At 59.8% G+C, this 57,093-nt stretch carries 41 protein-coding genes, 1 pseudogene and 1 riboswitch; of the genes and pseudogenes, 33 read left to right on the top strand and 9 right to left on the bottom strand.

The window, feature by feature from the left end:
• Positions 1-202: 202 nt before the first annotated feature.
• From EP30_RS08795 to EP30_RS08780, 4 genes are all read left to right on the top strand, one after another.
• A complete protein-coding gene (locus EP30_RS08795) occupies positions 203-1,618 on the top strand; it encodes an MFS transporter (RefSeq protein ID WP_140557935.1) in 1,416 nt (471 codons plus the stop codon).
• Positions 1,619-2,427: 809 nt separating this feature from the next.
• On the top strand, positions 2,428-3,906 hold the full coding sequence (locus EP30_RS08790; protein WP_140557932.1) for an amino acid permease: 1,479 nt from the start codon (positions 2,428-2,430) through the stop codon (positions 3,904-3,906).
• Between the two features lie 315 nt (positions 3,907-4,221).
• Positions 4,222-5,259, top strand: a complete 1,038-nt coding sequence (locus EP30_RS08785) for a universal stress protein (protein ID WP_181160853.1) — start codon at positions 4,222-4,224, stop codon at positions 5,257-5,259.
• 253 nt (positions 5,260-5,512) lie between these two features.
• Positions 5,513-7,570 (top strand): sodium:proton antiporter, encoded by a 2,058-nt coding sequence (locus tag EP30_RS08780; protein WP_140557927.1) that lies wholly within the window; start codon positions 5,513-5,515, stop codon positions 7,568-7,570.
• A 593-nt stretch (positions 7,571-8,163) separates the two neighbouring features.
• Here EP30_RS08780 and glnA read toward each other — a convergent pair.
• From glnA to EP30_RS08760, 4 genes are all read right to left on the bottom strand, one after another.
• Positions 8,164-9,612 (bottom strand): type I glutamate--ammonia ligase, encoded by a 1,449-nt coding sequence (gene glnA, locus EP30_RS08775; RefSeq protein WP_140557924.1) that lies wholly within the window; start codon positions 9,610-9,612, stop codon positions 8,164-8,166.
• Positions 9,613-9,885: 273 nt separating this feature from the next.
• Positions 9,886-10,614 carry a DUF4191 domain-containing protein gene (locus EP30_RS08770; RefSeq protein WP_094662629.1) on the bottom strand — a complete coding sequence of 243 codons (729 nt, stop codon included), beginning with the start codon at positions 10,612-10,614 and terminating at the stop codon, positions 9,886-9,888.
• A gap of 183 nt (positions 10,615-10,797) precedes the next feature.
• Positions 10,798-12,249 (bottom strand): dihydrolipoyl dehydrogenase, encoded by a 1,452-nt coding sequence (gene lpdA, locus EP30_RS08765; protein WP_140557950.1) that lies wholly within the window; start codon positions 12,247-12,249, stop codon positions 10,798-10,800.
• Positions 12,250-12,465: 216 nt separating this feature from the next.
• Entirely contained in the window at positions 12,466-13,077 is a 612-nt protein-coding gene (locus tag EP30_RS08760) for a DUF3043 domain-containing protein (protein WP_094662627.1), read from the bottom strand.
• A gap of 78 nt (positions 13,078-13,155) precedes the next feature.
• Between EP30_RS08760 and EP30_RS08755 the strand changes: the two genes are divergently transcribed.
• From EP30_RS08755 to phnX, 9 genes are all read left to right on the top strand, one after another.
• Complete coding sequence (locus tag EP30_RS08755) at positions 13,156-14,526, top strand: dipeptidase (protein WP_140557922.1); 1,371 nt, start codon at positions 13,156-13,158, stop codon at positions 14,524-14,526.
• Between the two features lie 127 nt (positions 14,527-14,653).
• Positions 14,654-14,775: riboswitch (TPP riboswitch) on the top strand.
• A 55-nt stretch (positions 14,776-14,830) separates the two neighbouring features.
• Entirely contained in the window at positions 14,831-15,451 is a 621-nt protein-coding gene (locus EP30_RS08750) for an ECF transporter S component (RefSeq protein ID WP_140557919.1), read from the top strand.
• Between the two features lie 3 nt (positions 15,452-15,454).
• Positions 15,455-17,005, top strand: coding sequence for an ABC transporter ATP-binding protein (locus tag EP30_RS08745; protein ID WP_258185442.1), 1,551 nt, complete (start codon positions 15,455-15,457; stop codon positions 17,003-17,005).
• Positions 17,002-17,847 carry an energy-coupling factor transporter transmembrane protein EcfT gene (locus EP30_RS08740; protein WP_258185441.1) on the top strand — a complete coding sequence of 282 codons (846 nt, stop codon included), beginning with the start codon at positions 17,002-17,004 and terminating at the stop codon, positions 17,845-17,847. The genes EP30_RS08745 and EP30_RS08740 overlap by 4 nt, the downstream gene beginning before the upstream one ends.
• A gap of 23 nt (positions 17,848-17,870) precedes the next feature.
• Positions 17,871-18,581, top strand: coding sequence for a TenA family protein (locus EP30_RS08735; protein ID WP_094662621.1), 711 nt, complete (start codon positions 17,871-17,873; stop codon positions 18,579-18,581).
• Between the two features lie 390 nt (positions 18,582-18,971).
• Entirely contained in the window at positions 18,972-19,772 is an 801-nt protein-coding gene (locus EP30_RS08730; RefSeq protein ID WP_140557917.1) for an ABC transporter ATP-binding protein, read from the top strand.
• Between the two features lie 3 nt (positions 19,773-19,775).
• Positions 19,776-22,610 (top strand): extracellular solute-binding protein, encoded by a 2,835-nt coding sequence (locus tag EP30_RS08725; protein ID WP_181160852.1) that lies wholly within the window; start codon positions 19,776-19,778, stop codon positions 22,608-22,610.
• A 182-nt stretch (positions 22,611-22,792) separates the two neighbouring features.
• On the top strand, positions 22,793-23,998 hold the full coding sequence (locus EP30_RS08720; RefSeq protein WP_140557914.1) for a 2-aminoethylphosphonate--pyruvate transaminase: 1,206 nt from the start codon (positions 22,793-22,795) through the stop codon (positions 23,996-23,998).
• 426 nt (positions 23,999-24,424) lie between these two features.
• The gene (gene phnX / locus EP30_RS08715; RefSeq protein ID WP_094662615.1) at positions 24,425-25,207 is read left to right on the top strand and encodes a phosphonoacetaldehyde hydrolase; all 783 of its coding nucleotides are present in this window, start codon (positions 24,425-24,427) and stop codon (positions 25,205-25,207) included.
• A 190-nt stretch (positions 25,208-25,397) separates the two neighbouring features.
• Here phnX and EP30_RS08710 read toward each other — a convergent pair whose 3' ends face one another.
• The 3 genes from EP30_RS08710 to EP30_RS08700 form a co-directional block, all read right to left on the bottom strand.
• Positions 25,398-26,264: a MurR/RpiR family transcriptional regulator gene (locus EP30_RS08710; RefSeq protein ID WP_140557911.1), complete on the bottom strand. Its 867-nt coding sequence runs from the start codon at positions 26,262-26,264 to the stop codon at positions 25,398-25,400.
• 200 nt (positions 26,265-26,464) lie between these two features.
• Positions 26,465-27,175, bottom strand: coding sequence for an ABC transporter ATP-binding protein (locus tag EP30_RS08705; protein WP_140557940.1), 711 nt, complete (start codon positions 27,173-27,175; stop codon positions 26,465-26,467).
• Positions 27,176-27,295: 120 nt separating this feature from the next.
• Entirely contained in the window at positions 27,296-28,981 is a 1,686-nt protein-coding gene (locus EP30_RS08700) for an FtsX-like permease family protein (protein ID WP_140557909.1), read from the bottom strand.
• Positions 28,982-29,175: 194 nt separating this feature from the next.
• On the opposite strand from EP30_RS08700, the gene EP30_RS08695 reads away from it, so the two are divergent.
• The 12 genes and pseudogenes from EP30_RS08695 to EP30_RS11350 form a co-directional block, all read left to right on the top strand.
• Positions 29,176-30,078, top strand: a complete 903-nt coding sequence (locus EP30_RS08695) for an RNA methyltransferase (RefSeq protein ID WP_140557907.1) — start codon at positions 29,176-29,178, stop codon at positions 30,076-30,078.
• A gap of 78 nt (positions 30,079-30,156) precedes the next feature.
• On the top strand, positions 30,157-31,224 hold the full coding sequence (pheS, locus tag EP30_RS08690) for a phenylalanine--tRNA ligase subunit alpha (RefSeq protein ID WP_094662605.1): 1,068 nt from the start codon (positions 30,157-30,159) through the stop codon (positions 31,222-31,224).
• Positions 31,225-31,230: 6 nt separating this feature from the next.
• Complete coding sequence (gene pheT / locus EP30_RS08685) at positions 31,231-33,849, top strand: phenylalanine--tRNA ligase subunit beta (RefSeq protein WP_140557905.1); 2,619 nt, start codon at positions 31,231-31,233, stop codon at positions 33,847-33,849.
• 103 nt (positions 33,850-33,952) lie between these two features.
• Positions 33,953-34,663: a DUF4190 domain-containing protein gene (locus tag EP30_RS08680; RefSeq protein WP_140557903.1), complete on the top strand. Its 711-nt coding sequence runs from the start codon at positions 33,953-33,955 to the stop codon at positions 34,661-34,663.
• 142 nt (positions 34,664-34,805) lie between these two features.
• The gene (argC, locus tag EP30_RS08675; protein WP_140557901.1) at positions 34,806-35,900 is read left to right on the top strand and encodes an N-acetyl-gamma-glutamyl-phosphate reductase; all 1,095 of its coding nucleotides are present in this window, start codon (positions 34,806-34,808) and stop codon (positions 35,898-35,900) included.
• A complete protein-coding gene (gene argJ / locus EP30_RS08670; RefSeq protein WP_140557898.1) occupies positions 35,897-37,066 on the top strand; it encodes a bifunctional glutamate N-acetyltransferase/amino-acid acetyltransferase ArgJ in 1,170 nt (389 codons plus the stop codon). Before argC ends, argJ begins: the two co-directional genes overlap by 4 nt.
• Positions 37,067-37,153: 87 nt before the next feature.
• A complete protein-coding gene (argB, locus tag EP30_RS08665) occupies positions 37,154-38,125 on the top strand; it encodes an acetylglutamate kinase (RefSeq protein WP_375137752.1) in 972 nt (323 codons plus the stop codon).
• Positions 38,118-39,407 carry an acetylornithine transaminase gene (locus tag EP30_RS08660; protein ID WP_140557896.1) on the top strand — a complete coding sequence of 430 codons (1,290 nt, stop codon included), beginning with the start codon at positions 38,118-38,120 and terminating at the stop codon, positions 39,405-39,407. Before argB ends, EP30_RS08660 begins: the two co-directional genes overlap by 8 nt.
• 120 nt (positions 39,408-39,527) lie before the next feature.
• Positions 39,528-40,502, top strand: coding sequence for an ornithine carbamoyltransferase (gene argF / locus EP30_RS08655; RefSeq protein ID WP_094662591.1), 975 nt, complete (start codon positions 39,528-39,530; stop codon positions 40,500-40,502).
• 10 nt (positions 40,503-40,512) lie between these two features.
• The gene (locus tag EP30_RS08650; RefSeq protein WP_094663068.1) at positions 40,513-41,085 is read left to right on the top strand and encodes an arginine repressor; all 573 of its coding nucleotides are present in this window, start codon (positions 40,513-40,515) and stop codon (positions 41,083-41,085) included.
• 84 nt (positions 41,086-41,169) lie between these two features.
• The gene (locus EP30_RS08645; protein WP_140557894.1) at positions 41,170-42,408 is read left to right on the top strand and encodes an argininosuccinate synthase; all 1,239 of its coding nucleotides are present in this window, start codon (positions 41,170-41,172) and stop codon (positions 42,406-42,408) included.
• Between the two features lie 469 nt (positions 42,409-42,877).
• A pseudogene (locus EP30_RS11350) lies at positions 42,878-43,150 on the top strand (restriction endonuclease subunit S); the annotation flags it as partial.
• Between the two features lie 30 nt (positions 43,151-43,180).
• Here the strand turns inward: EP30_RS11350 and EP30_RS08635 are convergent.
• Entirely contained in the window at positions 43,181-44,110 is a 930-nt protein-coding gene (locus EP30_RS08635; protein WP_140557892.1) for a site-specific integrase, read from the bottom strand.
• 87 nt (positions 44,111-44,197) lie between these two features.
• Positions 44,198-44,725 (bottom strand): restriction endonuclease subunit S, encoded by a 528-nt coding sequence (locus tag EP30_RS08630; protein WP_140557890.1) that lies wholly within the window; start codon positions 44,723-44,725, stop codon positions 44,198-44,200.
• A 79-nt stretch (positions 44,726-44,804) separates the two neighbouring features.
• Between EP30_RS08630 and EP30_RS08625 the strand changes: the two genes are divergently transcribed.
• The 8 genes from EP30_RS08625 (at position 44,805) to EP30_RS08590 (ending at position 56,925) form a co-directional block, all read left to right on the top strand.
• Positions 44,805-47,366 (top strand): type I restriction-modification system subunit M, encoded by a 2,562-nt coding sequence (locus tag EP30_RS08625; RefSeq protein WP_140557888.1) that lies wholly within the window; start codon positions 44,805-44,807, stop codon positions 47,364-47,366.
• A complete protein-coding gene (locus EP30_RS08620) occupies positions 47,366-48,586 on the top strand; it encodes a restriction endonuclease subunit S (RefSeq protein WP_140557886.1) in 1,221 nt (406 codons plus the stop codon). The genes EP30_RS08625 and EP30_RS08620 overlap by 1 nt, the downstream gene beginning before the upstream one ends.
• Positions 48,587-48,601: 15 nt before the next feature.
• The gene (locus EP30_RS08615; RefSeq protein ID WP_140557883.1) at positions 48,602-48,799 is read left to right on the top strand and encodes an antitoxin VbhA family protein; all 198 of its coding nucleotides are present in this window, start codon (positions 48,602-48,604) and stop codon (positions 48,797-48,799) included.
• The gene (locus tag EP30_RS08610; protein WP_140557881.1) at positions 48,792-49,490 is read left to right on the top strand and encodes a Fic family protein; all 699 of its coding nucleotides are present in this window, start codon (positions 48,792-48,794) and stop codon (positions 49,488-49,490) included. Before EP30_RS08615 ends, EP30_RS08610 begins: the two co-directional genes overlap by 8 nt.
• Positions 49,487-52,756 (top strand): DEAD/DEAH box helicase family protein, encoded by a 3,270-nt coding sequence (locus tag EP30_RS08605; protein ID WP_140557879.1) that lies wholly within the window; start codon positions 49,487-49,489, stop codon positions 52,754-52,756. The genes EP30_RS08610 and EP30_RS08605 overlap by 4 nt, the downstream gene beginning before the upstream one ends.
• Before the next feature lie 101 nt (positions 52,757-52,857).
• Positions 52,858-54,336 carry an argininosuccinate lyase gene (argH, locus tag EP30_RS08600; RefSeq protein WP_140557877.1) on the top strand — a complete coding sequence of 493 codons (1,479 nt, stop codon included), beginning with the start codon at positions 52,858-52,860 and terminating at the stop codon, positions 54,334-54,336.
• A gap of 142 nt (positions 54,337-54,478) precedes the next feature.
• Positions 54,479-55,045, top strand: a complete 567-nt coding sequence (gene ahpC, locus EP30_RS08595; protein ID WP_094662585.1) for an alkyl hydroperoxide reductase subunit C — start codon at positions 54,479-54,481, stop codon at positions 55,043-55,045.
• Between the two features lie 149 nt (positions 55,046-55,194).
• Complete coding sequence (locus EP30_RS08590; protein ID WP_140557875.1) at positions 55,195-56,925, top strand: FAD-dependent oxidoreductase; 1,731 nt, start codon at positions 55,195-55,197, stop codon at positions 56,923-56,925.
• Positions 56,926-57,093: the final 168 nt, after the last annotated feature.

Genomic DNA, 57,093 nt, shown 5'->3' with positions numbered 1-57,093 from the left:
TGATCGAACATACGCGGATGTCAAAAACAGGTAGTTTCTTATCATGTTTTGATAATCGTTGCCGCCTCTGTGATGTTCATCACTGCTAGATTGTTCCATACCGGCTCACGGAAGAACCGAAATCCAACAACGCACTCACATTATCCGATTGCATGGTGCGCGCGGGAGCGCATGTGCATACAAGGACGTATCGGGAGGAATTATGTTTGCAACGAACAAGGCACAGTCGCTGCCGCCGTTTGGTCTCAAAGACAAGATCGGCTACATGTTCGGCGATGTCGGCAACTGCTTCATTCTTGGTCTGGTCAACGGATTCGTGCTCAAATTCTATACGGATGGTCTGGGCGTGCCCGCCGCCATCGTGGGCATCACTATGATGCTGACCAAGATCTTCGACGCGTTCGTGGATGTGTATGTGGGCAACAAGGCCGACGAAAGCGCGGTCAAACCGGGTGAGGGGCGTTTCCGTCCGTGGATCCGTCGTTTCCGCTACCCGTTCATCATCGTGGCGATCATGCTGTTCCTGCCGGTGGTTGCCGGCTGGGCCCTGCCCGCCAAGGTGGCGTACATCGCCGTGACCTACGTGCTGTTCAACGTGTTCCTGTCGACGGTGAACATCCCCTACGGCGCATTGGCCTCCGCGCTGAGCGCCAAGTCCGATGAACGCGCGTCGCTGTCGACGTTCCGCTCCACAGGATCCGCCATCGCCGGTGCCCTGACCGGCTACATGATCCCGTTGTTCATGTACGAGACCAACGTCGCCGGCGAGCAGGTGATTTCCGGCACCCGCTTCTTCATCATCGCCATCGTGTGCGGCATTCTGGCGTGGATCTCCTATGAGATCACCGTCCGCTGCACCACCGAGCGCACCAACGTGCAGGCCGGTCGCAAGCTCGACGCCAAGAAGATGGTCGCATCCATGTTTAAGGACCGCGCCCTGCTCGCCCTCATCGTCACCGATTTCTTCGTGGTGATCAACCAGCAGCTTGCGTCCATCAACCAGACCTATCTGTTCGACACCTACTTCCACAACAAGACCGGCATGGCCATCGCCGTGATGTTCAACTACATCACCGTGCTCGTGCTCGCCCCGTTCGCCACCGGCATCGCCAAGAGGTTCGGCAAGCGTGAATCCGCCGTCGTCACGCTGGTCTTCGCTGTCGTCATCTACGGCATCATGTACTTCGTGCACCTGACCGATTGGCGTGTGTACCTGGTGCTTATGTTCTTCGGTGCGATCGGCGCGGGCTACTTCAACCTCATGGTGTGGGCGTTCATCACCGATGTGATCGACCATCATCAGGCCATTACGAAGATCCGCGAGGACGGCACCATCTACGGCCTGAACTCGTGGGCCCGTAAGATGGGACAGGCCGCATCCAATGGCATCAGCGGCGTCCTGCTTGGTCTCATCGGGTACCAGTCCAGCACCGCCGGCCACGCCGTCGTCCAGTCGGCCGGTACGGTGCAGGGTGTGTACGCTCTGGCCACGCTGCTGCCGGTGGTGTGCCTGGGCGTCGCCGCGCTGATTCTCGCCTTCTGGTACCCGCTGGGCAAGAAGGAGATCGCCGAGACCGAGCGTATCCTCGCCGAGGACCGCGCCAAGACTGAAGTGTAGCGAACGACGGCTTGAAAATCACAGAACTCGATAGTACCGAAAATAGACCATTGGAATTCCAACGCCCAATTCTCGGTACTATCGAGTTCTGTGATTTTTCGTTTCCGAAGGCGCTCATAGGAGCCGAGTCAATACCTAATTCCTATGTTTTCTTGCGCGAGATCGGTGCTCGAACTGCGGTTTGTTGCCGAGTTCGGCAAATGATGGATATTGTTTACGCAAGCATTACCGCATGGTCCTATATTATGGACTGCCACCGCGGGATGAGGATCCCGGGATGGCAAGGAATCAACCGGCGGCAACGCCGACACTATGGAAAGAGGTAATGACAATGTCCTTCAAGGAAAACATGATGCGTGGTCTTGCTATGGCTGGCTTCTCCGAGCTGACCTACGTGAACGACTCCATGGCTCGTACCATGACCGAACTCGGTCACCAGATGCTCGAGGAGAAGTGATCTCAGCCAAGTGATCTCACAATCACGCTGAACAATCAATGGTCAGGGGATACGGCCAACGGCGTCCGTACTCATCCCGCTTGTCTGATGTTGTGGTCTCGCCCGGTGTGGCGGGATTTTTTTATGCCGTGTTGGCGTGCGCCTTCTGTGGGTGTCGAATGCGAATTGAATGAAACGCGATTCACGAATGGCAAAACCACCCCCGCCATCGTCATTCCCATAACCTGCCATAGATAAGGCCTATAGCCAAGCCGCCATACGGCCATTGCCGCCGACATACAGTTGAACGGATTGTATCCGGATGGTCGGCATTCAGGCCGTATCCGAAAACCGAAAAAAGGGGGGAGGGCGCATGACTTCGGCTTCAGGGCCCGCATCGAATTCCACATCGGCGCAGACGGCCGTATCGTTGAGCCAGGATCAGGGCGTGGATGTGTCGACCGGCGAACATGTCGGTCTGCAACGCAAAATGGAGACGCGTCATCTGATGATGATCGCGCTCGGCGGCGTGATCGGCACCGGACTGTTTCTGAGCTCCGGCTACACCATTCATCAGGCCGGTCCGATCGGCACCATTCTGGCCTATGCCGTCGGCGCGTTGAACGTATATATGGTCATGCTGTGCCTGGGTGAACTCGCCACCGCCATGCCGCAGACCGGTTCGTTCCATGTGTACGCCGGACGGTTCATTGGACCCGGAACCGGTTTCACCATCGCCATCATCTACTTCCTCGCGTGGATGGGTGCGCTCGGTTCCGAATTCACCGCATCCGGTCTGATCATGCAGAAGTGGTTCCCGAACTCGCCGGCATGGGCGTGGAGCGCACTGTTCATCGTACTAATCTTCACGCTCAACGCGCTGTCCGTGCGATCGTTCGCCGAGGCCGAATTCTGGTTCGCCGGAATCAAGGTGGTGTCGATCATCGCGTTCATCGCCATCGGTCTGCTCGCCATCGTCGGTATTCTGCCGATCGCAGGCTACTCGCATGCGCCGGGACTGACCAATCTGGTCAATGACGGCATATTCCCCAACGGGTTCGCTCCCGTGTTCTCCACAATGTCCACGGTGGTGTTCGCGTTCGCTGGCACGGAGCTGCTGGGTGTGACCGCAGGGGAGACCAAGGATCCGGGCGAGAACATTCCGAAGGCCATCCACACCACCTTCTGGCGTCTGGCGATCTTCTTCATCGGTTCGATCGTGGTGATGTCGGCGCTGATTCCGTGGCAGGACGCCGGCGTGGACAAGAGCCCGTTCGTGCTGGTCTTCGATGCGATCGGTCTGCCGTTCGCCGGCGACATCATGAACTTCGTGGTGCTTACGGCCATTCTGTCGGCCGCCAACTCCGGCCTGTACGCGTCCACGCGTATGCTGTGGTCGCTGTCGAACGAGCATATGATCCCGCGCGTGTTCTCACGTACCACCTCGCACGGTGTGCCGCTGATCGCATTGTGCACGGCCATGATCGGCGGTCTGTTGGCGCTGCTGTCGTCGGTCACCGCCGCGTCGGTGATCTATCTGGCGCTGGTGTCCAGCGCTGGTCTGGCCATCGTGATCGTGTGGGTGGTGCTCGCCGTCTGCGAGATCCGCTTCCGTCTGGAGATGAAGAGGGAAGGCCGCGGCGTGGACGAGCTGTCGTTCCACACGCCCGCATGGCCGGTGGTGCCGATCGTCACGTTGATCCTCAGCGTGGGTACGATCATACTGTCGGCGGTCTATGAATCCATGCGCCCGTCGTTGATCTACATGATCGTCATCATCGTGCTGTGCTACGCGGTGTACTGGATCCGAACGCTGGTGCTGCGGGCGAGGTCTGGTTCCAAGCAGAGCTAGCTGGAGCTGGTTGGGACACTGGTTTTCCGGCTGTTTGGTCTGGTCGTCCATTCCGGTTGTCCATTCTGTCCTTTCATCACGAATCGGTGTGACTACTGCCGTGCGGTCGCGCCGATTTTTCGTTGAAAATACAGTCCTTTCTGTAACTCTAGGGGGTAGAGGGTGTTATGAACACGTTAGAGGTAGGGGGTATGGATTTCCGCTGCCGCGTTGCAGGCCCTATGATTTCGATCCAATAGAGTCGACATCATTCTTCGCCGGCGCGCCGATCGATACTCGATATCGATGTCGCTTCGGCGGGAGGGGAAAGCAGACATGCCAGAGTATCGGCCAGAATCCGTCGACGCCGATATCGTCGTTGGCGTCGACGGCACCGACGATTCCTATACGGCTTTGGATTTCGCGATGCGCGAGTCCGCGAAAACGGGGCAGACCGTCAATGCCGTATTCGGCTGGACCCCGTCATGGTCCACGGGCACCGATCACACGCATGACGATGAGGAATGGCGGGACGCCCGTCATGACATCGAGCGCAATCTCATCCAATGGGTGGATGCCCGCTACGAACGCATCGGCTTCGACCGTCGGAATCTCAAATTCACTTCGGTGAAGGCTACGGAATACGCGTCGCTGCTGCGGTTGGGCGGTAGTGCCCAGCAGATCGTGCTGGCCCGTCGGTCCATGGGCGTCGTGCCCCGTTGGATTATGGGATCGCTGCACGCCTCGGTCGCCGGTGCCACGGACACCCCCGTCACCGTGGTCCGCATCGAGGACGAAACCGACGAGCTGTCCGACATGTCGGGAACCGCGACGCTGGCGTCGGCGACCAACGGCGTCATCATGAACGCGAATGTAAACGCGAATACGAGACTGACGCAATCCAACGTCCCGAACGTCCGCCCGAGCTCGGATCCGCATCAGGATCCGCATCTCGATCCGGAACATCGGCCGATCGTCGTGGGCATGGATGGATCTGAATCATCGAAGCACGCATTGGCATTCGGCATACGCGAGGCCATGATCAACCATCGTTCCCTGCACGCCGTCTTCTGCTGGCAGATGGACCAGATGACGCGAATCACCGGCCGTAAGGCCATGTCCGACAAGGGGGCGCAGATTCTCGCCGAACGGTTTGTTGCCGATGCCGTCGCCGAGGTCGACATTCCCGCGGAGCTGACCGTGCAATCCGAGGCGTTCCAACTTCCTGCATGTCGTGGGTTGCTCGAGGCGTCACGTCACGCGTGCTGGCTGGTTGTGGGATCCGGCGAATCCACGGAGCACGATCATGATCCCAGTGCGCTGGTCAAACGGGTACTTGACTTTTCCGAATGCCCGGTCACGATCGTCCACTGATGGCCAGACAATACGAGGGCTATTTGATACGGGGATGATACGGATCGGGGGTGCCTGTATAGAAGGTATCTCTATTAAGTGCCGTTAGGAAACCGTATGCAAACGCGAGTTTTGCATACGTGAGCCGTAAGGATGCGCCCTGCCGTGTGATGAATCCCATAGCATGACAATGAGGCCGTGGCGACTGTCGAGGCCGTCGCGGCAATAAGGTCCGGAATACCGGAATGGTTGGGGATCAAGGAGCGCGGGGGACATGGGCAATGCGGTGCTGGTGGCGGAAATATTGTTCGCAGTGCTGGTGTCGTCGTTCCTCAGTCGTTTCCTTCCCAAGATCTCAACACCGCTGATTCAGATCGCGTTCGGCATACTCTGGTATTTCACTCCGGCGCTGCCCAATTTCAGGTTCGAGCCGGACATGTTCATGCTGTTCTTCATCGTTCCGCTGTTCTATCTGGAATCGCGCAGCATCAATCGCAAGGCGCTGGCCGAGGATCTCAATCTGTCATTGTCGCTTGCCGTGGGACTGGTGCTGGCGCTGATGATACTCAGCGGTGTCACACTCCATGCGCTCTGGCCTGCAATTCCCATGATGGCGGCAGTGGCCATGGGTGCCATCATCAGCCCCACCGATGCGGTCTCCGTGGCGCAATTGGAAGGCGTGGTGAAACTCACGCCGAGGCAACAGTCGGTCTTGCAGAGCGAAAGTCTGCTCAACGATCCCGTCAGCCTCGTCGGATTTCAGACCATGCTCGTGGCGCTTGCGACCGGGCATTTTTCGCCGGCAAGCTTCGGGGCGCAGGTGCTGCTCAGCTTCCTGCTCGGCACGGTTGTGGGTGCGGCGATCGGATGGGTGTTCGACCGCATGATCCTCGCCATACGCCGGCATAATTTCGAAGACGTGACCATGCGCATACTCATGGAGCTCTTCCTGCCGTTCGGCGCATATCTTGCCGCCGAAGGGCTCGGCATCTCCGGCCTGCTGGCCGTCGTGGCCTGCGGTGTGGTGATCACCTTCCCGCACAAGGGCGTGGGCGGCGATGTCGCCCGTGTCAATCTCGTCTCGAACTCTGTTTGGCAGTTCGTCGACTTTCTGCTCAACGGCACCGTGTTCGTGCTGCTCGGCATCCAATTGCCGCTGGCCATGCGCACGATCGTGGAGGACAATCGCGTCAACCTGTGGGTGGTTCTGGGGCTGGTCGTGTTGCTGACCATCATGACGCTGATCCTGCGATTCATCTGGTGCGCATGCACGTTGCGCATCGCCAAGGACACCACCACCGGACTGCGCAGGAAAATGACACGTCAGCGTTGGCACTCCGCGGTGGTGATGACCTTTGGCGGCCCCCGTGGCGCGATATCGCTCGCCATGGCGTACTCGCTGCCATATTCCATCGATTCCGGTGCCAGCGTGCCGGTGCGAGACATCATCATATTCATCGTTTCCGGATACATCATCATCTCGATTCTGATGGCCAACATCATGCTGCCGCTGCTGTCTCCCAAGCCGGCCGACTCGTCCCGTGAGGAATGGGCCAAGCGCGACATCGACATGCTGCGACGTACGATCGCGAAGATCGTCGACGTCGATACCCCGGAGACCCATGCCGCCACCACGCAGGTGCTCAGGGGATACAACGATCGAATTCGTCGTGTGGAGACGAATCTGCCGACCTCGACCCTTGAGGATGCGAACAAACTGCGTATCCAGACGCTGGAATGGGAACGCGACTGGCTGCAGGACATGCTGGCGTCACGTAAAAGCGTGGTGCATCCGGATCAGGAAACCAAGACCCAGATCCAGGGGGCAAAGTATCTGCTTGATCATGTGGAGAGCTCGCTGTCCCGGCTTGAATCGGATAACCCCTATCCTGGTGGTTTGCGTTTCCGCTTGGCGCGTCTGCGTCGGCGTTTCATGCCAAGCGTTCGGCGAACGTGGGCGATGATCGCCCAGTACACGCCTGCGATTGAGGCGGAGCGTACCGCGTCGATTCGCAAGGTGCAGGTGCCGCTGTACAACCATGTCATCGATCGTCTGGATGATGTGCTGCTCGACAAACGCTATACCGCGGTGGAAGTGGTGACTGACCTGCTCGTCGAATACCGCAGGGGACTCAATCAGATCGAGGGCAAGGGTATACCGATCAATGGTTCCACGGCGGAGCCCGCAGGATTGAAGGCCGTGCGCGCCAATGCCCTGCGTATGGAACTGGATACCATCCGCGAGATGCTGGAGCACGGCGAGATTACCCGGTCCGACGCCAGGATCATGCGTATGAACGTCCACCTGATCATGGCCGAGACCGCAATCTGACGTGTTCCGCGCGGGGTGCCTACGTCGCTTGCGGTGGGCGTGGCAGAGAATGGTTTGAGGCCCTATATGGGCATTCTCTGCCACGCGGTTTGGCACGCAATGCGCAATCTGGACTTTTCCGCGTTCTCTGCCACGGATTTCCATGGATTATGCCGCCAGATTTGCCGCATGAGCGGCTTACGGTCGCTGATATTGCGCTGATTGACATGCTGATCGTGGCAGGGAATGCGAAATAGTGATGTGATGGCGTTCTGTGCCGCGGCCGCGTGGCACCGAACGCCGTATTGCGTGGATTTGGGCTTCTCTGCCACGATTTCTTGGCAGGGAAGCCCAAAAACGCTTGTATTTGTATTCCCTACCACACGGTGTGGCAGAGAATACAGAATCATGGTGTTTGCTCGTTCTCTGCCAAGCGACAGAGAATCGAAAATAGTATTTCTCATTTGGTGCCGTGGCATGCCGCACCAAATACGACGAAGGCCTGCTGACATCGGAGTGATGCCAGCAGGCCTTCGTTTTCCTGCACTATCGTTCTGCCGGATTCACTGCAAACTCAGCACTGACAGCACTGACGCCGAATCCGACAAACCCGATCAGATGTGGTAGTAGAGCTCGTACTCGAGCGGGGTCGGGGCCAGACGAGCCTGATCGATTTCACCGCGCTTGAGGTCGATCCAGGTCTCGATGAGATCTTCGGTGAACACGTCGCCGGCGGAGAGGAAGTCGTGATCCTCTTCCAGGGCGTCCATGGCTTCAGCGAGGGAGCTCGGGACCTGCTTGATGCCGGCGTGCTCTTCCGGCGGCAGCTCGTAGAGGTCCTTGTCGACCGGCTCCGGGGGCTCGATGTGGTTCAGGATGCCATCGAGACCGGCCATGAGCTGGGCGGAGAAGGCGAGGAACGGGTTGCAGGACGGATCCGGAGCGCGGAACTCGATGCGCTTCGAAGCCGGGGAGGTACCAGCCAGCGGAATACGGATGGCGGCGGAGCGGTTACGGGCGGAGTACACCAGGTTGACAGGAGCCTCGAAGCCCGGGACCAGACGGTGGTAGGAGTTCAGCGACGGGTTGGTGAAGGCAAGCACGGAGGAGGAGTGCTTGATCAGACCGCCGATGTACCAGCGGGCGAGGTCGGAAAGTCCGCCGTAGCCCTTCTCGTCGTAGAACAGCGGCTTGCCGTCCCTCCACAGGGACTGGTGGCAGTGCATGCCGGTGCCGTTGTCGCCGGCGATCGGCTTCGGCATGAAGGTCACGGACTTGCCGTTGAGGGCGGCAACCTCGTGGACCACGTACTTGTACTTCATCAGGTCATCACCCGCGTGCTGCAGGGTGTTGAAGCGGTAGTTGATCTCCTGCTGGCCAGCGCCGCCGACCTCGTGGTGGGAGCGCTCGAGCTGCAGACCGACCTGCTGCAGGGTGGCGACCATGTCATCGCGCAGATCCTGGTAGTGGTCGATCGGCGGAACCGGGAAGTAACCGCGCTTGACACGGTTCTTGAAACCGATGTTCGGGGTGCCGTCCTCTTCGGTGTCAACGCCGGAGTTCCACGGAGCCTCGATGGAGTCCACTTCGTAGAAGGAGCGCTGCATGGTGTTCTCGAAGCGCACCTTGTCGAAGATGAAGAACTCGGCCTCAGGAGCGAAGGAGGCGGTGTCGGCGACGCCGGTGGACTTCAGGTAGGCTTCGGCCTTGGCCGCGACCTGACGCGGGTCGCGCGAGTACGGCTCGTCGGTCAGCGGGTCGACGATGGAGAACGCGACGTTCAGGGTCTTGTGCTTGCGGAACGGGTCGACGTAAGCCGTGGTCACATCCGGGATCAGCTTCATATCGGATTCGTTGATGGCCTGGAAGCCCTGAACCGAAGAGCCATCGAACGGCATGCCATCGGTGAATGCATTGTCGGTGAACTCGCTGGCCGGCACGGTGAAATGCTGCTGGACGCCGATGAGGTCGGTGAAGCGGACGGAGACATACTCGATGCCTTCCTTGTTGATCAGCGCTTCGACTTCCTCAGGGGTGTGGGCGAAAATCTTATTCTCTGCCACAGTCGCTCCTTTATCAATGAGAACTTACGTAAGTTGAAGATACTCTTCGATATTTCCCCTAGGGGGCCGCTGAGTTACGAGAATGTTTCGTGAAGCGAAACCTGCGGCTCGGAAGACGCATGGTTATGCGGAGTCGACGGTGACCTGATACGAGAAAGGCCGGGTCACCATATGAGATGGTGGCCCGGCCTTCGTCATGCCGTGATGTCCGTTCCTCCCGCTGTCTGACGAGGATGCCGACGAACGGAACGAACGAATGCTGCTGACTGGTCTTTACTTGCCGCGCATGGCCCTGCGGCTGACGTGCATCTTGGTGGGGTCGATGCCCTTCGGCACGCCCATGGTGTTCTTGGACTGCAGGGTGCGCAGACGACCGTTGAGCTCGTCGAGTTCGTACTTGGTGAGCTTCACCTTCTGGCGCATCACGGTCTTCTGCAGCTTGCTCAGCGGCACCTGCTTCTCGCCGTCGCCCACGGACAGCTTGATGATCGGGATGTCGGATCCGCGGGTGATGCGCTTGATCTTGGCCTCCTCGTGGCTCATGGCCTTCATCACACGACCGTAGTCGCCTTCACCCACCAGATATACGCCGGTGCGGCCGGTGCCACGCCAGATGGCGTCCTTGGTGCGCGGGTCGATCCAGATCGGTTCCTGCGGGAAGGAGAAGCCGGCCTTGGTGATGCCATTGAGGATGGCTCCGGTGGCACCCGGCTTGCCTTCCATCTGGCGGTAGCCCACCTTGTCGGCGCGGCGGGTGAGGATCATCGTGCCGAACAGCAGGCCCACCATGACGCCCAGAATCATGGTGAAGATCCACGTGATCCAGTGCACGTGGAGGATGGCGCATGCGGCCGCCGCCACGATGATCGGCAGGATGATGCCTCCTGCGATCAGGAACGGCAGCTGCTTGTCGTCCGCGTAGGTGAACTTGTAGATCTGAATGATCTGGCTGATCGTGCCCTGCTTCTTTGCCTTCTTCTCGGTCTTCTCGTTGTCTGCCATGATGTCCTTTGACTGTTCCTTGACCTGACGACGGCACACGTTTTCGGTCTGTCGTCTTTGGGTTTGCTGGAAAATAGTGTACTTGACTTTCTGCCAAGTGGTCTGCTGCGGGATGAAACGCCGTGTCCAGATAAGGCTCAGACGCGGGTTTCAACCGTGGATTCGGAGTCGTCCTTGGGGCGTCTACCGCATATGCAGCGGCCTGCCGTCGGCCTTGAGCAGTGCCTCGCCCAGCGCTTCGGAGAACGTGGGATGCGGGTGGATCAGTCGTGCGACCGTGCTCAACGGCAGTTTGCCGCCGACGATCTGCTCCGCCTCGGACGCGATTTCGGAGACCTCCGGGCCCACCATGTGGATGCCGGCCACCACGCGATCGCCGCTTGCGGTATCGACCGCGCTGACCACGGTGATCGATCCGTTTTCGCCGATCATCATGGTGCGGGAATTGCCCATCATCGGATAGATCGTCTCCGTTACCTCGGTATAGCCGTCCCGCGCCTGGGCCTCGGCCTTGGTCAGGCCAACGGATGCGGCCTCGGGGGAGGAGAAGACGATGCTCGGAACGGTGGCCTCGTCAACCGGGGCGGGATCGAGTCCGGCGATGGCCTCGGCCACGGTGATGCCCTGTTCGAAGGCGCGGTGGGCGAGCTGGTGACCGGCGGTGATATCGCCCACCGCCCAGATGCCATGTACCGTGGTGCGTCCCATATCATCGGTATGAACGAATCCGGCATCGTCAAGCGTGATACCGGTTCCGGCGAACCAGTCGGCATCGGTGTTGGGCGTGCGGCCAATGGCTGCGAGCACGATTTCCGCCGCCGCTACTCCCTGCTCCGTGGTACGGCCGACGGTGCGGGTGTATCGCACGGTCGCGCCAAGATTCACGCCGGTCTCGATCTCATCGACGTTGGTGTTGGTGATCACGGTGATGCCGTGACGTTTGAGTTCACGGGTCAGGGTGGCGCTTACCCGGCGGTCCCAGTGAGACAGCACGCCTCCCCGACGAACCAGCAGGGTGACCTGCGTTCCGGCGGCGTTCCACAGACTCGCGAATTCAAGCGCAATGGCACCCGCCCCGATGATGACCGCGGAACTGGGGAACGTGTCGAGCGTCAGCGCTTCATCGGAGCTGAGCACGGTCTGCGAGAACGGAGTCGTCGGTAGGGGGCGGGGGCGGGATCCCGTGGCCACGACGACATGACGGGTGGTGATGCTGCGCATCGATCCGTCCTGCTGCGTCACGAACACGGTGTGCATGCCGTCGGCGTCCGTCGGTTCGGGCTGAATGCTGGCCGTGCCCTGAATCGTGGTGATTCCCCGGAAGCGCAGCAGGCCGGCGAGCCCCTCGGTCATGGTCCGTACACTCTGGTCCCGGTAGTCGGCCAACCGACCGAAGTCCACGTCCTCCACTCGTATGGTGATGCCGTACCGTTCGGCGGCGCGTGCCTGTTCCACGGCTCTGGCTGCGGTGATCAGCGCCTTGGTGGGGATGCATCCACGGTTCAGACAGGTGCCTCCGGGACGTTCGTCGCGTTCGATCAACGCCACGGACAGTCCCAGTTCGGCCGCCCGCAGTGCGGTGGAGTATCCTCCAGGTCCGGCTCCTACGACGACGACATCGAATTCGGTTGCCAAGGTCACGTCAGCTCCTTTGTGTCGGTGAACCGCGCATGCACGCATTGATGATTGCTGATTCATTGGTGATTAGTGATGCGGTACAGAAAAACCACGTCGTATCCAGCATAGAATCTGGACGACGACGTGGCTGTTCGTAACGGGCGGGTTTCGCTCGCGGCTCAGATCAGGTTCAGACCAATTGAGTCTCATTCCTGATCGGTTCGGTCGGTTCGGTCAGTTCGGCCACTGGCCGCGCTTCTGCGTGCGCGGGCGGGGAAGACGCCAACGGCGCATCTGCATGGCGCGGGACCATGCGTAGCTGCCCGAGCGGGTGCCCTTGGCGACGGACTTCTCACCGTACTTGGCGATGAGCTTCTTCTTCAGTCCGCGCCACATGACGGCGATGTCGATGATCGCGACGATGAAGTATGCGTACATGATGACCATCAGCCACAGCGTCAGCTGCGGGTACATCGAGGTGACGAAGATCGAGCAGAACAGCATGATGATGACGAAGGGCATCATGAACTCCGCCAGATTCCAACGGGCGTCCACATAGTCGCGGATGTAGATGCGGTAGTCGATACGCTCCGACTTGGGCATGTGGTTGAGATCGCCGGTCTTCATGGCATCGTATTCGGCGTCCTGCTTCGCGCGCATCTTCTGCCGGGCGGCCCTGTTGCTCGCCTTGCGGTCCTTGGGGACCAGCGGGCGGATCTTGGCGGCCTGCGCATCCTTCATCTTCGGAGTGGGACGATTCTTCTTGCCGTTGCTCTGCGGCGTCTCTTCCGGCGTCTGTTCGGCCTTTTCCTTGTCTTCAGAACGTTTGAAAGGGTTCCATGTCATACGAGCAGGTTACGGTGACGCCTAGACTCATAGGGTTTATACAGCCACATGACACCAATCGCCAAGGAGGATGATTATATGGCACAGGTCGGTTTCGACGAGCTGCGCTCCCGCGTGGATCAGGACTGGCAGCGGGTCGTTGACGTGCTATCCCGGAAGATCGCACTGGGATCCGTGTCGGCGCTGGGCATCACCGCCGATCATATGAAGCGTTCCGCCGAATTCGTGGCCGAGGTGCTGCGTGAGGAGGGCGTGGACGCTCGCGTGGTCCAGTCGCGCAACCCGGATGGCACGCCCGGTGCGTGGGAGGTCGTCGGTTCGCGCATCGTGGATCCCCAGGCGCCCACTGTACTGCTGTATGCCCATCATGACGTGCAGCCGGTTCCCGATCCCAAGGAGTGGGACACCGATCCGTTCGTCGCCACCGCCAAGGACGACGGTCGTCTGTACGGCCGTGGCGCGGCCGACGATGGCGGCGGCATCGCCATCCACTCCGGCGCGCTGCACGCCCTTGGAGACGATCTGGGTGTGAACGTGAAGGTGTTCATCGAAGGCGAGGAGGAGATGGGGTCGCCCAGCTTCATCCCGTTCATCGAAGAGCATGCCGCCGAGTTCGAATCCGACGTGATCATCGTGGCCGATTCCGGCAACTGGTCCGCCGAGATCCCCAGTCTGACCACCTCCCTGCGCGGCAACACCTGCGTGGACGTGACCGTGCGCGTGCTCGGCCACCCCGTGCATTCCGGCCAGTTCGGCGGTCCGATCCTCGACGCGAACACGCTCGCATCCATGCTCATCGCGTCCATGTATGACAAGGACGGCAACCTCGTGGTGCCCGGCCTGCTCGCCGAGGAGCCGATCGGCGGACTCCAGCGCGATCTTGACGAGGAGTCCCTGCGCGCCGACGCCGCTGTGGTGCCCGGCTATCGTCTCGCCGGCACTGATTCGATCGCCTCCCGTCTGTGGACCAAGCCCAGCGTGACCGTGATCGGCTTCGATGCGCATCCCGTGGACGGCTCGTTCAACGTGATCGCCGACTCCGCTCGCTTCCGCCTGTCCATGCGCACCTCGCCCAACCAGGAGCCCGAGGAGGCGCAGCGCGCGCTCGCCGAGTTCCTGAAGGCAAACGCCCCGTTTGGCGCCGAAGTGACCGTCGAGTCGCTGGAGAACGGCAAGGGCTGGGCCATGGACCCCAACTGCACCGCCGTCAAGGACGCCGAGGAGGCGCTGGCCGAGGCGTTCGGCGTGGAGCCCGCGAACAAGGGCGAAGGCGGATCCATCCCGTTCATCCCCGAACTGCAGCGTATCTTCCCCCAGGCGCAGGTGCTGGTCACCGGCCCCGAGGACCCGAAGGCCAACGCGCACAGCCCCAACGAGTCCATCGACCTGCCGAGTCTGAAGAAGAACATCCTCGCCGAGGCGCTGATTCTCGGCAAGCTCGCCCGGTAACCCAAAATTACGTGCGGTCGTTCCGCCAATCATGGTGAACTACGTAGATCTACGGAACCGTTCATCGACGATTCCCATGATTTCGCGGAATTGACCATTGCACTTTGTAAGGCCCCCGTGTAGTATCAGCTTCGGACACGGGGGCTTTCGCATATCCCACAGAATGCGAAGGCTGAGAGGAAGCACTGCTTCGACCGTATGAACGTATACCGGGTAATGCCGGCGCACGGATGTCTCTCGTTTTCCCGTGCCTTGTGGCGGAACGCAACCGGCGTTCCCCATGGAGAGGAAAGGCACAACTCACATGTCTGAAACCATCGCCAAGACGAATCTGCGCTGGCGCGTAGTCGATATAGTCGTCGCATCCATCATCGCGGTCGCATCCGGTGTGATCTTCGCCGGCTGGGATCTGATCTACAAGATCCCGACCACCGCCCTTGACGCCGTGCTCCCTGGCTTCAACGGTCTGGTCTGCGCCTTCTGGCTGTTCGCCGGTCCGCTGGCCGCCATCATCGTGCGCAAGCCCGGCGCGGCCATCTACGCCGAACTGATCGCGGCCTGCATCGAATACATCATCGGCGCCGGCGGCGTATTCGGCATCAGCGGCTCGATCATCATCGGTCTGGTCCAAGGCGTGTTCGCCGAGATCATCTTCATCGTGGTGCGCTACCGCGTGTGGAACCCGCTGACCGCCACCCTTTCCGGTCTGCTGTCCGGTTTCGGCAACTACCTGTTCGAGTTCTCCCCGTTCGGCAGCCGCGTGGGCATCGGCTTCTTTAGCACCTACGGTCTGTCCTATCTGGTGACCACGCTGATCTCCGGTGCCGTGATCGCCGGCCTGCTCATGTGGTTCGTGCAGCGTGCCATCGCCGCCACCGGCGTGCTCGACCGTTTCGAGTCCGGCAGGGCCAAGGCGCTGGTCTGATCGGTGAACGATTCCGTATTCCAGAAGGCGGCCCCGGTCGGCGTTGAGGCGCGCGACTGGGGCTGGCGTCATTCCACCCGCAAGGACTTCGCGCTGCGTCATGTGAATCTGACGATCCGTCCCGGCGAGCGCGTGCTGCTGCTGGGCGCGTCGGGTGCCGGCAAGAGCACGTTCATGGCCGCCATGGCCGGCGTGCTGGGCAGTGACGACGAGGGTGTGCGCGAGGGTACGCTCAGCGTCGGGGGAGTGGACGCCAACGACGCGCGCGGTATGGCCGGATTGGTGTTGCAGGATCCGGATGCGCAGATCATCCTTGAACGTGCGGGCGACGATGTGGCCTTCGCCTGTGAGAATCTTGGCGTCCCCAAGGACGAGACGTGGAAGCGGGTCCGGGCGTCGCTCGACATCGTGGGACTTGAATCGCTTGAGCTCACGCATTCCACGCGGCACCTGTCCGGTGGTCAGCGTCAGCGTCTGGCATTGGCCGGCGTACTGGCCATGCGTCCCGGTTTGCTGTTGCTCGATGAGCCCACCGCGAATCTCGATCCACCGGGCGTGCGTGAGGTTCATGATGCGGTGAGGCATGTCGTGGAGTCCACTGGTCAGACCATGGTCGTGGTCGAACATCATATCGACGTCTGGCTTGATCTGGTCGACCGCGTGATCGTGCTCGGTGCCGCGGGCGACAGCCATGAAGGCGGTGTGCTGGCCGACGGTACGCCCGATGAGGTGTTCTCCACCATGGGTGATGTTCTCGCCGATGGCGGCTCATGGGTGCCGGGGCGTGCGATTCCGAGTTTCCCGCCCACGGATGACGATGATGACACCGCCGACACCGCCACCACTGACGATGTTGAGAACGAGCGCATCGTGCTGTCCACCCGGGATCTGTCGTTCGGACGTAACGGCGTGCCGCTGGGCGAACATGTGAATCTTGACTTTGAACGCGGTCGCATCTACGCGCTGATGGGCCCCAACGGCGCCGGCAAGTCCACGCTCGCACTCACGCTGGCGGGACTGCTCGAACCTGTGGCCGGTCAGGTGCTTATCGCATCCGATCTGGCTCCTAAACCGAACTCGCGCGAACCATTCCATTGGAAGAGCCGTGAATTGCTCGGCCGCATCGGCATGGTGTTCCAGGAGCCGGAGCATCAGTTCGCCGCCAACACCGTGCGCGACGAGGTGGCGATCGGTCCGAAATCCATGGGCAAAAGCGACGAGGCGTATGCGATCGCCGATGAGCTTTTGGAGCGTCTGCGGTTGTCGCGTTTCGCTGCAGGCAACCCGTACACGCTGTCCGGAGGGGAGAAGCGCCGACTGTCCGTCGCATCCATGCTTGCCGCGGCACCGCGCGTGCTCGTCATGGACGAACCCACCTTCGGCCAGGATTTTCGTACATGGAGCCAGATGGTGGAACTGATCGCCGGAATCCGCGATCAGGGTTGCACGGTGATCATGGTGACCCACGACGAGCCATTGGTACGATCGTTGGATGCCATTCCCATACACTTCGGCGTGTCGTCAACGGCCGCAAACGAGGGGAGTGCACGATGAGTGAATCACAAGCCGCCGGCATGACCGTCACCGTCACGCCACCGGAACAGCGGCACGAGCGTGTCAAACCGGCCTCGCAGTCATGGTTCATCGCACGACTCAACCCGGTCAGCCGATTCATCTGCCCGCTCATCATGAGTCTGCCGTTGTTCACCACACTCGACGTGGTATCCGCTTCCATCCAGCTTGCCCTGTCCGTGGTCCTGCTGTGGATCGGCGGTATCAACCCGTTCGTCGTCCTGCGCCGCACCTGGCCGGTGTGGATCGCCGCGGTCGGCAGTTTCGTCACCATCGCCCTGTACGGACGGACGAGCGGAACCGTGCACTTCGCATGGGCGGCCATCGTGATCAGTGATGGATCGCTGTATCTGGCAGTGGCAACCTTCCTGCGTGTGGCGGCGATCGCCGTGCCGAGTGTGATCTTCGTGCTCGGACTCGACCCCACCGATCTGGCCGACGGACTCGTGCAGATCCTGCACCTGCCGTCGCGGTTCGTCTACGGCGCGCTCGCCGGCATCCGCATGTTCACGCTGCTGCAGGAGGATTGGCGGGCCCTTGGCCTGTCTCGTCGTTCGCGCGGTCTTGGCGACGGCAATCCGATCCGTCGTGTCTGTTCGCAGGCGTTCGCGCTGCTGGTGCTGTCGATCCGTCGCGCCACCAAGCTCGCCACCGCCATGGAGGCCAGAGGATTCGGCGCGTCGGATACACGGACCATGGCCCGCGTATCGCAGTTGCACGCCATCGATTGGGTCTCCTATGCGATCGCGCTGATCGTCCCCGCCATCGCCGTGGGCACCGCCATCGCCACCGGCTACTGGAACCTGCCCCTTACCTCCAACTGATCCGAATCCGAAAGGAGCTCATCATGAGCGAAACCACCAAGCATGTGCCCGAAGCGGCCGCATCCGTCAGCGGCGAATGGGCGTTCCTCGGCGCCGAGGCCGGAAGCGTGGCCGACCAGCTGTACATGTCGGCTGCTGAGGACTGGAACAAGGCGATCAACTCCCGATTCGTCAACGAACTGCTCGACGACACGCTTCCCGATCACGTGCTCGTGTCCTACCTCATCCAGGACTTCAAGTTTTTCAACCAGGGCATCATGGACCATGCCATCGCATTGGCCCCGCGCGAGGAGACCAAGGAGATGCTGCGCAAGCAGTCGCAGTTCTTCGCCGACGAGGAGGCCCCCTACTTCACCAACTTCCTCAAGGTGTACCACGTGACCGACGAGCAGTACGAGAACGCGCCGCAGACCCCCGCCAACCGCGAATACTGCGACTACCTGTCCGAGATCGTGAACGGCACATGGGAGGAACTCATCACCGCGCTGTGCTGCATGGAATGGCTGTATCTGGCCTGGGCCAAGCGCACGGTCGACGCCGGCGTGATCCAGCAGGTGCCTGCGCACAAGGGCTGGGTCGACCTGCACGAGGGCGAGCTGTTCCGTGCCTGGACCGGACGCCTGATCGCGCTCGTCAACGAGTACGCGCATGTGGACGGTCCCGAGGCCGACGTGTTCCGCAGGATCGTGCATCTGGAGAGGCGTTTCTTCGAGGACGCCTACGATCTGGCCTGATCCGATCCCGTTCCGAACCGCGAAGGCATAACCGGCAGCTCGTCCGACGTCATTTCTACATACTGGAACAACGTCGGATGGGCTGCCGTTTTGCATTCTCAGGCCTTGTGGGAGTTGGGTTGTGATGTTGATGTTCAGTCCGAAGATACGCGTATCCGCATACGGTTGTGCAAAAAACTACGTAAAACGCATGTAAGTTTGATTGTTGTTCACCGTTCTTTCTATGAACCTTCAGCGCTGTAACCCCATCGTCGCCGACGCCGATGGAAGAATCATAACTGTGATCGGTTCAGACCGGTCCACTCAAGAGAAGAACAAGCAGTAGCAGTAAAGACATAGAACACACAACGGTGCGTCGGCCGCCAATCCGACGCGAAAGGCGACAACATCATGTTGGAACTGAAAGACATCACCAAGTCCTTCGGGGACACCCACGTCCTCAACGGCATCTCCCTGACCATCGGAGACGGCCAGATCATGTCTATTCTCGGTCCTTCTGGCGGTGGTAAGACCACGCTGCTCAACATCATCCTCGGCATCAGCCAGCCCACCAGCGGCCAGATCCTCTACAACGGCGAGGACCTGACGAACGTGCCGATGGAGAAGCGCGGTTTCAACATCGTGTTCCAGGACTACGCACTCTTCCCGAACCTCAACGCCTACGAAAACATCACCTACGGTCTGAAGAACAACCCCGGCATCTCCACCGAAAAGGAGATCAAGGAGATGATCAGCCTGCTCGGTCTCGAGGAGCACCTCAACAAGAAGATCGACGAGCTCTCCGGTGGCCAGAAGCAGCGTGTGGCGCTCGCCCGCACCCTGGTGATGAAGCCGAAGCTGCTGCTGCTCGACGAGCCGCTGTCCGCACTGGACGGCGTGATCAAGGAATCGATCAAGCAGAAGATCAAGCAGATCGTGGAACAGTACAACCTCACCACCATCATGGTGACCCACGATCCCGAAGAGGCCTGCACGATGAGCGACAAGGTGCTGATCCTCAACCAGGGCAAGATCGCCCAGTACGCATCCCCCGACGACATCATCCACCACCCCGCCAGCGAGTTCGTGCGCAAGTTCATCCTCCACCAGCTGGAAGTCAAGCGCAACAACATCTACTCCCTGTTCGAGGACGACGCCGACGGCGCGAACGCCAAGCAGCCCGTGCTGGCCGGCGCCGGTCAGGAGGCCTGAGTCATGTCGGTCGAATCCGTTCAGGCGGGCGCGCAGAAAAAGACCATCACGCCCGAACCGCTGCCCTATCACGAGCAACTGGCCCGACGCAACCGTCAGCCGGAGCTCACCGCACTGCTCGTCGTGGTGACGGTGGCCTTCATCGGCTTCCTCATCATCCCCATGGTCCTCGTGATCATGAAGTCCTTCCAGACCGGAAGCGGCGCGGCCACCATGGCCAACTACTCCGCCATTCTGGCCCGGCCCGAATTCCTCACCTCCGTGTTCAATAGCCTCAAGGTGGCGTCCGCGTCCGCGCTCGTGGCCGTGCTGCTCGCCTTCCTGCTGGCCTACACGGTGAACTGCACCAACCTGCCGCCGAAGTTCAAGAAGGCGCTCGCCCTGCTCACCCAGGTGCCGATGCTGCTGCCGACCATCACCTACGGCTTCGCGATCATCTACTCCTTCGGTAAGGAAGGTCTGATCACCAAGCTGTTCGGCCACCAGCTGTTCGACATCTACGGCTTCAACGGCCTGCTCATCGGCTACGTGATCTACACCATGCCCACCTGCTTCCTGCTGATCAACAATAGCTTCCAGTTCGTGGACAAGAAGTTCATCATCGTTTCGCACATCATGGGCGACAAGCCGATCAAGACCTTCTTCATGACCGTGGTACGACCACTGATCGGCACCATGTGCGTGGCGTTCATCCAGAGCTTCTTCCTGAGCTTCACCGATTACGGTATTCCGACCTCCGTCGGCGGCACCTACGATGTGCTCGCCATGACGCTGTTCAACCAGATGCTCGGCAGCATCCCGAACTTCAACCGTGGTGCCGTGATCGCCGTGTTCATGCTCATCCCGTCGATCATCTCCATCATCCTGATGGCCGTGCTCGAGCGCTTCTCGATCCGCTACTCCAAGGTCTCGCAGATCGACCTGCCCGAGGGCAAGAAGCGTGATGCGTTCTGCGGCATCGCCTCGGTGATCGCCCTGGTGTGCGTGCTGTCCGTGTTCGCCGTGATCCTGCTCATCCCGTTCGTCGAGATGTGGCCGTTCAAGCTCAACTTCACGATGTCGCACATCGCAGCGCTGTTCACCACCAGCGAGCTCATGCAGGTGTTCACCAATTCGGTGTACGTGGCCGTGATGACGGCCATCATCGGCTGCCTGTTCGCCTACGCCGCCGGTCTGATCACCTCCCGCAGCAAGCTGCCCGCCGCGGCCAAGCGCTTCGTGGACTCGATCAGCTCGATCATCAACACCGTGCCTGGCATGGTGCTTGGTATCGCGTTCCTGTTCGCCTTCTCCGGCACGCCCATGCAGAACACGTTCTGGATTCTGATCGTGGCCAACGTGGTGCACTACTTCGCTACCCCGTACCAGATGATGAAGGACTCGCTGTCGAAGATGAACGCCTCGTGGGAGACCACGGCCAAGCTCATGGGTGACAGCTGGTTCAAGACCATCGTCCGCGTGGTCACGCCGAACGCGCTGCCCACCGTGCTGCAGGTGTTCGGATACTACTTCGTCAACGCGATGGTCACCATTTCCGCCGTGGTGTTCCTCACCGGCGCCAAGACCCAGGTGATCACCACCAAGATCTCCGCGCTGCAGCACCTCGCCAAGTTCGACGACATCTTCGCGCTGTCGCTGCTCATCCTGGTGACCAACCTCGTGGTCAAGGGCCTCATCGCCTTGGCCACCCGCAAGAGGCCTGCCAAGGTCAAGGTCGCCGAAGCCGCCTCCGCCGCCGTGCGTCAGGGCGTCAAGGCCACCGCCGAGCAGGCCGCCAGCTTCCAGCTGCCGCCCATCAACAACCCGCGTGCCCGCAGCCGTAACGTGGTCAAGGGCGTCGCCTCCGGTGTGGCCGCCGCCATCCTCGTGGCCTTCGGATTCGGTGCCTTCTCCGGCACCGCCGCAGCCAGCCAGCAGGTCGTGATCTACACGAACGCCGATGACGAGGCCGTGGCCGCCTTCGAGCACGCGCTCGACGCCAACGGATTCAAGGACAAGTACATCATGCAGAGCTTCGGCACCTCCGAACTCGGCGGCAAGATGCTCGCCGAGGGCAAGAGCCTCGAGGCCGACATGATCACCATGAGCTCCTACTACGTGGACTCCGCGCAGGAACGCAACCAGATGTTCCAGCCGCTCACCGACGTCAAGTCGAAGCTGCTCGGCGACTCGGAGAACACCAAGGCCCCCGACTACCGCAGCCCCACCACCGCCCAGGAAGGTGCGATCTTCTACAACACCGAGGCGATCAAGGAGGCCGGCGTGCCGGTTCCCCAGAGCTTCAAGGATCTCGCCGATCCGAAGTACGCCGGTCTGATCTCCGTACCGGACATGGAGGGATCCTCCACGGGCTGGCTGATGGTGCAGGCCGTCGTGGGTGCCTACGGCACCGGTGACGAGGGCAGGCAGATCCTCACCGACATCTACAAGAACGCCGGCCCGCACCTCGAACAGTCCGGTTCCGGTCCGCTCAAGTCCGTCCGTTCGGGCGAGGTGGCCGTGGGCTTTGGTCTGCGTCATCAGGCCGCCGCGGACAAGGCCAAGGGCCTGCCGATCGACTACGTGGACCCGGAGGAGGGCAACTACTCCCTCACCGAGTCGGTGGCCGTGATCGACAAGGGGGACAAGACGAACCCCATGGCCCAGCAGATGGCCGGTGTGATCATCGACAAGGGCCGTGCCGAGCTGCTCAAGACCTACCCGACGCCGCTCTATCAGGGCGAGAAGGCTCCGGCCAACGGATCCAAGTATCCGAAGACCTTCGACAAGCCGCTGACGGTGGATCTGCTGCAGGAGCATCAGGACTTCTCCGAAGCCTGCAAGCGCGCTGCAAAGTAAGACCCTGAACCAAACCCAACCCATCCACACAACACGCTGAATCCGTGACGTGACATTCACGCTCACCGTCAGCTGAGCGACGAGCCGATGCATGACAGTGCGTCAGGCACCATGCATCGGCTCGTCGTATGCAATCCAACTGTCAACAACAATCCACCAATCCAAGAGAAGGACGACACATCATGAACGATTACAAGCTGCTTACCCCCGGACCGCTGACCACGACCCGTTCCGTCAAGGAGGAGATGCTGGTCGATCACTGCACGTGGGATGAGGACTATCAGCAGATCACGCAGAAGATCCGCCGTCAGCTGCTGACGCTTGCCCACTGCGATCCGGAAGAGTACACGGCGGTGCTCATGCAGGGTTCCGGCACGTTCGGTGTGGAAAGCGTGCTCACCTCGGTGATCGGCAAGGATGAGAAGGTCCTGCTGTGCACCAACGGTGCGTACGGCGATCGTCAGGTGAAGATCTGCGAGCACGCCGGCATCGCGTACACCCAGTACGCCGAGCCCTACGATCGCATCCCGGACGCCGCCAAGGTGGCCGAGTACCTCGATGCCGATCCCGCGATCACGCATGTGTCGATGATCCACTCCGAGACCACGTCCGGTCTGCTCAACGACATCCAGGCCGTGGCCAAGGTGGCCAAGGAGCATGGCAAGACGTTCATGGTGGACGCGATGAGCTCCTTCGGCGGCGTGGACGTTCCGGTGGCCGAGTGGGGCATTGACTTCCTGGTCTCCTCGGCGAACAAGTGCATCCAGGGCGTGCCCGGATTCAGCTTCATCATCTGCAACAAGGCCAAGCTGGAAGCCTCCAAGGGCAAGGCCCGCAGCCTGTCCCTGGACCTGTGGGACCAGTGGAACACGCTGGAGAAGGCGAACGGCAAGTGGCGCTACACCTCGCCGACCCACGTGGTGCTGGCCTTCTCCAAGGCGCTTGACGAGATGTTCGAGGAGGGCGGCATCCCCGTGCGCTCCGCCCGCTACCAGCTGAACAACGATCTGCTGATCGCCCGCATGAAGGCGCTGGGCTTCTCCACGTTCCTCACCGACCATCAGGGCCCGATCATCACCACGTTCCTCTACCCGAAGGGCACGAGCTTCGACTTCCACGACATGTACGAGTTCATCAAGGAGCGCGGCTACGCGATCTACCCGGGCAAGCTGACCGATGAGGAGACGTTCCGTCTGGGCAACATCGGCGAGATCTACGCCGACGACATCGAAAAGGTGACCGAGCTGCTCGCCCTGTACATGGGGGAGCGCGGTCTGCTCGAGGCCGCCACCGGCTCCGATTCCGTCCCCGCCGCGATCGCCGCGATGGACAAGGCCGGCGAGCCGATCAAGGCCGCCGCCCCCATGGGCGTCAAGCTCGCCGCCTGATCCCCATCCCTCCCACGGCGCTTCTCACAACGCGCTGACAGGTGTCATGGGTGTTCAGGGCCTTCTCTTGAAGCCGAGAGCTCCGATACCACCGGGGTAACGGCATAAAGGTCAACCGTGGTGGTGGGCGACATGTGGTGCTTGATCGTAATCAGCGAAGGGATTTGCTACGCTCTGCGAGCAAATCCCGGAGCGAGGCCGAGCGGCCCTGAGTGTATCAAGCACCACATGTCGCCCACCACCCCCACCGCGCAGCGTCACTTTCACCGTCCGAATCCCGCCCGATATCAACCCCCACGGAATCCAAACACCCCACCGGTACCCGAACCGCACCCGGATACCCTCCAACAGATCTCCCCAAACCTCTTCCCTGATTTTCCCAACAAGTTCTTCCCAATATCAACCCAACAAACCAAAGGAACCATCATGACCAAGCGTTTTGAGGCCGTCATCTTCGATTGGGCCGGCACCACCGTCGACTACGGTTGCTTCGCCCCCGTCCGCGCCTTCCAGGAGGCATTCCGCGAGTTCGGCATCGATCCGACGATGGACGAGACCCGCAAGCCGATGGGCATGCTCAAGCACGATCACATCAACACGATGCTGCACATGGAGCGCATCGCCCGCGCCTGGGAGGAGGAGCACGGCGCCGCCCCGACCGACAAGGACGTGGACGACGTGTACGCGCACTTCGAGCCGAAGCTGCTGTCGATTCTGGACAACTACGCCGATCCCAAGCCGGGTGTGCTTGACGCCGTGGCCGCGCTGCGCGACCGTGGCCTGAAGATCGGTTCGACCACCGGCTACACCGACAAGATGATGGAGATCGTGGTGCCGAAGGCCAAGGAGAACGGCTACGATCCCGACTTCTGGATCAGCCCCGACGGTACGAACGGCTTCGGTCGTCCCTATCCGTACATGATCTTCCGCAACCTGGAGAAGCTGGGCGTCTCGTCCGTGCACGCCGCCGTGAAGGTGGGCGACACCCTGTCCGACATTCGCGAAGGCAAGAACGCCGGCGTGTTCACGATCGGTGTGATCGAGGGCAGCTCGCAGCTGGCGATGAGCCAGACCGAGTTCGAGGCGCTGTCCGACGCCGATAAGGACGCCGCCCGCACCAAGGCCCGTGAGGCGTTCGTCGCCGCCGGTGCCGACGCGGTGATCTCCACGATGTCCGAACTGCCGACGCTGCTGGATCAGATCGCCTGATTCCTGATAGTGATCGCGTCCGTCTGTCGGTCATGTGCCGATGGCGTACTGGAGTCCAAACGAAACCACGTTTCAACGTGAGGTTTCGCGTGGACTCCAGTTTTGGCGTTTGCTTCGCTGATATTCTCAGGCGGCTCTTACTGCTCTCGTGCTCTCGCCGATCCGTCGCCTGTGGGACTCTCTCGCGGACTTACCCGTGGAAGACCTTGTCCCTGATGTAGCGTCCGGAATCGTCCAACGCCGCGGAGTAGTGGGTGTAGTCGCTGAGGATCACACCCATGTAGAGCATGTCTACGATCGCGATATGGGAGATGCGCGAGAAGATGGCGTTGCCGTAGATGGTGCGCTCGCCGTGTCCGGCGTGCAGGCACACGTCGGCCCAGTTGACGATCGGCGTGCCTGTGGAGTTCGTGATGGCGACCGTTCCGGCACCCTGATTGCGGGCCAGACGCAGCGCCTTGACCGTGTCCTCGGAACTGCCGGAGTAGGAGAACGCCACGGCCACGTCGGCGTCGGTGAGGTGACCGGCTGAGATCTGCTGCAGATAGACGTCGGTGTGCATGCGGCACTGCAGACCGAGATACGTGAGTTTGGTGAGCAGATCCTCGGCCGGGGTGACGGAGTCCTCCACGCTGTAGATGTCCACGATGCGTGCGCGAGCGATCATGGATACGGCCTTGTGAAACTCCTTGACGGACAGCGACTGCATCATCTCGTCCAGCATCGCCTTCGCTCCCGTCACGGCCTTGGCGGGAACGTCGTCGATGCCGTCCCACGGATGCAGGTCGTATCCTTCCAGCGGCTCGAACGCCTGCGGGTCCTCCATGGGGTGGTTGAGCACGTATCGCATTTCGCGGTAGCCGTTGAACCCGAGTTTGCGGGCGAACCGGATCACGGTGGGTTGGCTCACTTCGGCGGCTTCGGCCAGTTGCGCCACCGTCAGGTTGCCTATATCGTCGTAATGTTCGTGAATGAATGATGCCACGGACTTCTCCGCTGGTCGCAACGTGGTGTAGATATTGCTGATCCGTTGTTTCACGTCCATCAAAGCGCCCACTTCCGCTCCCTTGTCAACCCTGTCGTCGCTTGTTTCCTACTGCTGTTTCCTACTTCCATCACTGCGTCTGCGGAAAGCATAGCCGGATAATCTATCGGAGCGACTCAGACAATCTGGACGTTGGGTGAACTGTTCATGAACGTGCTTGGCCCCGCGACCGAATAGTGGTCGCGGGGCCAAGACGGTGGGGTTCGGTGACGTCACCGCTGTCGGCGCAGTGCGGCGAGCTGGAACACCTCATCCGACTGGCTTGCCACATCGGGGCTGTGCGTCACGATGATCACGCATTTGCCCTCCGTGTGGGCCAGCTCCCGGAAGATGGCCATGATGTCGTCCTGCGTTCCCAGATCGAGGTTGCCGGTGGGTTCGTCGGCGATGATCACGTCGGGGTCGTAGCTCAGCGCACTGGCGATGGCCACTCGCTGCTGTTCTCCGCCGGACAGATGCAGGATGCGTTCCTTTGCATACTCTTCGGCCAGTCGCACCTTGGCGAGCAGCCCGATCGCGATGTCGTGCTTGGGCTGGGTGAACTGCTTGCCGCTGGCGTCCATGGACAGGATGATGTTCTCCTCCACACTGAGCGACGGCAGCAGGTTGAAGCTCTGGAAGATCACGCCGATGTCATGGCTGCGATAGTGGTATCGGTCGGCCTTCGCCAGATCCTTGCCGCGGTACAGAATGCGTCCCTCGGTGGGGGAGGTGAGTCCGGACAGCAGTGAGAGCACGGTGGTCTTGCCGGCTCCGGACGGTCCGGTGATCGCAATCACCTTGCCCGCTTCGAACGATCGGCTCAGGTTGCGAATGACCTTCTTGCCGCCTTTGGTGTAGGAGTAGGACACGTTGTCGAGCATGAGGACGGGGGAGTCGCTGCGATCCGTTGTGTGATCGGTTGTACGATCCGTCACGGTCATGTCCTGTTCCGTCTGTTCCACAGTGGCCGTTGCCTCGGTGATTGCAGGTTCCGTCATGATGATTCCTTTGTTCGTGTTCATATTCATGGCTTCATGAATGATTGTGGTTGTGCGATGCCGTCAGGATCGATCGGCGAGGATCTGCAGTGGCTCGTACCGGATCACGGAGATGATGCCGACCAGAGCGGAGAACAGTGTGAGCGCCAGTCCGATGAGGATCATCTGCGCCACCACCGCGAAGTTCACCGTGGCGTTCACTGTGGTGATGTAGTTCGTGGCGCGCGTCAGGCCACCGGGGCGTCCGGGCGCGTTGGCGGCGGTTCCGTTGGCGGAGTCATTGTCTGACGAATCGGTGCCGGATGCGCCGGAATCATTCGATCCGGCGGACTGTCCTCCCGGTCCTCCCATGTCGGCGTTGCGGCCGAACTGCTCCTGCTGGCTCTGCGCTTCGGACTGCTGCGAGGACACCTGCTGGGCAAGCAGCTCGTTCGACACGGGCACCGATGCCGCGGCTCCGCCGGCCACACCCAGTGCGATGCCGATCATGGTGACGATGAGCAGCTCGATCGCGAACTGTGCCGCCACCTTGGCTTTCTTCACGCCGATGGCGGTGAGCACGCCCACCTCGTACTTGCGCTCGCGGATGTTGAACAGGTTGATCACGATGAGCACCACCGCGCCCACAACGAGCACGATGACGAGCAGTGTGAGCGCGAACTTCGCGAGGTTGTCCAGCGGAACGAGGCTGGACTCGTACTGTTCCACGTCCGCGGAGGAGACGGTGTACGTGTCGTCGAGGCCGGCGTTCTTCACGTCGTTGCTGAAGGTTTCGTAATCGTCCTTGCTGCCGAGCACGTAGGTGAAATTGAGCTGGGTGGCGTTGGATGAGTCGGACGAGGACGTGGTGTCGGAGTCAAGTCCGAGCGACTTGAGCGTGGAGACGGAGGTGTAGATGGCGTTGGCCGCGTCCTGGCTGGTGCCGCCCATCGGCCCGGCGGCCGTGGTGTTCTCGCTTGACGAGTTCTTGTAGATGCCCACGATGGTCAGCGTGTACGTCTTCGACGAGTCCGACGGATCGGCCACGGTGATGGTATCGCCCACGTTCAGATTATTGAATTCCGCAAGGGACTGGGAGATGATTGCCTGACCGTCGCTGGAGGAGTCGTATCCGAACACCTTGCCGTCCACCATGGTGAACGAGCCGTTGCGGGCGTTGGCGATGGCCTTGTCTGACGAGAATCCGGTGAGGGTGAAATCGCCCTGCGTCATGGAACCGCCCGGTCCGCCCTGCTGTCCGTCGGGTCCTCCGGGCTGGTTGCCATCGGTGTTCGTTGAGGTATCGGACGACGTGCCGGATGACGAATTCGAGGCGTTCGAGGATGTGGACGTCTCCACCGGCTGGAAGTCGTCGGTGGCGCTTACACCGGTCTCCTCCGAATAGTAGGTGGTGACGTTCACGCTGGACGCCTTGGCGTACTTCTGATAGTCGGCGAGGGTGAGCGAGCTCTGGTCGAGCGCCGAACGCATGGCGTCGAAGTCCGGTTGCCCGCCGCTGGAATCAGACGAATCGTCGGAGTCTGATGAGGCGTTCTGTCGTGCCTCGCTGATGAGCTTGTCACGGTCGAGGCTGATCGTGGCCGTCACCTCGGTGTTCGCAAGTCCCTCGTCACGTGCGGTCTGGGCCGCGTCGCGGATGGACAGGCCGATCGTCGCGGCGGCCGCGATGATCGCCACGATTGCCACGATAAGGATGTTGCGCCCTTTGTTGCGCACTACTGATCGCCAGGCGTTCTTGACAATGAACATATCGATTTTCCTCGGGTCATGGATAGGGTCGCGGAAACCGTTCGTCCGCGATTACGGTTCCTAGCGTGCCTGCGCAGTCGGAATGGGCACTGGCGGATGCCTCGAAGCGATCCGGCAATGTCAGTCGTGTTCACCGGGAGAAAACTGAATATCCGCTGAATGGTCGGGGGTATGGATGGGCTACAGTGAGGGCTATGCCATTGACCAAGGGAATTCTGGATAATCCAAACGCCGAACGTATTCGACGCGTGGCCGATCTTGCCAAAACCAAGGCGCGGCGCAAGTCCGGCCGCTTTCTGATCGAAGCGCCTCAGGCCGTGCGGGAGGCCGTCGAACTGCGTCCGGAGATCGTGCAGGACCTCTATATCGAAATCGACGAGGACGGCAACACCGCCAGCGCGCGCGCCGCGGAGATCGCCTCGACCGTGTTCTCCGACAAATCCGGCGATCGCAGTCGCATCTATGTGCACTATGTGACCGAACGCGTGATGGCCGCGATCAGCGGCGACGCACAGGGCATTGCCGCCGTGGCGTCATCCGAGGGCATGATCGGCCGACTGGTTGACATGGATCCCGGCAGATTGCAGCATGACGCGGACGCGCCGCTGACCATCGCGGCCTTCTGGCAGGTGCGCGACCCCGGCAACGCCGGAACGGTGATCCGCACCGCCGACGCCGCCGGCGCATCGGCCGTGGTGTTCGTCGACGACTGCGTGGACCCGTTGAGTCCCAAGGTGATCCGTTCCACCGCAGGGTCGTTGTTCCATATCCCCGTGCTTCGTGCCTCGGTCGCGGACCTGCTGACGTGGAACCGGAAGCATGATGGCGAAGTGCTGGCCGCTGATGTACGTGGCACCGAATCGCTGACCCCCGTGCCGTTGCCGCGGCTGTTGGCAAAGGGCCAGACGGAATCGCACAGTGTACGTTCGATTTTGTTCGGAAACGAAGCGCGAGGACTCGACGAGGCCATCCTCGAGGACTGCGACGGCATCGTCTCCATCCCTATATATGGCAAGGCGGAATCATTGAATCTGGCGACCAGCGCCGCGGTGCTGCTGTACTCGCTGGCTATGTCTAGTCATATGAGAACAATGTGAATTTGGCGTCCCATGCGGGCAAAATCGTATGGGACAGTTGTTGTGTAAGCGTAATTTTGCCAACGGAAAGGTGTCCCTGTGGCAGATGTTGCAACCTTTGATGCCCAAGCGGTGACGGAAGCCGTCGCCGAAGGCATCGAGAAGATCAAGAACGCCTCCACCCTGGAGGAACTCAAGGCGATCAAGACCCAGTACGCCGGAGCCGATTCGGCGATGACCAAGGCCAGCAAGGCAATCGGAGCCCTGCCGAAGGACCAGAAGAAGGACGCAGGCAAGCTGATGGGCAAGCTGCGCGCCGACTTCGGTCGTGCCTTCGGAACCAAGGAGCAGGAGGTCAAGGCCGCCGAGGAGAAGGCCAAGCTCGCCGCCGAATCCGTGGACATGACCCAGCCTGTGCGCCGTCATCCGCTCGGCGCGCGTCACCCGCTGCCCAAGCTCATGGAGGACGTGCAGGACTTCTTCATCTCCATGGGATGGCAGGTCGCCGACGGTCCCGAGGTGGAGACCGAATGGTACGACTTCGACGCTCTGAACTTCGGTCCCGACCACCCTGCCCGTCAGATGCAGGACACCTTCTACATCAAGGGCAACCAGGCCAAGGACGCCGCCGGATTCGTGGGCTCCAACATGGTGATGCGCACGCAGACATCCTCCGATCAGGTCCGTGCCCTCATCACTCGCGGTGTGCCGCTGTACATCGCCTGCACCGGTCGTGTGTTCCGCACCGACGAGCTGGATGCCACCCACACCCCGGTCTTCCACCAGTGCGAGGCGCTCGCCGTGGACAAGCACCTGACCATGGCGGATCTCAAGGGCGTGCTCGACAAGCTGGCCGTGGCCATGTTCGGCCCGGAGGCCAAGAGCCGCCTGCGCCCGAGCTACTTCCCGTTCACCGAGCCGAGTGCCGAGCTGGATCTGTGGTTCCCCGACAAGAAGGGCGGCCCCGGCTGGATCGAATGGGGTGGCTGCGGCATGGTGAACCCGAACGTGCTCAAGTCCGCCGGTCTTGACCCGACCGTGTACTCGGGCTTCGCGTTCGGCGTGGGCATCGAGCGCACGCTGCTGCTGCGTCATGACATCAACGATATGCACGACCTCGTGGAAGGCGACGTGCGTTTCTCCGAACAGTTCGCGATGGGGGAGTGATTTCACATGCCGATGATCGATATCGACTGGCTCAAGGACCATGTCGAGATTCCCGAAGACCTCACCTACGAGCAGCTCGCCAAGGATCTGGTGCGCGTCGGCCTCGAGGAAGAGGAGATCCACCAGTCCCAGGTGACCGGCCCGATCGTGGTCGGCTACGTGGTGGACGCCACCCCCGAACCGCAGAAGAACGGCAAGACCATCAACTGGTGCCATGTGGACGTCGGTGACGAATTCAACGAGACTGACGAGAACGGCAACAAGGTGCCCCGTGGCATCATCTGCGGCGCACCGAACATGGCCGCCGGCGAAAAGGTGGTCGTCACGCTGCCCGGTGCCGTGCTGCCCGGCGATTTCAAGATCGAACCGCGCAAGACCTACGGTCACATCTCCAACGGCATGTGCGCGTCCGAACGCGAGCTTGGACTTGGTGACAGCCATGACGGCATCATCCTGCTGCGCGAATACGGCTTCTCCAAGCAGGAGTATGACGCGCTGCAGCCCGGTGACGACGCCATGGAGCTGCTGCACCTGAACAATCCCGTGCTGGAGATCAACATCACTCCGGACCGTGGCTACGCGTTCTCCTACCGTGGTGTGGCCCGCGAATACCACCACTCCACCAAGGCCGTGTTCACCGATCCGGTGATCGAGCTGAACGAGAAGGCCCCGCACGAGGCCAAGCCCGTCGACGGTGCCGCCCCGGTGAAGGATATGGAGGTGCTGGTCGAGGACAACAATACGATTCACGGCGTGCCCGGCTGCGACCGCTACTATGGCCGCATCGTGCGTGACTTCAACCCGAACGCCCCCACCCCCAATTGGATGCGCCGTCGTCTGATTCGCGCAGGCATGCGTTCGATCTCCCTGGCCGTGGACGTGACCAACTACGTGATGCTCGATCTTGGCCAGCCGCTGCACGCCTACGATCTGAACAAGATCGAAGGCCCGATCGTGGTGCGTCGCGCCAGTGAGGGAGAGAAGCTCACCACGCTCGACAAGAAGGAGCATGACCTGAGCCCCGAAGACCTGCTGATCACCGATTCCCCGAATGGTGAGCACGCCTCCCGCATTCTGGGCCTGGCCGGTGTGATGGGCGGTCTGTACGGTGAGATCACCAGCGAGACCACCGACATCTTCGTCGAGGCCGCGCACTTCGATCAGGTGTCGATCGCCCGTTCCGCGCGTCGTCACAAGACCCCGTCCGAGGCGTCCCGTCGTTTCGAACGCGGCGTGGACACCCAGCTGCAGCCTGCGGCAGTGGAGATGGCCGTCGAACTGCTCACCCGCTACGGTTCCGGCGAAGGCTCCAGGACCCCGGTGGACTACAACGCCACCACGCGTCCGCACGACATCCGCTTCAAGGTGAGCGAGGTGGCGCGAGTCTCCGGTCTGGAACTCGACACCAACACGATCTCCGATATCCTCACTGACATCGGCTGCCACGTGGGCGGTGGCGGCAACGGCGAGTTCTCCGTGCAGCCTCCGACCTGGCGTCCGGATCTGACCGAGCCGTGCGATCTGGTCGAGGAAGTGGCTCGACTCGTCGGCTATGACGAGATTCCGGTGCGTGTGCCTCCGGTCCCGGCCTCCGGTCGCACGGGACTGACCTTGGAGCAGCAGCGTCAGCGCTGGGTCTCCAACACGCTCGCCCAGTACGGTCTGGTGGAGACGCTGAGCTATCCGTTCGTCGGCGATGCCGACTACAAGGCCTTCGCCCTTGACGACAAGGCCATCAAGCCGATCAGCGTGGAGATCACCAATCCGCTCGCCGGCGACCGTCCGTTCCTGCGCCGTTCGCTGTTGCTGACGCTCGCCATGACCGTGCAGCGCAACATCCGTCGTGGTCTGCAGAACGTCAGCCTGTTCGAGACCGGTCATGTGTTCCTGTGGAATCCGGACGCTCCGGCCATTCCGGCGCTTCCGGGCGGCGTGAAGCCGACCGACGAGCAGCTTGCGGCGCTTGACGCCGGTCTGCCCGATCAGCCGCTGCACACGGCCGCCATCCTCACCGGCAAGGCGGTTGACGCCGGCTGGCTGGGTGAGTCCCGCGATGTGGACTGGTCCGACGCGGTCGAGGTCGTCACCCGCATCTCCGAACGTCTGGGTGCCGATCTGCGTCTCCGCCAGCCCGCTGCCGATCAGGTGCCGGCATCGTGGCATCCCGGCCGCTACGCCGAAGTGACCCTGCCCGACGGCACCAAGGTGGGCGAGGTGGGCGAGTTCCATCCGCACGTCAACGAGGCACTGGGCTTCCCGGAGCACTCCGCCGCCATGGAGCTCAACCTCACGGCGCTGTTGCCCGCGCTCGACGACAAGCCGGTGCAGGCCAAGCCGATCGCCACGTTCCCGCCGGTCCATCAGGATCTGGCGTTCACCGTGCCTACCTCGGTAACCGCCCGTGAGCTTGAGGACGTGATCCGCGAGGCGGCTGGCGAGAACCTCGAGTCCATCGAACTGTTCGACGTCTTCACCGGCGAACAGGTGGGCAAGGATTCCAAGTCGCTGGCGTTCGCCGTCACCTTCCGTTCCCCGTCCAAGACGCTGGATTCCTCCGATAGCGAGGCGATCCGACAGGCGATCGTGGACAAGGCCGAGGCTCTGGGCGCCCAGCTGCGCGCCTGATCGCTCGCTAAGGCCCCCGGCTGAATTTGCTGGGGGCCTTTTTGTATGGTCGTACAGTGGATGTTCAGGAAACAATGCAAATCCGCTGCTAGGTAAGGAAGACATGAATTCAAACCCGCAGAATACCGATCACAATACGAGTCAGTCCGATGGCTCCGGGCGTGTCGATCAGCCCGAGTACGGCCAGTATGCCCAGCCCGAGTACGGTCAGATGGCCAGTCGATATCCGGGTTGGAATCCTTACGTGTATGGTGCGCCGGAGCCTGACAAATCCGACGGTTCGGAGGACCAGTCCGGCAAGTCGCCTGATGACATGATGAACGGAGCCGACGGGAATCCCGGGGCTGGCAATGGATATTCCAGTTGGCCGGGTTCCCCGCAGTCGCCGGATTCCGATTGGCGTGGCGCAGGCCAGCCACAGTCCCCATATCGCCAGTATCCGCAGTATCCGAACGGTGGTCGGGGAAACGGGTATGTGCCGGACTACTGGAACGGCATCGATATGAATGATCCGAATCAGAATCCTCTGTATGGCAGATGGGATTCGGCTGCCATCGTCGCCTTCGTCAGCGCGTTGATCAGCATCCCAGTGATGCCGGTGATTCTCGGCGCGTTCTCCATCTGGCGTACCGGACGATTCCACATGAAGGGTCGTGGATTGGCTGTCGCCGCCGTGATCATGGGACTTCTTGTGACAGCGTTGGACCTGTATCTGATGGTGACGGGCATGGACCCCACGCAGCTTGTTTTGCAGATGTACGGTCTGGATTCGACCGGCGGCACTGGCGGCACGGACGGCGGAACCTCGGTGTAACAATCCCGGTGGTACATATAAGTGCACGGTGCATATGGAGTGTGAATATGCTTGCTATGTGAAATGCATAATTATGCATTGGTCTGCATAGTGTGTATAATCGGCGCTATTGCAAAACAACGCAAGTCAAAGAGGGTATGACATGGCTCAATACACGGTCGCGGTGGCGGGAGCCACTGGATATGCAGGAGGGGAGGCGTTGCGCATTCTCGCGGCGCATCCGAACATGCGGGTCACCTGCGTGGCCGGCCATTCCTCGGTGGGGGACAAGCTCGGCAAGCATATGCCGCATATTCCGCAACTGGCCGATCTGACCGTAGAGGACACCACTCCCGAAGTGCTCAATGGTCACGATGTGATCATTCTGGCGTTGCCGCACGGCGCGTCCGGCGCGCTGGCCGCCCAGCTTGACCCCAACAGCGTGGTGGTCGATCTTGGTGCCGATCATCGTCTCGAAGAGCAGTCCGCCTGGGATGACTACTATGGCGGGGATTTCTACGAACACTGGGCGTACGGCATGCCCGAGCTGATCCGCGGTAAGGCTGCCGACGGCTCCTATCTGCGTCAGCGCGACAACCTTAAGGGCGTCACGCGCATCGCCGGCCCCGGATGCAACGTGACCGGCACCACGCTGGCCATGCAGCCCGGCATCGCGGAGGGCCTGGTCGAGCCCGATGGTCTGGTGGCCGATCTGGTGGTCGGATACTCCGGTGCCGGCAAGAACCTCAAGCGCACCAACCTGCTGGCCGCCGAGGCTCTGGGATCCGCGGTCCCGTACGGTGTGGGCGGCACGCATCGCCACATTCCCGAGATCCTGCAGAACTTCGCCCATGCCGCGGGTCTGTCCGCTGATCAGGCCGGACGCTTCGAGCTCGGATTCACGCCGATTCTGGCACCCATGGCGCGTGGAATCCTGTCCACCGTCTCCGCCCCGCTGACCGCGAAGGCGGCTGCCATGAGCGATGCCGAAATCCGTTCCGTATGGGAGAAGGCCTACGCGGACGAGCATTTCATGATCCTGCTGCCCGAAGACGTCCTGCCGGCGACCGGCAACATCATCGGATCGAACGCCGCGCACATTCAGGTGGCGGTGGACCGCAAGGCGGGACGACTGCTGGCGTTCAGCGCCATCGACAACCTCAACAGGGGAACCGCCGGTCAGGCGGTGCAGTCGCTGAACATCGCGCTTGGACTTGACGAAAGCACTGGACTGACGACGATTGGAGTAGCACCGTGAGTGTGACGTTCGCAAAGGGATTCTCCGCAAGTGGAGTGGCGGCCGGCATCTCGGCCGTGGAAGACAAGAAGGATATGGCCGTCGTAGTCAACGACGGCCCGCTTGACGTGGCGGCCGGCGTGTTCACCGCCAACCGTTTCTGCGCGGCACCCGTGCAGTGGTCGCGCAAGGTCGTGGCCGATGGCCATATCAAGGCCGTGGTACTCAACTCCGGTTGCGCCAACGCCTGTACGAGTGAGGCCGGATACCGCCAGTCGGCGGACACCGCCGCCAAGCTCGCCTCGCTGCTGGGAGTGGCCGACACCGACATCGCGGTGTGCTCCACCGGCATGATCGGCGATCTCCTTCCTCTTGACAACGTGTTGTCCGGCGTTGAACTGGCGCACAACGCGCTGTCCGAGTCCGCCGAAGCCGGCGAACTGGCCGCCGAGGCCATTCTGACCACCGACACCAAGAAGAAGACGGTCGCTCTGGAAGGTGCCGGCTACCGCATCGGCGGCATGGTCAAGGGATCGGGCATGATCGCCCCGCAGCTGGCCACCATGCTGTGCGTGATCACCACCGACGCCAAGGTGACCGCCGAGCAGGCGCGCAAGGCGCTGTCGGCCGGTGTGGAGACGTCGTTCAACCGCATCGACGTGGATGGCTGCATGTCGACCAACGACACCGTGCTGCTGCTGGCATCCGGCGCTTCGGGCGTGGAGCCGGACGAGGATGAATTCGACGCCATGGTCGCCAAGGCCTGCGCATCGCTGTCCCGTCAGATCATCGGCGACGGTGAAGGCGCATCCCATGACATCCGCGTGACCGTGACCGGTGCCACCAGCGAGGACGCCGCGCTGGCCTGCGCCCGTGCCGTGGCCGCATCCAACCTGCTCAAGTGCGCGGTGTGCGGCAACGACCCGAACTGGGGACGCGTGGTCTCCTCTCTCGGCACCGTGCCCGTCGACGTGGCTCCGTACGACCCGAACAATGTGACCGTCGACGTCAACGGCGTGCGCGTGTGCGACGGTGGCAAGCCCGGACGTCCGCGCTCCGAGGTCGACATGACCCCGCGCGAGGTGCATTTCGACATCGACTTGGGCGAGGGTGACAGCCAGGCCACCGTGTGGACCGACGACCTGACGCACGAATACGTGCACATCAACGCCGATTACGAGTCGTGACGATCAGCGGATCGGCATACCCCGCAACGGCATTGGACACGACACGATAACGAACTGAACGAACAAGGACTGAACTAGGACTGAACTGTGGTTAAGGCAGAGACGAAAACGGTGGTTGGACCCGGATTCCATTTCGATGTGCACACCGATCTGCGCGCCGACCAGAAGGCCGAGGTGCTGATCGAGGCGTTGCCGTGGCTTGAGGAGTTCTACGGCCAGCGCATCGTCATCAAGTACGGCGGCAACGCCATGGTGGACGAGAAGCTCAAGCAGAACTTCGCCGAGGACATGGTGTTCCTCCGTCAGGTGGGACTTCACCCGGTGGTGGTGCACGGCGGCGGCCCGCAGATCTCGAACATGCTCAAGGCATTGGGTATCAAGTCCGAGTTCAAAGGCGGTCTGCGCGTCACCACGCCCGAGGCGATGGACGTGGTGCGCATGGTGCTCACCGGCAAGGTGTCCAGGGAACTGGTGGGTCTGATCAACTCGCACGGACCGATGGCGGTCGGCCTGTCGGGTGAGGACGGTGGACTGTTCTCCGCCATGCAGCGCAAGCCGATCATCGACGGCAAGCCCACCGACATCGGCCTTGTGGGCGATGTGGTGAGCGTGGACTCCTCCGCGGTGGAGGACCTGATCGCCGCAGGACGCATCCCCGTGGTGTCATCCGTCGCTCCGAACGAGGACGATCCCACCGAAGTGCTCAACGTGAACGCCGACTCCGCCGCGGCCGCACTGGCCGGCGCGCTGGGTGCCCGTAAGCTGGTCATTCTCACCGACGTCGACGGTCTATACGCCGACTGGCCCGACAAGGACTCCCTGATCGGTCGCATCGGCGTGGAGAATCTGCGCGACATGCTGCCCGAACTCGAGTCCGGCATGCGGCCGAAAATGGAAGCATGCGTGCGAGCGCTCGACAGTGGTGTGGAAGAGGCCCACATCATCGACGGTCGTAAGCCGCACTCCATTCTGAACGAGATTTTCACCACGCAGGGTATCGGCACAATGGTGATCCCCGCGGATGGCATCGAAATGAGGAGCTCTTACAACTATGTCTGACAAGGAAACGCTGGGTGCCAACGACGCCAAGTGGCTGGACTCCTACAAGAACGTGCACATGAACGTATTCGGCACGCCTCTGCGCGTGATGGATCATGGTCAGGGCACCCGAATCTGGGACGTCGACGGCAACGAATATCTGGACTTCCTCGGTGGCATCGCCGTGAACGCCCTCGGATATGCGCACCCCGCATGGGTGAAGGCCATTGCCGAGCAGGCCGCCAAGGTGGGACACACCAGCAACTACTTCGCCACCGAACCGCAGATCGAACTGGCATCTAAGCTGATCGAGCTCGCCGGGGCGCCGGAAGGATCGCACGTGTACTTCGGCAACTCCGGAGCCGAGGGGAACGAGGCCGCGATCAAGCTCGCCAAGCTCTACGGCCGCACCCTGCACGGCGCGCTGCCCGACATCGGCGGCAAGCCGGCCCGTATTCTCGCCATGACCCACGGATTCCACGGTCGTACGCTCGGCGCGCTGAGCGCCACGTGGAAGCCCGTGATCCGCAAGCCGTTCGAACCGCTGGTTCCTGCCGTCGAATTCGTGGAGGCCGGCAATGTGGAGTCGTTGCAGCGAGCCTTCAACGAAACCGGCCTGGGCCGCTACGGCAAGGGACCGGTCGCCGCCGTGATCATGGAGCTCATCCAGGGCGAGGCCGGTGTCGTGCCGTTGGGTGCCGACTACGTGAAGGCCGCGCGCGAACTGTGCGACAGGAACAACGCCCTGCTGATCATCGACGAGGTGCAGACCGGTATCGGCCGCACCGGCGAATGGTTCGCCTTCCAGCGCGAGGACCTGAGCGGCGGCGTCATCCCGGACGCGATCACCTTCGCCAAGGGCGTCGCCGGCGGTTTCCCGATGGGCGGCCTGATCGCCTTCGGTGAGAAACTCTCCTCCCTGTTCACCCCGGGCTCGCACGGCTCCACCTTCGCCGGCAATCCGCTTGGTGCAGCCGCCGCGCTCGCCACACTCAAGACCATTGAGGACGACGACCTGCTCGCCAACGCCGAGGCGCGCGGCAAGCAGCTGCGCGACGGTCTCGCGGCGCTTGACAACCCGCTGTACGGCGAGGTGCGTGGCCGTGGCCTGCTGGACGCCGTGCAGCTGAGCCACCCGTGCGCCCACGCAGTGGCCGGATGGGCGCTGGAACACGGTCTGATCGTCAATGCCGTCGCACCGAACGCCCTGCGGTTTGCGCCGCCGCTGATCGTCAGCGAGCAGGACGTGGACGAGTGCCTGAGCGTTCTGGCCAAGGTCCCGACCGATCTGCCCAACGACTGATCGAACGAACCCCATTTCCATCACCGTCATGTCTGCCGGAACCACGGACGGATCCGGCAGACATCGTTATTTCTGTTATCACCGTCCACTGTCCAGAACAATCAAACTAAGGAGAACGCAATGGCCCACGAACTGCGGCACATGCTGCGCGACGACGATGTGAACCATGAGGAGCAGAAGCAGATCCTCAAGCTGGCGGAGAAGTTCCGTCTCAACCGTTTCTACGCTCGCCCGTTCGAAGGTCCGCAGGCCGTTGCCGTGATCTTCGACAAGCCCAGCACCCGAACCCGCTCCAGCTTCTCGATCGGCGTGGCCGAACTCGGCGGCTATCCGCTCGTGATCGACAAGTCCTCCTCGCAGCTCGGCCGAGGCGAGCCGGTGGCCGACACCGCACGTGTGCTCACCCGTATGGCATACGGCATCGTCTGGCGTACCTTCGGACAGGATCGTGTGGAGGAGATGGCCAAGTACGCCACCTGCCCGGTCGTCAACGCGCTGACCGACCAGTTCCACCCCTGCCAGGTGCTCGCCGACCTGCAGACCATCGCCATGCATCGCGGCGGTGTTGACGCGCTCGCCGGACAGACCATCGCCTACGTGGGTGACGCGGCCAACAACATGGCCAATTCCTACCTGCTTGGTGGTGCCACCGCCGGCATGAACGTGCGTGTCTCCGGGCCGCAGGGATACCTGCCGGATCCGCAGATCGTGGCCGACGCCAAGCGCATCGCCGAAGCCAACGGCGGTTCGGTGCTCGTCACCACCGATCCGAAGGAGGCCGTGGCCGACGCCGACTGCGTGTTCACCGACACGTGGGTCTCCATGGGCGAGGAGGCCGAATACGCCATCCGTTCCAAGCCGTTCTGGAATTACCAGGTCAACGACGAGCTCATGTCGTACGCCAAGCCCGATGCGCTCTTCCAGCACTGCCTGCCCGCCTACCGCGGCAAGGAGGTCACCTCCTCGGTGATCGACGGCCCGCAGTCGGTGGTATGGGACGAGGCCGAGAACCGTCTGCACGCGCAGAAGGCGCTGCTCACCTGGCTGATCGCGTGGCAGCGTGAGGATCCCTCCCTGCTTGGCGAGCTCGCCTGATATGGGTCGCATGACCGACGACGACACGCCGTCGCTGCAGCGTCCGACCACGCGGGCCGCACGCCTGAGCGCCATCGAACAGGCGTTGCGCTCACACACCGTCACTTCGCAGTCGCAGCTGTCCGGCATTCTCGCCGCCCAGGGCATTGCGGTCACCCAGGCCACGCTGAGCCGTGACCTTGACGAGATGAACGCCGTCAAGGTTCGCGTGGCCGGGGGAGCCATGGCCTACGCCATCGGTGGTCCGAGTTCACATCATGCCGAGGATCATTCCTCCCATGCCGAGCTTGGGGCGAAGATCGAGCAGCAGCTGTCCCGGGTACTGTCCGGACTGGTCACGTCGGTGGCCGTGGCGCGCAATCTCGTGGTGGTGCACACCCCGTCGGGTGCCGCACAGTATGTGGCGAGCGTGATCGACAAGCACCCCATTGACGGTATTCTCGGCACCATTGCCGGGGATGATACGGTATTAATAATCTGCACCGATGATGACATGGCCGTAGGGCGTTCCGAATGGTTGCTGTCATTGGCCTCCCAGACTCGCGACAAAGGCGATCGGGATCCGAATGACGGCGGTCGCTGACCGTGCGACTCACCGGAGTGCATAAATATACAGACCATTGCATATAATTGATGCATAAGGATGTAATCATAAGAAAGGCAACCAATGGCAGACAACAAGCGTCTTGTCCTGGCGTATTCCGGAGGTCTTGACACCTCCGTGGCTATCTCGTACCTCAAGGAGCGCACCGGCAAGGATGTCGTGGCCGTCTCCCTCGACGTCGGTCAGGGCGGCGAAAGCCTCGAGACCATCAAGCAGCGCGCCCTCGCCTGCGGCGCCGTCGAAGCCTACGTGGTGGACGCGCGCAACGAGTTCGCCGAGGAATACTGCATGAAGGCCCTCAAGGCCAACGCCATGTACGAAGGCGTGTACCCGCTGGTCTCCGCCATCTCCCGCCCGCTGATCTCCAAGCATCTGGTGCGCGCCGCCCACCAGTTCGGTGCCGACACCATCTCCCACGGCTGCACCGGCAAGGGCAACGATCAGGTGCGTTTCGAGGTGTCCATCGCCTCCATCGACCCGACGCTCAAGGCCATCAGCCCGATCCGTGATCTGGCTCTCACCCGCGACGTGGAGATCGCGTTCGCCAAGGAGCACAAGCTGCCGATCACCCAGACCGAGAAGAGCCCGTACTCCATCGACCAGAACGTGTGGGGCCGTGCCATCGAGACCGGCTTCCTCGAGGATCCGTGGAACGGTCCGACCAAGGACTGCTACTCCTACACCGATGATCCGGCCTTCCCGCCGGTCGAGGATGAGGTCGTCATCGAGTTCAAGCAGGGCATCCCGGTCAAGATCGACGGTCGTGACGTCACCCCGCTGCAGGCCATCGAGGAGATGAACCGCCGCGCCGGTGCCCAGGGCATCGGTCGTATCGACCTCATCGAGGACCGTCTTGTCGGCATCAAGTCCCGTGAGCTGTACGAGGCCCCGGGTGCCGTGGCCCTCATCACCGCCCATCAGGAGCTGGAGAACTGCTGCCTCGAGCGTGAGCAGCACCGCATCAAGCGCGACATCGACAAGCGCTGGGGCGAGCTGGTCTACGACGCACAGTGGTTCAGCCCCGCCACCCAGTCCCTCAACGCGTTCATCGAGGACACGCAGAAGTACGTGTCCGGCGAGATCCGCATGGTGCTGCATGGCGGTCGTGCCGTGGTGACCGGTCGTCGTTCCGATAGCTCGCTGTACGACTACAACCTCGCCACCTACGACTCCGGCGACAGCTTCGACTCGAAGTCCTCCAACGGCTTCATCGACATCTACGGTCTGCCGAGCCGTGTGGCCGCCGCCCGCGACGTCAAGTTCGGCAACGGCATCGAAGTCCCGGACAACGCCGTGGAGTGATCCAGTTTCGGCTTCGGCTGAGTAGCGATTGCGTGATGTGGTGACATCCCTCGCTGATCGCCATTGACGGCATTTCTCAGGCCTTTCTTCGGATTCGTTTCCGAAGAAAGGCCTTTTTCGTACTGATCCAAGCCTTAAGGCGTAGTTCCTGTTGCGGGAGTGGCGATTCACATCCATCAGGAAGCGTTTCTATTTTCGTGACGAGGGCTATTCCCGTCTATTTGAAGCGTCTGCTTGGGAACAGCGTAAGTTGGGGGATTCCGGAGCCACCTACTCAGGATTGTCGGGCAAGACCAAGAGTGATTTTGGCCATGGTGATGCTTGCTTTGTTCCATATACGAATGTTTTTGATAATCCAATAACTGATACGAAACGACTTGAATCGGTCGAAATCGATCTAGGCCAGAACGAAGTTCAATATGGTGATGCTTTGTTTACGGTGTCTTCGGAAACGCCGGAGGAAGTTGGAATGTCTTCCGTTTGGTTTGGGAATCAGCCAAACGTTTATCTCAATAGTTTCTGTTTCGGATTCAGACAGAATGGCACGTTTGATGCTAATTACTTGGCGTATGTGCTTAGGTCTATGAGTGTCAGAACGCGTCTGACAATACTCGCACAAGGTATCTCCCGCTTCAATATTTCTAAGAACAAGGTAATGGAGATTCCTGTCCCTACTCCAAATATGAAAGAGCAGCAGGCCATCGGCTCGTTCTTCTCTCGCCTCGACAACCTCATCACCCTTCATCAGCGTAAGCGCATGGCTGATGATTGGTTAAATGAGGGTGGAAAGCGCGCGCATCACGATATCGACGTCCTTGTTCTCCAACTCACGTATGACGTGCAGATACGTGTCCTGCGTGGTGTTCATACTCGCGTGGCCAAGTCTTTTGGATACGCTCGCGATGGAGACTCCAGCGAAAAGCAGCAAGGATGCGTGCGTATGCCTTAACCCATGAATCGAGATCACCGGAACCTCAGCATGCTCGCAATGTCTGGCTAATACGCTGTTTGCGGTCGAGTTGTAGACCTTGCCATCCACGAAGATGGGCTCGCTCCCCGGCAGATTTTTCAGCAGCGTTGACAGCTGCATGATGAGTTGCCAATCGAGCTGTACTTTACGAATAGAGGACGCGTTCTTAGTAGGTACGAAGCCGCCGCCATTCTTATAATCCCAGGTCTTATTGACCGAAAGTGTTTGATGCACGAAATCAAAATCGTCGGGCGTAAGCCCCAGAGCCTCGGAGAAACGCAAGCCAGTTTTCGCTACAAGCAGTATCAGCCAATCCCAGCTCGGTGACGATCCAAGTTCCAGATCTGCAAGCATCGCATGTAGTTCGAACTGGTTAAGGTATTTCGTCTTCTTTTCTCGAGGTTGACGACCCTTGATTATTGCCTTGCGCGTTGGGTCGCGTTGGATAAGGCCATCATCGACGGCGTCGAGAATAGCTCCTTTCAGCTGATGATGGAAGTCCATCGTCGTTTGACGTTCATGGTATTCGGCATACCCATTGATCAGTTTCTGATAGTTCACTCGGTTCATGTCGGAAAGCTTGAGATCCGGGACCAGCTTGCTGAGCCATGCCTGTGTGAGTCGGTACTTCTTCATCGTCACTTCGCGGATCGCGCCTTCTTTGTAGACGGTGATCCATTGCGAGTAATAGTCGCAGAACAACACTTCTGCGCTTGTGGTGTTTCCGGTCATATAGAGTTCTTCTTCCTTATTGACATGCGCTTACGTTAATGTCGGGCAACATGATTCAGACAATCAAGCAGAGAAGACTCAAGCCGGTTACTTACGCTGATGAAGGGTGATGAGGTCGTCAAGACGGGAGAAGAAGTCAGTCAAACGCTGTTGTTCTTTGCCCGAAGGTATACGGATACTTCTCTTTTTCCAATCATCAACGTTGAATACTAGCTTCTCAATGTCGACGCCATACGAACTCAGCATGAACATCCGATACATGCCGCGACATTTGGAAATGAGCGACCAATATTTAGTCGAGATGTCTTTGTTTCCTACAATAACTAGGTATTCATTAGAAACAACTGCATTATTAAGGCTTTTCGGGACATAGCCGTTCGCTCCATGAACAACCTGCCGCTTGGAAACAAGGTAATCTCCCGTATGTACCTCGAAATAGCTTTTCACAAGAATATCTGATCCTCTTAGGCATCCTCGTGAGACAACGCCCTCATTTCTTCTCCTTACAGTAACGAGTTGGTAGTACTTATCATCCGACAACACGACTGGTCGAGAAATCTCAGATACTATTTCCGCAACCTTACGCTGTTCCCAAGCGGATGGATATAATGTCATGTACCTTACGTCGAGGGTGCGTTGTTAGTCAGATTCTCGCACGGCGGTCGTCGTAGCCGTTGCGATAAGGAGCAGAGGGATGAATAAGCAGCAGCTGGCCGCAAAGATTTGGGAATCGGCCAACCGAATGCGTTCGAAGATCGAGGCCAACGAGTACAAGGACTACATCCTCGGTTTCATCTTCTACAAGTTCCTGTCTGAAACGCAGGTCTCCCGATTGCGGGGGGAGGACTGGACGGATGACGATCTGCCTGCGCTGGTGGAGGATGACTCCGAAACCGTGGAGTATGTACGCGATACGTGTGGTTATTTCATCTCCTATGACGATCTGTTCTCCACATGGGTCGCTAAAGGGGGCGATTTTCATATTTCCGACGTGCGTGATGCCCTTTCCGCATTTGATCGCAACATCGATCCGGCACGCAAACGGGTCTTCGCGGGCATCTTCGATACGCTGCAGACCGGGTTGTCCAAACTTGGTACGGATGAGAAGAGCCGTAGCAAGGCCGCCCGAGACCTGATTTACCTCATCAAGGATATTCCGATGGATGCGCGCCAGGGCTACGACGTGCTTGGCTATATCTACGAGTATCTTATCGATAAGTTCGCCTCGAACGCAGGTAAGAAAGCCGGCGAATTCTACACACCGAGCGAAGTTTCCCAGCTCATGAGTGAGATCATCGCAGGGCATTTGAAGGACCGCAAGGAGATCACCATCTACGATCCCACGTCCGGTTCCGGCTCTTTGCTTATCCACATCGGTCAGGCCGTTGCGCGTCGCAATGGGAATCCGAACGATATCAAGTACTATGCGCAAGAGCTCAAGGAGAATACGTATAACCTCACGCGTATGAATCTTGTCATGCGTGGTATCCTGCCGGACAACATCGTGGCCCGCAACGGTGACACGCTCAAGGACGATTGGCCGTGGTTTGATACCGATGAAACCAAGGACGAAACCTACGAACCATTGTTCGTGGATGCGGTGGTCTCGAATCCTCCCTATTCGCAGAATTGGGAGCCGCCGGAAGCAGGTGAAGACATCCGTTTCGAATACGGTATCGCTCCCAAGTCCAAGGCAGATTACGCGTTCCTACTGCATGACCTCTATCATTTGCGTGATGATGGCATGATGGCCATCGTTCTGCCGCACGGTGTGCTGTTCCGAGGCGGTGAGGAAGGTGAGATCCGTCGCAATCTCGTAGAACACCACCATATTCAGGCCATCATCGGTCTGCCGGCAAACATCTTCTTCGGTACAGGCATCCCCACCATCGTGATGGTGCTGCGCAAGCATCGTGACGATGACCATGTGCTTATCGTTGACGCTTCCAAACATTTCATCAAGGACGGCAAGAACAACAAGTTGCGTGCTTGCGATATTCGACGCATCGTCGACGTGGTGGCGGGTTCGAAGGACGTGGACAAGTTCAGTCGTTTGGTTGGCATCGATGAGATCCGGGCGAATGACTATAACCTCAATATTCCTCGATATGTAGATTCTTCCGAACCAGCCGAAAGCTGGGACCTGTATGCCACTATGTTCGGCGGCGTTCCTGCCCATGAGATCAATACGTTGCAGCGGTTCTGGACTGTGTTCCCGAGCCTGAAAGCGCAGTTGTTCGAGATGCAGGACGGCCATATTGCCAAGGTCTCCAATGGTTCGGTGCGAGAAACCGTATATGGTAATGCTGAAGTCAAGGACTACATCGATCAGTACAGGCGTGTATTCTCCGACTGGCCGGGGCTTCTACGTCGAGAACTGGTGGATGACTGCGCATCTGTGAACATTGCGGCCAAGGAGGACGAGCTGGCGGGTGAGTTGTTCCGTCGCCTGTCCAATGTTCCTCTTGTGGACCCCTACGCCGCCTATCAGGTGCTGGCTGATGGTTGGCAGCAGATATCGATAGATCTTGAAACCATTCAGAATGATGGCTTCGATGCTGTGCGTACGGTAGATCCCAACATGGTCGTCAAGAAGAAGAGTGGCAAGGATGTCGAGGTCCAGGAAGGCTGGGCAGGTCGTATTCTTCCATTTGACCTTGTACAGAAGAATCTTCTTGATGCTGATCTTGCTGAGATTGGTGTACAGGAGCACCGTCTGACCGAGATCAGTCAGGAACTGAGCGATCTTCTGGAGAATCTGGATGAGGAAGACAAGGATTCCGATGCGATCAACGAGGAGGGGGATTCGTTCGTCTCTGCTGAGTTGAAAAAGGAAGTGAAGCGGATCGGGAAGACTCCTCAGACGGCGCTGGATCGCGTACTTGTAAGTGCTAACAGATTGTTTGATGAGGAGCGCAAGGTCAAGAAATCCGTTAAAGAGTTGCGCGCGGATCTTGAAACCAAGACTGTAAAGACGATTGAAGGACTGGATGACGTACAGGCCGCTGACCTGTTGGCTGCCAAATGGATCGAACCGTTGCAACACAAGCTGGAGACGTTGCCGATCGATGTACTCGACGAACTGGTGTCCAAGGTCTCGGCTCTAGACAAGAAGTATGCGACCACCTATGCCGACGTGTGTGGGCAGATTAGGACTGCGGAATCTGAGCTAGGAACCATGCTTGACCAGCTGACCGGAAACGAGTTTGATATGGCCGGCATCGCTGAGCTCAAGAGCCTGCTGGGAGGCGAATAATGATCGAATCTTCGAACAATCCTTCGATTCGTTTTGCTGGTTTTACTGACCCTTGGGAACAGCGTAAGTTGGGGGAGGTCGTTAACTCGTTTTCGGGAGGAACTCCAGATGTTGGTAATGGTGCCTACTACGGTGGAACGATTCCCTTTATTCGATCGGCTGAAATCAATTCAGAAGTAACGGAGCTATTCATTACGCAGGAAGGGTTAAACAATTCTTCGGCAAGAATAGTGAAAAAGGGGACTATCTTATATGCGCTGTATGGCGCCACCAGTGGGGAAGTTGGAATAGCAACACTTGATGGCGCAATCAATCAAGCCATTCTTGCCATTGTTCCTCAGTACGGGAACGATGCATTTTTCTTAGTTGGATGGCTGCGCAGAGAAAAGCAGCAGATAATAAGCACCTATCTTCAAGGAGGCCAAGGAAATCTATCAGGGGGTATAGTGAATGGGCTGCTCCTTCATGTACCTTCTCTCGACGAGCAGCAGGCCATCGGCTCATTCTTCTCCCATCTCGACGACCTCATCACCCTTCATCAGCGTAAGTATGACAAGCTCGTCGTGTTTAAAAAGGCAATGCTCGAACAGATGTTTCCGCAGGAGGGTGAGTCTGTTCCGAGGATTCGTTTTGCTGGTTTTACTGACCCTTGGGAACAGCGTAAGTTGGGGGAACTGGCTCAGCGTGTAACTCGGAAGAATTCCGATAACGAATCTGACCTTCCGTTGACTATCTCCGCACAGTACGGATTGATTGATCAGAGGCTGTTCTTCAACAACCAAGTGGCAAGCAAAGACATGAGTGGTTACTATCTGCTTCGGAAAGGCGAATTTGCATACAACAAAAGCACTTCCGTGGATAGTCCATGGGGCGCGATCAAGCGTTTGACCCAGTACGAGAAAGGCTGTGTCTCAACGCTATACATATGTTTTGAGCTGATCGGCGCTGATCCGAATTATCTTGTGACATATTACGAAACCAACCGATGGTATAAGGCCGTACAAATGATCGCGGCCGAGGGCGCGAGGAATCATGGGTTGCTCAATATTGCGCCTGATGATTTCTTTGGAACGACGTTATCGGTGCCGCCGTCAGCTGCCGAGCAGCAGGCCATCGGCTCGTTCTTCTCCCATCTCGACGACCTCATCACCCTTCATCAGCGTAAGTTGGAATTGCTGCAGAACATCAAGAAATCACTGCTCGACAAGATGTTTGTGTGAGGAATCGGAGGAATCATGGATCGCAAGCGTGCAATGCAGGAGGCCATTCACTCCGGCGAAATGGAGGGTGCGTATGTCTCGGCTGAGTTCCGAAAGGATGCCGAGGAGTACGTGGATGGTAACTTCACTATCGAGGAGCTGATGACGCGTACCAAACGACGTTGGCAATCCCGAAATCCGAGCGTAAAGAACGTGGGACCATCCCATGTGTGATGAACAGTTCGTAGATCCCTACATCAATCGTCAAACAGGTATTCTTGCCAATCTAGTGGGCGCGACGACCTACGACGAACTGCGTAACGCCGAAGGAGAGTTCGTTGCTTTGCGCATGAACGAGTTCTTCTCCAAGCCAATCGTGCGTGTGACCGGCTCTCTTGACGACTTTCGTATGCTGCATCGCATGCTGTTTCAGGATATCTATGCGTGGGCCGGTGAGATTCGTACCGTCGAGATACGTAAGAACATCGAGGGAGCTGAGTTCTTTCTCCCCTCGACGAACATCGCAATGGGCGTCACATGGGCTCAGGGAGAGCTCATGAAAGACAACATGCTGGTGGGGCTTGCGCCCCAGTCTTTTGCGCGGCGTCTTGCTTACCATTATGACAACTACAACTTCATCCATCCGTTCCGTGAAGGCAATGGTCGTGTACAACGACTGTTTTGGACCCTGTTGTGTCACGATGCTGGATACGATCTCGATTGGCGTCTTGTCAGCGGCGAGGAGAACGACGAAGCCAGTCGTATTGCTGCGGAACAACAGAACTACACGGGACTGGAGCGTATCTTCATCCGCATCGCATCGCCTTGCGATCCGAATACGCCGATCAACAGTGAGATTCTGACTGTGGGGCACCTGCACGGGGAATCGGAAAACGACGCAATGAAGCGAAAGGAGAAGTCATGATATTCGACAAGGAATCAGATTTCGAGGAGAGCGTCATCGCCGTTCTTCAACAGCATGGCTGGAAAGATGGCATCCTGCGTTATCCGACTGAGCAGCAACTGCTCGATAACTGGAAATCCATCCTGTACCGCAATAACAACGACATTGACAGACTTGGACAATATCCGCTGACCGATGGTGAGATGGCACAGATCATTGAGCAGATCGAAACTCTACGCACTCCGCTTGCGCTCAATTCGTTCGTCAATGGACGTACCGTGTCCATCACCCGCGACAACAAGGATGATATAGCGCATTACGGCAAGGAAGTCAGTCTTTATATCTACGATCGCAAAGAAATCGCGGGAGGCAAAAGCACCTACCAGATTGCGCAGCAGCCTGTCTATCCTGCCAAAAACAAGATGGTCCATGCTCGGCGTGGTGACCTCGTTCTCCTCATCAACGGCATGCCGCTCATTCATATCGAGCTCAAGAAAAGCGGCGTGCCCGTCAGTCAGGCAACCGGACAGATCGAGAAGTACGCACATGAAGGAGTATTTACCGGGCTGTTTCGCCTCGTGCAGATCTTCGTCGGTATGACCCCAGACGATGCTGTGTATTTCGCCAATCCCGGCGCTGACAAGTTCAACCCAAGCTACTACTTCCATTGGGCAGACTTCAACAACGAACCCATCTGTGGCGGTGGTAACCCCGGCAAAGACGAATGGAAACTATTCATCGGAGGAACCTCCGGTACCGCCGGCCTGCTCTCCATTCCTATGGCACATCAGCTCATCGGCTTCTATACCATCGCCGACTCGGCAGATGGGTGTCTCAAAGTACTGCGCAGCTATCAGTACATTGCGGCGAACGCCATTTCCGACGTCGTGCGTAAATGCGACTGGGATCAACGGCCTGACATTCCCGGTCGTCCTGGCGGCTACGTATGGCACACCACTGGTTCCGGCAAGACCATGACCAGCTTCAAATCAGCTCAGCTCATCGCCGACTCGCATGATGCTGACAAGGTCGTATTTCTCATGGACCGAATCGAACTGGGTACTCAATCACTCAAGGAATATCGCAGTTTCGCCGACAGCGAGGACGATGTGCAAGGCACTGAGAACACTGGCGTATTACGGGATAAACTTGCCAGTGATGATCCGAAGGATACACTCATCGTTACCTCCATCCAGAAGATGAGCAATATGAAGATCGGCGAGCATGGTGTGACCCAAGTGGAACTTGACAGGGTGGCTGCCAAACGCGTCGTATTCATCATCGACGAATGCCATCGTTCCACGTTTGGTGACATGCTGCAGGATATTCGTAGATCCTTCCCGAACGCGTTATTCTTTGGTTTCACTGGCACGCCCATATTGGACGAAAATCAGAAGAAGAACTCTACAACGTCCATGATTTTCGGTAAATGCCTGCATCGCTACAGCATTGCTGACGGTATACGCGATCATAACGTGCTCGGATTTGATCCGTGTATGGTCACCACGTACAAGGACGACGAAGTACGTCTTCAGGTGGCACTTCACAAGGCGAAAGCCGGCAGCGTCGAAGAGGCGCTTGCCGATCCGCTGAAAACCGAGGCCTACCTGCATTACATGGATAAGGCAGCGGTGCCCATGGGTCCTGTTATCGATGATTCGGGAACCATGGTTCACGGCATCGAGGATCAGCTTGGACGGGAACAGTATGGCAGCGATACGCCGCATCCCGGTATGGTCATCACTGATATCATCCGGCAATTCCCCGTCCTCAGTCACGGCGGTAAATTTCACGCTATGTTGGCGACGAGTTCCATCCCTGAAGCCATCGACTATTATCGTCGTTTCAAAGAACTTGCCCCTGAATTGCGTGTGACTGCTTTATTTGATCCGAACGTGGATAACACTGCAGGTGCCACGGTCAAGGGCGATGCACTAGCCGAGATCATGACCGACTACAACGCGATGTACGACAAGGATTTCCGCATCGAAGAGTGGCCGGCCATGAAGAAGGACATCTCATCACGTCTTTCCCATAAGACTCCTTATGGGAATGTCGATGCAAATCGTGGACAGCGACTCGATCTCCTTATTGTCGTTGACCAAATGCTTACCGGTTTCGACTCAAAATGGGTGAATACGCTCTACCTCGACAAGATCATCGAGTATGAAAGCATCATCCAGGCATTCAGCCGCACGAATCGCTTGTTCGGACCGGACAAACCGTTCGGTGTCATTCGCTACTATCGCAAACCACATACCATGCACGGTAACATCGAACGGGCCGTAAAACTGTATTCGGGAGACCGGCCGCTCGACTTGTTCGTGCAGAAACTTCCTGAGAACATACGATCCATGGACTCGCGATATCAGGAGATATTGAACCTATTCGCCGATGGTGGAGAACAAGACCTCACCAGTCTGCCCGAATCGGTGGAAGCGAAACGCAAATTCGCGAAAGAATTCGTCGCATTGAACCGCTTCCTTGAAGCGGCGAAAGTGCAAGGATTCGATTGGAACACGCCGGAATATCCGATTGACACTACCGGAGACGTTGTGAACAGCAACGACGGCGATGAGGAAACCGAGACCGTGCGTCCACAGATCGACGAACGTATGTATCTTATCCTCGCGCAACGCTATAAGGAACTGTTCGATGAAGATGCCGGAAACGATGAACCGGATGGTGGGGCGGATGAGCCGGAAGCGCCATATGAGCTGGAGGGTTACCTTACTGCGATCGACACCGGACTCATCGATACCGACTACATGAATGCGAATTTTGACAAATGGCTCAAAGCACTCAAAGAAGACAGTCCGGAATTAGCAGCAATGTCTGCGCAACTACACCGATCCTTTGCTGCGCTTTCCAAAGATGAGCAGCGCCTTGCCGAGCTGTTCCTGCATGACGTGGAGCGTGGTGATGTAACCGTTGAAGACGGATGCACATTGCGTGACTACATCACACGGTACGCGAAGCGCGAAAAAAACGAGCAAATCGACAAGATCGTTGACCAGCTTGGCGTGGACCGTTCTCTCATCGAAGAATTCATGCTGCGTCTTATCAACGAGACGAACATCAACGAATTCGGCAGATTCGACAGACTGATGGCGAGCGTTGATCGCAACAAGGCAAAGGCGTTTTTTGAGAGACATGAACATCGGAAACTGCCGCCGTATAAGATTCCCATGCGCGCGCAGCAGCTACTCAAACGATTTGTCCTTGAAGGTGGCTTCGACATTGACACAGACAATGAGCCGTCGTCGCATGATGTAGCCGCGCGCTGATAGGCTGGCAGACGGTCAAAAACGTATGAAACCCTTGATGATCCCATCACGGATCATACGGTTCACGAGGCTCACAAAGAATCAACGTAAGGAGAACATGCATGGCTGAGCAGTCCGAACACCTCGCCCTGTGGGGCGGCCGATTCACCTCCGGTCCCTCGCCCGAACTGGCCCGTCTGAGCAAGTCCACCCAGTTCGACTGGCGTCTGGCCGACGATGACATCGCCGGATCCCGCGCCCACGCCCGCGCACTGGGTCGCGCCGGACTGCTGACCGACGACGAGCTCAAGCGCATGGAGGATGCGCTCGACGAACTGCAGCGTCGCGTCGACTCCGGTGAATTCACGCCGATCGAGGACGACGAGGACGAGGCTACCGCCCTCGAACGCGGACTGATCGACATCGCCGGTGACGAACTCGGCGGCAAGCTGCGCGCCGGTCGCTCCCGCAACGACCAGATCGCCTGTCTGATCCGTATGTGGCTGCGCCGCCACTCCCGCGTGATCGCCGGTGAGCTCATCAAGCTCGTCAACGCGCTGATCAAGCAGTCCGAGGCCGCCGGCCACACCGTGATGCCTGGTCGCACCCACATGCAGCACGCCCAGCCCGTGCTGCTCGCCCACCAGCTCATGGCCCACGCATGGCCGCTGATCCGCGACATCCAGCGCCTTATCGACTGGGACAAGCGCATCAACGCCAGCCCATACGGCTCCGGAGCGCTCGCCGGCAACACGCTCGGTCTCGACCCGGAGGCCGTGGCCCGTGAGCTCGGCTTCTCCCGCGTGACCGACAACTCCATCGACGGCACCGCGTCGCGCGACCTCGTGGCCGAATTCGCGTTCATCGCCGCCATGACCGGTGTGGACATCTCCCGTCTGAGTGAGGAGATCATCATCTGGAACACGCAGGAGTTCGCCTTTGTCAAGCTCGACGACGCCTACTCCACCGGCTCCTCGATCATGCCGCAGAAGAAGAACCCGGATATCGCCGAGCTTGCCCGTGGCAAGTCCGGCCGTCTGATCGGCGACCTGACCGGTCTGCTCGCCACGCTCAAGGGCCTGTCCACCGCATACGCCCGCGACCTGCAGGAGGACAAGGAAGCCGTGTTCGATCAGGTCGACACGCTCGAGGTGCTGCTGCCCGCCTTCACCGGCATGGTCGCCACCATGCGTTTCGACGCCGACCGTCTCGAGGCCGAGGCCCCCACCGGTTTCGCGCTCGCCACCGACATCGCCGAATGGCTGGTGAAGAACGGTGTGCCGTTCCGTCACGCCCACGAGCTTTCCGGTGCCTGCGTCAAGATCGCCGAAGGCCGTGGCCAGGAGCTGTGGGATCTCACGGACGATGACTTCATCGGCGTGTTCGCCGACTTCCTGCCCGCCGACAAGGCGCCGCAGGTGCGTGAGGTGCTCTCCAGCCGTGGTTCCGTCGATTCGCGTAACGGCAAGGGCGGCACCGCCTACGGTCGCGTGCGTGAGCAGATCGTGGACGCCAAGGCCACCGTGGAACCGCTCAAGCTGTTCGCCGACTCCAAGTCGGATGGCTCCGCCTACAAGTCCCCGAGCGAAGTGCTGCGCTAGGCTTCATCGGTCCCAAATGTGATGTTGCTCATGATCATTCCGCCCGCCGCGTTTCTCCGACGAACGTGAATCATGGTCGGATAGACTGGGCGGGAAAGCACAATGGTCGTACCGATCGCGACCTTTTCGGAAAGGAATGTGCATGAGCAACTTCATCAACGTCGAGCTCGAGGACTTCACCGTCAACGCCTACCACGACGGCGAAATCGAAACCGTGTCCAAGCAGAACCTGCTGGGCCACTGGTCCGTCATCTTCTTCTACCCGGCCGATTTCACGTTCGTGTGCCCCACCGAACTTGGTGATCTGGCTGACCACTACACCGACTTCAAGGCAGCCGACGCCGAGGTCTACTCCGTTTCCGAGGACACCGAGTTCGTACACAAGGCCTGGGCCGAGGCCACCGACACCATCGCCAAGGTGAAGTACCCGATGCTCGCCGACCCGGCCGGCAAGCTCGCCCGCTTCTTCGGCGTGCTCGACGAGGAGACCGGTCTGGCCTTCCGCGGCGTGTTCATCATCGACCCCGAAGGCAAGATCAAGTCCTACACCATCAACGACAACGGCATCGGCCGCAACGCCGAGGAGATCCTGCGCACGCTCGAGGCCGCCAAGTTCGTCCGTGAGCACGGCGACAAGGTGTGCCCGGCCAACTGGCACCCGGGTGAGGACACCATCGCTCCGAGCCTCGACCTCGTCGGCAAGATCTGATCGTCGATAATCATCGAACATCAATCGTCGATCATCGTCGATAGCACAAACGTCAGCAATTACCACCATCAGTGGTTGTGACAATACGTTTTTAAGGCGCCCGAATCATATTCGAGCGCCTTTTTCAGCAGTAAGGCAGCAATCAAATCATGAGCAACGAACACATTTACGACGTCATCATCGTCGGCAGTGGTCCCGCCGGACTCACCGCGGGCATCTACGCGGGACGAGCGACCATGGACACGCTGATCATTGAAAAGGATCAGGTCGGCGGTCAGGTCACCACCACTTCCGTGGTCGTCAACTATCCGGCGATCAAGGAGATCGAGGGCACCGCCTTGATGAACCTGATGAAGCAGCAGGCCGAGGGCTTCGGCGTGGAAATCGCCCATGACGATGTGACCGCGTACGAGCTCGACGGCGAGGTGAAGGTGCTGCACGGCAAGAACCGCGACTATCATGCCCGCGCCGTGATCATCGCATCCGGCGCCCAGCCCCGTCAGCTCGGCATCCCCGGAGAACAGAAGCTGCGCGGCAGGGGAGTGGCCTATTGCTCCACCTGTGACGGCGAGCTGTTCAGCGGACTGCAGGTGTTCGTGGTCGGCGGCGGCTATGCGGCCGCCGAGGAAGCCGACTACCTCACCCGCTACGCACGCAAGGTGACCGTGCTCGTGCGTGGATCGCAGTTCTCCTGCCCGCCGCTCACCGCGGCCCGCGCGCTCGACAACCCCAAGGTCGAGGTGCTGTACAACACCGAGGTCGAGTCCCTCGACGGCGACGACTATCTGACCGACGCCACGTTTGTGAACAACAAGACCGGTGAGAAGACCCATTACCATGTCGAGGACGGCGACAACGTGTTCGGCATGTTCATCTACGTGGGCACCAAGCCCGAAACCGCCGGCCTTGACGTGCTCGTCAAGGACGACCGCGGCTACATCTCCGTCGATTCGTGGCAGGGCACCAACATCCCCGGCGTGTACGCGGCCGGCGACGTGGTTTCCAAGCCGTTGCGCCAGATCGTGACCGCCGCATCCGACGGCGCGATCGCGGCCACCGGTGCCGAAGAGTACGTGACCGCCGAGAAGAAACGTCTCGGCATCCCCGTGGTGCCCAAGGCGGTTGCCAAGAAGGCCGACGAGACCAAGACCGCATCCGAATCCAAGCCCCAGTCCGCGAAGTCCGCAACCGTGGGCCAGACCAGCACGATCTCCGACTCCCCGTCCGTGCCGCAACACAAGGGCGTATGGTTCAGCGCCGAAATGAAGCAGCAGCTGGCCGGCATCTTCAACCGTCTGACCGAGGACGTGACCCTGTTGCAGGTGGACGACGGCGGTCAGCCGAGCATCGAACTCGCCAGCTTTGCCAAGGAATTCGCATCCATGCACGACCACCTGCACTACCGCAGCGTGGCGGTCGACTCCGAGGAAGGCAAGGCGCTGATCGACAAGGCCGCCATCGTGCGTTACCCGGTCTTCGTGCTGCTCGACCACAATGGCGAATACACGGGCGTGAAGTTCAGCGGCATCCCCACCGGTCATGAGGTCAATTCGCTCGTTCTCGCCGTCTATAACATCGCCGGCCCGGGCCAGAGCGTGGACCCCGAACTCGCCGAACGTATCAAGGCGCTACCGGAGACGCACATCGAGATCGGCGTCTCCCTCACCTGCCACTTCTGCCCGGACGTGGTGGCCGCATGTCAGCACATCGCCGCCATGAACCCGAACGTGACCGCCGAGATGATTGATCTGGGGCTCTTCCCTGAACTGCGCAAGGAACGCAGGATCATGAGCGTGCCTGCCACCACCATCAACGGCGGCGACATCCTGTTCGGCAGCCAGACGCTCGAGCAGCTCGTGTCCGCCTGCGAAGCGGCATGATGCCGTAGCGCTCCCAAATGAACACTGTGGCGTAGTGATTCCGCCCCGTTCTCCTGGCTATTTCCAGAGCAGGAGACCGGGGTGGAATCATATCCGAATCGTATGAATCATCCGCCTCGTCTTCAGAATCATCCGCACGAACGAATACCCCGGTGATATTGGTCATTT

The sequence above is a fragment of the Bifidobacterium sp. UTCIF-39 genome (genome assembly GCF_006408715.1).
Taxonomy (GTDB): domain Bacteria; phylum Actinomycetota; class Actinomycetes; order Actinomycetales; family Bifidobacteriaceae; genus Galliscardovia; species Galliscardovia tissieri.
Note: the sequence above shows the minus strand (reverse complement) of the source record. Positions and strands in the feature narration are given on the sequence as shown.

Coding starts and splice junctions, on each gene's coding strand:
- pheT (WP_140557905.1), top strand. CDS start 31,231: ATGCCGATGATCGATATCGACTGGCTCAAGGACCATGTCGAGATTCCC.
- EP30_RS08785 (WP_181160853.1), top strand. CDS start 4,222: ATGCCAGAGTATCGGCCAGAATCCGTCGACGCCGATATCGTCGTTGGC.
- EP30_RS08770 (WP_094662629.1), bottom strand. CDS start 10,614: ATGGCAGACAACGAGAAGACCGAGAAGAAGGCAAAGAAGCAGGGCACG.
- EP30_RS08750 (WP_140557919.1), top strand. CDS start 14,831: ATGTCTGAAACCATCGCCAAGACGAATCTGCGCTGGCGCGTAGTCGAT.
- EP30_RS08790 (WP_140557932.1), top strand. CDS start 2,428: ATGACTTCGGCTTCAGGGCCCGCATCGAATTCCACATCGGCGCAGACG.
- EP30_RS08695 (WP_140557907.1), top strand. CDS start 29,176: ATGCCATTGACCAAGGGAATTCTGGATAATCCAAACGCCGAACGTATT.
- argF (WP_094662591.1), top strand. CDS start 39,528: ATGGCCCACGAACTGCGGCACATGCTGCGCGACGACGATGTGAACCAT.
- phnX (WP_094662615.1), top strand. CDS start 24,425: ATGACCAAGCGTTTTGAGGCCGTCATCTTCGATTGGGCCGGCACCACC.
- EP30_RS08730 (WP_140557917.1), top strand. CDS start 18,972: ATGTTGGAACTGAAAGACATCACCAAGTCCTTCGGGGACACCCACGTC.
- EP30_RS08625 (WP_140557888.1), top strand. CDS start 44,805: ATGAATAAGCAGCAGCTGGCCGCAAAGATTTGGGAATCGGCCAACCGA.
- argC (WP_140557901.1), top strand. CDS start 34,806: ATGGCTCAATACACGGTCGCGGTGGCGGGAGCCACTGGATATGCAGGA.
- EP30_RS08620 (WP_140557886.1), top strand. CDS start 47,366: ATGATCGAATCTTCGAACAATCCTTCGATTCGTTTTGCTGGTTTTACT.
- EP30_RS08760 (WP_094662627.1), bottom strand. CDS start 13,077: ATGACATGGAACCCTTTCAAACGTTCTGAAGACAAGGAAAAGGCCGAA.
- EP30_RS08720 (WP_140557914.1), top strand. CDS start 22,793: ATGAACGATTACAAGCTGCTTACCCCCGGACCGCTGACCACGACCCGT.
- EP30_RS08780 (WP_140557927.1), top strand. CDS start 5,513: ATGGGCAATGCGGTGCTGGTGGCGGAAATATTGTTCGCAGTGCTGGTG.
- EP30_RS08590 (WP_140557875.1), top strand. CDS start 55,195: ATGAGCAACGAACACATTTACGACGTCATCATCGTCGGCAGTGGTCCC.
- argH (WP_140557877.1), top strand. CDS start 52,858: ATGGCTGAGCAGTCCGAACACCTCGCCCTGTGGGGCGGCCGATTCACC.
- EP30_RS08705 (WP_140557940.1), bottom strand. CDS start 27,175: ATGACCGTGACGGATCGTACAACCGATCACACAACGGATCGCAGCGAC.
- EP30_RS08610 (WP_140557881.1), top strand. CDS start 48,792: ATGTGTGATGAACAGTTCGTAGATCCCTACATCAATCGTCAAACAGGT.
- EP30_RS08795 (WP_140557935.1), top strand. CDS start 203: ATGTTTGCAACGAACAAGGCACAGTCGCTGCCGCCGTTTGGTCTCAAA.
- EP30_RS08740 (WP_258185441.1), top strand. CDS start 17,002: ATGAGTGAATCACAAGCCGCCGGCATGACCGTCACCGTCACGCCACCG.
- EP30_RS08700 (WP_140557909.1), bottom strand. CDS start 28,981: ATGTTCATTGTCAAGAACGCCTGGCGATCAGTAGTGCGCAACAAAGGG.
- EP30_RS08735 (WP_094662621.1), top strand. CDS start 17,871: ATGAGCGAAACCACCAAGCATGTGCCCGAAGCGGCCGCATCCGTCAGC.
- EP30_RS08635 (WP_140557892.1), bottom strand. CDS start 44,110: ATGACCGGAAACACCACAAGCGCAGAAGTGTTGTTCTGCGACTATTAC.
- EP30_RS08645 (WP_140557894.1), top strand. CDS start 41,170: ATGGCAGACAACAAGCGTCTTGTCCTGGCGTATTCCGGAGGTCTTGAC.
- EP30_RS08605 (WP_140557879.1), top strand. CDS start 49,487: ATGATATTCGACAAGGAATCAGATTTCGAGGAGAGCGTCATCGCCGTT.
- EP30_RS08630 (WP_140557890.1), bottom strand. CDS start 44,725: ATGACATTATATCCATCCGCTTGGGAACAGCGTAAGGTTGCGGAAATA.
- EP30_RS08650 (WP_094663068.1), top strand. CDS start 40,513: ATGACCGACGACGACACGCCGTCGCTGCAGCGTCCGACCACGCGGGCC.
- EP30_RS08680 (WP_140557903.1), top strand. CDS start 33,953: ATGAATTCAAACCCGCAGAATACCGATCACAATACGAGTCAGTCCGAT.
- ahpC (WP_094662585.1), top strand. CDS start 54,479: ATGAGCAACTTCATCAACGTCGAGCTCGAGGACTTCACCGTCAACGCC.
- EP30_RS08725 (WP_181160852.1), top strand. CDS start 19,776: ATGTCGGTCGAATCCGTTCAGGCGGGCGCGCAGAAAAAGACCATCACG.
- EP30_RS08755 (WP_140557922.1), top strand. CDS start 13,156: ATGGCACAGGTCGGTTTCGACGAGCTGCGCTCCCGCGTGGATCAGGAC.
- EP30_RS08615 (WP_140557883.1), top strand. CDS start 48,602: ATGGATCGCAAGCGTGCAATGCAGGAGGCCATTCACTCCGGCGAAATG.
- EP30_RS08660 (WP_140557896.1), top strand. CDS start 38,118: ATGTCTGACAAGGAAACGCTGGGTGCCAACGACGCCAAGTGGCTGGAC.